The sequence below is a fragment of the Streptomyces sp. NPDC057743 genome (genome assembly GCF_042798755.1).
In the GTDB taxonomy this organism is placed as follows: domain Bacteria; phylum Actinomycetota; class Actinomycetes; order Streptomycetales; family Streptomycetaceae; genus Streptomyces.
Genome location: NZ_JBHVJX010000029.1, coordinates 1 through 54,870, shown reverse-complemented (window position 1 = coordinate 54,870; position 54,870 = coordinate 1). Strand labels below are relative to the sequence as shown.

53 protein-coding genes and 1 pseudogene are annotated in these 54,870 nt (G+C 71.2%); 24 read left to right on the top strand and 30 right to left on the bottom strand.

Annotated features, from left to right (window positions below):
- Nucleotides 1-19: 19 nt before the first annotated feature.
- On the top strand, nt 20-664 hold the full coding sequence (locus tag ACFVFQ_RS28470; protein ID WP_383421171.1) for an ATP-binding protein: 645 nt from the start codon (nt 20-22) through the stop codon (nt 662-664).
- A gap of 176 nt (nt 665-840) precedes the next feature.
- Here the strand turns inward: ACFVFQ_RS28470 and ACFVFQ_RS28465 are convergent, their stop codons facing one another.
- A complete protein-coding gene (locus ACFVFQ_RS28465) occupies nt 841-1,638 on the bottom strand; it encodes a SigE family RNA polymerase sigma factor (RefSeq protein ID WP_383421168.1) in 798 nt (265 codons plus the stop codon).
- Between the two features lie 236 nt (nt 1,639-1,874).
- Between ACFVFQ_RS28465 and afsQ1 the strand changes: the two genes are divergently transcribed.
- The 5 genes from afsQ1 (at nt 1,875) to ACFVFQ_RS28440 (ending at nt 5,847) form a co-directional block, all read left to right on the top strand.
- Nucleotides 1,875-2,552: a two-component system response regulator AfsQ1 gene (gene afsQ1, locus ACFVFQ_RS28460; protein ID WP_383421165.1), complete on the top strand. Its 678-nt coding sequence runs from the start codon at nt 1,875-1,877 to the stop codon at nt 2,550-2,552.
- Entirely contained in the window at nt 2,549-4,252 is a 1,704-nt protein-coding gene (locus tag ACFVFQ_RS28455) for a sensor histidine kinase (protein WP_383421162.1), read from the top strand. The genes afsQ1 and ACFVFQ_RS28455 overlap by 4 nt, the downstream gene beginning before the upstream one ends.
- Nucleotides 4,249-4,881, top strand: coding sequence for a hypothetical protein (locus tag ACFVFQ_RS28450; protein WP_383421159.1), 633 nt, complete (start codon nt 4,249-4,251; stop codon nt 4,879-4,881). The genes ACFVFQ_RS28455 and ACFVFQ_RS28450 overlap by 4 nt, the downstream gene beginning before the upstream one ends.
- Nucleotides 4,882-5,038: 157 nt before the next feature.
- Nucleotides 5,039-5,590 carry a VanZ family protein gene (locus ACFVFQ_RS28445; protein ID WP_383421156.1) on the top strand — a complete coding sequence of 184 codons (552 nt, stop codon included), beginning with the start codon at nt 5,039-5,041 and terminating at the stop codon, nt 5,588-5,590.
- 47 nt (nt 5,591-5,637) lie between these two features.
- Nucleotides 5,638-5,847 (top strand): PspC domain-containing protein, encoded by a 210-nt coding sequence (locus ACFVFQ_RS28440; RefSeq protein WP_383421153.1) that lies wholly within the window; start codon nt 5,638-5,640, stop codon nt 5,845-5,847.
- A 103-nt stretch (nt 5,848-5,950) separates the two neighbouring features.
- Here the strand turns inward: ACFVFQ_RS28440 and ACFVFQ_RS28435 are convergent, their stop codons facing one another.
- Nucleotides 5,951-6,241, bottom strand: coding sequence for a hypothetical protein (locus tag ACFVFQ_RS28435; protein ID WP_383421150.1), 291 nt, complete (start codon nt 6,239-6,241; stop codon nt 5,951-5,953).
- A 140-nt stretch (nt 6,242-6,381) separates the two neighbouring features.
- Nucleotides 6,382-7,542, bottom strand: a complete 1,161-nt coding sequence (locus ACFVFQ_RS28430; RefSeq protein WP_383421147.1) for an adenosine deaminase — start codon at nt 7,540-7,542, stop codon at nt 6,382-6,384.
- Nucleotides 7,543-7,645: 103 nt separating this feature from the next.
- On the opposite strand from ACFVFQ_RS28430, the gene ACFVFQ_RS28425 reads away from it, so the two are divergent.
- A complete protein-coding gene (locus tag ACFVFQ_RS28425; protein ID WP_383421144.1) occupies nt 7,646-8,413 on the top strand; it encodes an alpha/beta hydrolase in 768 nt (255 codons plus the stop codon).
- Between the two features lie 112 nt (nt 8,414-8,525).
- Here ACFVFQ_RS28425 and ACFVFQ_RS28420 read toward each other — a convergent pair whose 3' ends face one another.
- Entirely contained in the window at nt 8,526-9,413 is an 888-nt protein-coding gene (locus ACFVFQ_RS28420; RefSeq protein WP_383421139.1) for a LysR family transcriptional regulator, read from the bottom strand.
- Between the two features lie 192 nt (nt 9,414-9,605).
- Between ACFVFQ_RS28420 and ACFVFQ_RS28415 the strand changes: the two genes are divergently transcribed.
- On the top strand, nt 9,606-10,925 hold the full coding sequence (locus ACFVFQ_RS28415; protein ID WP_383421136.1) for an MFS transporter: 1,320 nt from the start codon (nt 9,606-9,608) through the stop codon (nt 10,923-10,925).
- A 116-nt stretch (nt 10,926-11,041) separates the two neighbouring features.
- Here the strand turns inward: ACFVFQ_RS28415 and ACFVFQ_RS28410 are convergent, their stop codons facing one another.
- Genes ACFVFQ_RS28410 through ACFVFQ_RS28400 form a run of 3 tightly spaced genes read right to left on the bottom strand, consistent with a single transcriptional unit; the run spans nt 11,042 to nt 13,657 of the window.
- Nucleotides 11,042-11,527, bottom strand: coding sequence for a hypothetical protein (locus tag ACFVFQ_RS28410; RefSeq protein WP_383421133.1), 486 nt, complete (start codon nt 11,525-11,527; stop codon nt 11,042-11,044).
- 16 nt (nt 11,528-11,543) lie between these two features.
- Nucleotides 11,544-12,362, bottom strand: a complete 819-nt coding sequence (locus tag ACFVFQ_RS28405; RefSeq protein ID WP_383421130.1) for a class I SAM-dependent methyltransferase — start codon at nt 12,360-12,362, stop codon at nt 11,544-11,546.
- Nucleotides 12,359-13,657, bottom strand: a complete 1,299-nt coding sequence (locus tag ACFVFQ_RS28400) for an XRE family transcriptional regulator (protein ID WP_383421127.1) — start codon at nt 13,655-13,657, stop codon at nt 12,359-12,361. The genes ACFVFQ_RS28405 and ACFVFQ_RS28400 overlap by 4 nt, the downstream gene beginning before the upstream one ends.
- 156 nt (nt 13,658-13,813) lie before the next feature.
- Here ACFVFQ_RS28400 and ACFVFQ_RS28395 point away from each other — a divergent pair, with 156 nt between their 5' ends.
- The 3 genes from ACFVFQ_RS28395 to ACFVFQ_RS28385 all read left to right on the top strand — a co-directional run bounded on the left by ACFVFQ_RS28395 (nt 13,814) and on the right by ACFVFQ_RS28385 (nt 15,342).
- A complete protein-coding gene (locus ACFVFQ_RS28395; protein WP_383421124.1) occupies nt 13,814-14,119 on the top strand; it encodes a hypothetical protein in 306 nt (101 codons plus the stop codon).
- A complete protein-coding gene (locus tag ACFVFQ_RS28390) occupies nt 14,116-14,487 on the top strand; it encodes a DUF6415 family natural product biosynthesis protein (RefSeq protein WP_383421121.1) in 372 nt (123 codons plus the stop codon). Before ACFVFQ_RS28395 ends, ACFVFQ_RS28390 begins: the two co-directional genes overlap by 4 nt.
- A gap of 441 nt (nt 14,488-14,928) precedes the next feature.
- Nucleotides 14,929-15,342 (top strand): hypothetical protein, encoded by a 414-nt coding sequence (locus ACFVFQ_RS28385; protein WP_383421286.1) that lies wholly within the window; start codon nt 14,929-14,931, stop codon nt 15,340-15,342.
- 69 nt (nt 15,343-15,411) lie between these two features.
- On the opposite strand, the gene ACFVFQ_RS28380 is transcribed toward ACFVFQ_RS28385, so the two are convergent.
- From ACFVFQ_RS28380 to ACFVFQ_RS28325, 12 genes are all read right to left on the bottom strand, one after another.
- The gene (locus ACFVFQ_RS28380; protein WP_383421118.1) at nt 15,412-16,005 is read right to left on the bottom strand and encodes a Uma2 family endonuclease; all 594 of its coding nucleotides are present in this window, start codon (nt 16,003-16,005) and stop codon (nt 15,412-15,414) included.
- Nucleotides 16,006-16,103: 98 nt separating this feature from the next.
- The gene (locus ACFVFQ_RS28375; protein ID WP_383421115.1) at nt 16,104-17,381 is read right to left on the bottom strand and encodes a thymidine phosphorylase; all 1,278 of its coding nucleotides are present in this window, start codon (nt 17,379-17,381) and stop codon (nt 16,104-16,106) included.
- A gap of 120 nt (nt 17,382-17,501) precedes the next feature.
- Entirely contained in the window at nt 17,502-17,903 is a 402-nt protein-coding gene (locus ACFVFQ_RS28370; RefSeq protein WP_383421112.1) for a cytidine deaminase, read from the bottom strand.
- Nucleotides 17,904-17,934: 31 nt separating this feature from the next.
- Complete coding sequence (locus tag ACFVFQ_RS28365; protein ID WP_383421109.1) at nt 17,935-19,218, bottom strand: ABC transporter permease; 1,284 nt, start codon at nt 19,216-19,218, stop codon at nt 17,935-17,937.
- A complete protein-coding gene (locus ACFVFQ_RS28360; protein WP_383421106.1) occupies nt 19,215-20,390 on the bottom strand; it encodes an ABC transporter permease in 1,176 nt (391 codons plus the stop codon). The genes ACFVFQ_RS28365 and ACFVFQ_RS28360 overlap by 4 nt, the downstream gene beginning before the upstream one ends.
- Nucleotides 20,387-21,895, bottom strand: a complete 1,509-nt coding sequence (locus tag ACFVFQ_RS28355) for an ABC transporter ATP-binding protein (RefSeq protein ID WP_383421103.1) — start codon at nt 21,893-21,895, stop codon at nt 20,387-20,389. The genes ACFVFQ_RS28360 and ACFVFQ_RS28355 overlap by 4 nt, the downstream gene beginning before the upstream one ends.
- Before the next feature lie 202 nt (nt 21,896-22,097).
- Nucleotides 22,098-23,129 carry a BMP family protein gene (locus ACFVFQ_RS28350; RefSeq protein WP_383421100.1) on the bottom strand — a complete coding sequence of 344 codons (1,032 nt, stop codon included), beginning with the start codon at nt 23,127-23,129 and terminating at the stop codon, nt 22,098-22,100.
- A 185-nt stretch (nt 23,130-23,314) separates the two neighbouring features.
- Nucleotides 23,315-24,535 (bottom strand): amidohydrolase, encoded by a 1,221-nt coding sequence (locus ACFVFQ_RS28345; protein WP_383421284.1) that lies wholly within the window; start codon nt 24,533-24,535, stop codon nt 23,315-23,317.
- A gap of 158 nt (nt 24,536-24,693) precedes the next feature.
- The gene (locus tag ACFVFQ_RS28340; RefSeq protein WP_383421281.1) at nt 24,694-25,827 is read right to left on the bottom strand and encodes a hypothetical protein; all 1,134 of its coding nucleotides are present in this window, start codon (nt 25,825-25,827) and stop codon (nt 24,694-24,696) included.
- A 150-nt stretch (nt 25,828-25,977) separates the two neighbouring features.
- Nucleotides 25,978-26,931 carry an N-acetylneuraminate synthase family protein gene (locus ACFVFQ_RS28335; protein ID WP_383421097.1) on the bottom strand — a complete coding sequence of 318 codons (954 nt, stop codon included), beginning with the start codon at nt 26,929-26,931 and terminating at the stop codon, nt 25,978-25,980.
- An 86-nt stretch (nt 26,932-27,017) separates the two neighbouring features.
- Nucleotides 27,018-28,220 (bottom strand): cytidylyltransferase domain-containing protein, encoded by a 1,203-nt coding sequence (locus ACFVFQ_RS28330; RefSeq protein WP_383421094.1) that lies wholly within the window; start codon nt 28,218-28,220, stop codon nt 27,018-27,020.
- Nucleotides 28,221-28,264: 44 nt separating this feature from the next.
- A complete protein-coding gene (locus ACFVFQ_RS28325) occupies nt 28,265-29,611 on the bottom strand; it encodes a DUF6716 putative glycosyltransferase (RefSeq protein WP_383421091.1) in 1,347 nt (448 codons plus the stop codon).
- Between the two features lie 199 nt (nt 29,612-29,810).
- Between ACFVFQ_RS28325 and ACFVFQ_RS28320 the strand changes: the two genes are divergently transcribed.
- From ACFVFQ_RS28320 to ACFVFQ_RS28310, 3 genes are read left to right on the top strand one after another with little or no spacing between them, the layout of a single operon-like run.
- Entirely contained in the window at nt 29,811-30,788 is a 978-nt protein-coding gene (locus ACFVFQ_RS28320) for a glycosyltransferase family 2 protein (RefSeq protein ID WP_383421088.1), read from the top strand.
- A complete protein-coding gene (locus tag ACFVFQ_RS28315) occupies nt 30,788-32,167 on the top strand; it encodes a polysialyltransferase family glycosyltransferase (RefSeq protein WP_383421085.1) in 1,380 nt (459 codons plus the stop codon). Before ACFVFQ_RS28320 ends, ACFVFQ_RS28315 begins: the two co-directional genes overlap by 1 nt.
- Nucleotides 32,167-33,342: an acyltransferase family protein gene (locus ACFVFQ_RS28310; RefSeq protein ID WP_383421082.1), complete on the top strand. Its 1,176-nt coding sequence runs from the start codon at nt 32,167-32,169 to the stop codon at nt 33,340-33,342. Before ACFVFQ_RS28315 ends, ACFVFQ_RS28310 begins: the two co-directional genes overlap by 1 nt.
- 68 nt (nt 33,343-33,410) lie before the next feature.
- Here ACFVFQ_RS28310 and ACFVFQ_RS28305 read toward each other — a convergent pair whose 3' ends face one another.
- Nucleotides 33,411-34,088 (bottom strand): TetR/AcrR family transcriptional regulator C-terminal domain-containing protein, encoded by a 678-nt coding sequence (locus ACFVFQ_RS28305; protein WP_383421079.1) that lies wholly within the window; start codon nt 34,086-34,088, stop codon nt 33,411-33,413.
- Nucleotides 34,089-34,126: 38 nt separating this feature from the next.
- Here ACFVFQ_RS28305 and ACFVFQ_RS28300 point away from each other — a divergent pair, with 38 nt between their 5' ends.
- Nucleotides 34,127-35,725: an FAD-dependent monooxygenase gene (locus tag ACFVFQ_RS28300; protein WP_383421076.1), complete on the top strand. Its 1,599-nt coding sequence runs from the start codon at nt 34,127-34,129 to the stop codon at nt 35,723-35,725.
- 233 nt (nt 35,726-35,958) lie between these two features.
- Here ACFVFQ_RS28300 and ACFVFQ_RS28295 read toward each other — a convergent pair.
- The 3 genes and pseudogenes from ACFVFQ_RS28295 to ACFVFQ_RS28285 form a co-directional block, all read right to left on the bottom strand.
- Nucleotides 35,959-37,065 (bottom strand): annotated as a pseudogene (locus ACFVFQ_RS28295) (radical SAM protein); the annotation flags it as partial.
- Between the two features lie 55 nt (nt 37,066-37,120).
- On the bottom strand, nt 37,121-37,657 hold the full coding sequence (locus ACFVFQ_RS28290) for a class IV adenylate cyclase (RefSeq protein WP_383421073.1): 537 nt from the start codon (nt 37,655-37,657) through the stop codon (nt 37,121-37,123).
- 403 nt (nt 37,658-38,060) lie between these two features.
- Nucleotides 38,061-38,489, bottom strand: coding sequence for a hypothetical protein (locus ACFVFQ_RS28285; RefSeq protein WP_383421070.1), 429 nt, complete (start codon nt 38,487-38,489; stop codon nt 38,061-38,063).
- A gap of 493 nt (nt 38,490-38,982) precedes the next feature.
- Here ACFVFQ_RS28285 and ACFVFQ_RS28280 point away from each other — a divergent pair, with 493 nt between their 5' ends.
- Both ACFVFQ_RS28280 and ACFVFQ_RS28275 read left to right on the top strand, forming a co-directional pair.
- Nucleotides 38,983-39,729 carry an XRE family transcriptional regulator gene (locus ACFVFQ_RS28280; protein WP_383421067.1) on the top strand — a complete coding sequence of 249 codons (747 nt, stop codon included), beginning with the start codon at nt 38,983-38,985 and terminating at the stop codon, nt 39,727-39,729.
- Nucleotides 39,730-40,200: an NUDIX domain-containing protein gene (locus ACFVFQ_RS28275; RefSeq protein ID WP_383421064.1), complete on the top strand. Its 471-nt coding sequence runs from the start codon at nt 39,730-39,732 to the stop codon at nt 40,198-40,200.
- Nucleotides 40,201-40,322: 122 nt separating this feature from the next.
- Here the strand turns inward: ACFVFQ_RS28275 and ACFVFQ_RS28270 are convergent, their stop codons facing one another.
- Entirely contained in the window at nt 40,323-41,720 is a 1,398-nt protein-coding gene (locus ACFVFQ_RS28270) for a gluconate:H+ symporter (RefSeq protein WP_383421060.1), read from the bottom strand.
- Between the two features lie 243 nt (nt 41,721-41,963).
- Nucleotides 41,964-42,479 (bottom strand): gluconokinase, encoded by a 516-nt coding sequence (locus tag ACFVFQ_RS28265; protein ID WP_383421057.1) that lies wholly within the window; start codon nt 42,477-42,479, stop codon nt 41,964-41,966.
- A gap of 200 nt (nt 42,480-42,679) precedes the next feature.
- Between ACFVFQ_RS28265 and ACFVFQ_RS28260 the strand changes: the two genes are divergently transcribed.
- The gene (locus ACFVFQ_RS28260) at nt 42,680-43,390 is read left to right on the top strand and encodes a FadR/GntR family transcriptional regulator (RefSeq protein ID WP_383421054.1); all 711 of its coding nucleotides are present in this window, start codon (nt 42,680-42,682) and stop codon (nt 43,388-43,390) included.
- 42 nt (nt 43,391-43,432) lie between these two features.
- Here the strand turns inward: ACFVFQ_RS28260 and ACFVFQ_RS28255 are convergent, their stop codons facing one another.
- Together ACFVFQ_RS28255 and ACFVFQ_RS28250 are read right to left on the bottom strand one after the other, a co-directional pair.
- Nucleotides 43,433-43,645, bottom strand: a complete 213-nt coding sequence (locus tag ACFVFQ_RS28255; RefSeq protein ID WP_383421051.1) for a hypothetical protein — start codon at nt 43,643-43,645, stop codon at nt 43,433-43,435.
- 55 nt (nt 43,646-43,700) lie between these two features.
- The gene (locus ACFVFQ_RS28250) at nt 43,701-45,281 is read right to left on the bottom strand and encodes a methylmalonyl-CoA mutase (protein ID WP_383421048.1); all 1,581 of its coding nucleotides are present in this window, start codon (nt 45,279-45,281) and stop codon (nt 43,701-43,703) included.
- A gap of 178 nt (nt 45,282-45,459) precedes the next feature.
- On the opposite strand from ACFVFQ_RS28250, the gene ACFVFQ_RS28245 reads away from it, so the two are divergent.
- Nucleotides 45,460-45,747 carry a peptidoglycan-binding protein gene (locus tag ACFVFQ_RS28245; protein WP_383421045.1) on the top strand — a complete coding sequence of 96 codons (288 nt, stop codon included), beginning with the start codon at nt 45,460-45,462 and terminating at the stop codon, nt 45,745-45,747.
- 250 nt (nt 45,748-45,997) lie between these two features.
- Here ACFVFQ_RS28245 and ACFVFQ_RS28240 read toward each other — a convergent pair whose 3' ends face one another.
- From ACFVFQ_RS28240 to ACFVFQ_RS28230, 3 genes are all read right to left on the bottom strand, one after another.
- Nucleotides 45,998-47,059 (bottom strand): hypothetical protein, encoded by a 1,062-nt coding sequence (locus tag ACFVFQ_RS28240; protein ID WP_383421040.1) that lies wholly within the window; start codon nt 47,057-47,059, stop codon nt 45,998-46,000.
- Entirely contained in the window at nt 47,059-47,793 is a 735-nt protein-coding gene (locus ACFVFQ_RS28235; protein ID WP_383421037.1) for an RNA polymerase sigma factor, read from the bottom strand. The genes ACFVFQ_RS28240 and ACFVFQ_RS28235 overlap by 1 nt, the downstream gene beginning before the upstream one ends.
- 503 nt (nt 47,794-48,296) lie before the next feature.
- Nucleotides 48,297-50,006: a glycoside hydrolase family 20 protein gene (locus tag ACFVFQ_RS28230; protein ID WP_383421034.1), complete on the bottom strand. Its 1,710-nt coding sequence runs from the start codon at nt 50,004-50,006 to the stop codon at nt 48,297-48,299.
- 358 nt (nt 50,007-50,364) lie between these two features.
- Between ACFVFQ_RS28230 and ACFVFQ_RS28225 the strand changes: the two genes are divergently transcribed.
- The 5 genes from ACFVFQ_RS28225 to ACFVFQ_RS28205 all read left to right on the top strand — a co-directional run bounded on the left by ACFVFQ_RS28225 (nt 50,365) and on the right by ACFVFQ_RS28205 (nt 54,521).
- A complete protein-coding gene (locus ACFVFQ_RS28225; RefSeq protein ID WP_383421278.1) occupies nt 50,365-50,913 on the top strand; it encodes a 2-oxo-4-hydroxy-4-carboxy-5-ureidoimidazoline decarboxylase in 549 nt (182 codons plus the stop codon).
- A 180-nt stretch (nt 50,914-51,093) separates the two neighbouring features.
- Nucleotides 51,094-51,474: a succinate dehydrogenase, cytochrome b556 subunit gene (gene sdhC / locus ACFVFQ_RS28220; protein ID WP_016574684.1), complete on the top strand. Its 381-nt coding sequence runs from the start codon at nt 51,094-51,096 to the stop codon at nt 51,472-51,474.
- A gap of 8 nt (nt 51,475-51,482) precedes the next feature.
- A complete protein-coding gene (locus ACFVFQ_RS28215) occupies nt 51,483-51,962 on the top strand; it encodes a succinate dehydrogenase hydrophobic membrane anchor subunit (protein WP_274913738.1) in 480 nt (159 codons plus the stop codon).
- Nucleotides 51,963-51,993: 31 nt separating this feature from the next.
- Nucleotides 51,994-53,748, top strand: coding sequence for a succinate dehydrogenase flavoprotein subunit (gene sdhA, locus ACFVFQ_RS28210; protein ID WP_383421029.1), 1,755 nt, complete (start codon nt 51,994-51,996; stop codon nt 53,746-53,748).
- Nucleotides 53,748-54,521, top strand: coding sequence for a succinate dehydrogenase iron-sulfur subunit (locus tag ACFVFQ_RS28205; protein WP_383421027.1), 774 nt, complete (start codon nt 53,748-53,750; stop codon nt 54,519-54,521). The genes sdhA and ACFVFQ_RS28205 overlap by 1 nt, the downstream gene beginning before the upstream one ends.
- The last annotated feature ends 349 nt before the right edge of the window (nt 54,522-54,870 follow it).

Below are 54,870 nucleotides of genomic sequence, written 5' to 3'. Positions count from 1 at the left end.
TGCCCGACAATGAGTGCCCGTGACCTCCCACTTGCCCTCCCTCCCGCGTCCCGCCCGTGTCGTGCTGCTGACCGGACCGTCCGGCTCCGGGAAGACGTCCCTGGCCGCGCTGACCGGTCTGCCCGTGCTCAACCTCGACGACTTCTACAAGGACGGCACGGACCCGTCGTTGCCGCAGTTGCCGGACGGGGACGGCGCGGACTGGGACTCGCCGCTGTCCTGGGACGCGGGCGCCGCCGTCGCGGCCATCGCGGAGCTGTGCCGCACCGGCCGGACCGTGGTGCCGGAGTACGACATCGCGGCCAGCGCCCGGACCGGCTCCGCGGCGCTGACGCTCGACGGGGCGGCGCTGTTCATCGCGGAGGGCGTGTTCGCCGCCGACATCATCGAACGGTGCCGCCAGGAGGGGCTGTTGGCCGATGCGCTGTGCCTGCGCGGGCGGCCCACCACCACCTTCCGCCGGCGGCTGGCCCGGGACCTGCGCGAGGGCCGCAAGCCGCCGCTGTACCTGGTGCGGCGGGGGCTGCGGCTGCTGCGCAACGAGCGGACGATCGTGGCCCGGCACACCGGGCTCGGCGCCCATCCGTGCGCCAAGCCGGAGGCGTTGGACCGGATAGCGGCGGCGCGGACCCCGTGCCCGGTGGGGGCGGCGGGCCGGCCCTGAGGGAGCCGTCCGCGGGCGCCCGTCGACCGGCGCCGCGGGCGCGCACACAAAAGAGCGGGTTCGGACAAACCCCCCGGCCGTCCGAACCCGCTCGTTATCCCCCGTGTTCCCCCGTTTTCCCCTTGTTCCCCCTCGGGCTCTCCCCCCGGATCCCCCTCGGGCTTTCCCCCCGTCCTTCAGGCGACCAGTGCGCCGAAGGACTCCTCCTCGTCACGGCCGAAGCTGAGGACCTCGTCCTCGCGCAGCCGGCGCAGGGAGCGCCAGATGCTGGACTTCACCGTGCCGACACTGATGTTGAGGATGTCCGCGATCTCCGGGTCCGTGCGGCCCTCGTAGTAGCGCAGCACCAGCATGGTGCGCTGCGTCTCGGGCAGCCGGGCCAGCGCCTGCCACAGGACGGCGCGCAGCTCGGTGCCGCGCATCGCGTCCGCGTCGGTGGCGGTCTCGGGCAGTTCCTCGGTCGGGTACTCGTTGAGCCTGCGCCGGCGCCAGGCGCTGATGTGCAGGTTCGTCATGGTGCGGCGCAGATAGCCGCCGAGCGCGGCCTTGTCGCTGATCCGGTCCCACGCCCGGTAGGTCGAGAACAGGGCGCTCTGGAGCAGGTCCTCGGCCTCGTAGCGGTCGCCGGTCAGGTGGTACGCGGTGGCGTACAGGGAGGCGCGGCGCTCCTGGACGTAGGCGGTGAAGGCCGCTTCGGCCTCGGCCTCCTGCGTCGCGGTGCGCCGGTCCCCCGTCCCCCCGTACGCCGCTCCCCCGTTGGTTCCCCCGTCGGTGCTCTCCTGGCCCCCGTTTCCCCCGTTGGGCCCCTGAGCGGGGACCACCGTGGCGTCAATGGCCACCATGTAGGGCGGTCGTTGACGTCCGGTGCCGCGGGCACACCCCCGCACCCCCACAGCCCCGGACTTCTCCCCGGTCCGGATGTCGTGAAGGCGTGTGACGACTGCGCCGGAAGTAGTGCCGTGCAGAGTGTTCATCGCGCTGCCCCCCGTCGATCGAGCCGGTTCGTTCGGTGCTTCGCCGGTCGGGATCCCACCTCGGCGGTGTTGATCTCTCCCGGCTGACCAAAAGACTGCCAAGCCAGTTTCATCGCGTTGTCCGCCGTCTGTCACAGGCGTGTCACAGGGGTGAGTGCGGCCCGGCGCGGTGCCCTCGGGCCCGTCCGGGCGGCGCCGGTCGATCTCCCGGCGTCCCATGGGCCAGAATGGCCAGCGTGCCTTTCCTGTTGCTGATCGAGGACGACGACGCCATCCGCACGGCCCTCGAACTCTCGCTGTCCCGCCAGGGTCACCGCGTGATGACCGCGGCGACGGGCGAGGACGGCCTGAAACTGCTGCGCGAGCAGCGTCCGGACCTGATCGTGCTGGACGTGATGCTGCCGGGCATCGACGGCTTCGAGGTGTGCCGCCGGATCCGCCGCACGGACCAGTTGCCGATCATTCTGCTCACCGCGCGCAGCGACGACATCGACGTGGTGGTGGGCCTGGAGTCCGGCGCGGACGACTATGTCGTCAAGCCCGTGCAGGGCCGGGTGTTGGACGCCCGGATCCGCGCGGTGCTGCGGCGCGGGGAGCGGGAGTCCAGCGATTCGGCGACGTTCGGCTCGCTGGTGATCGACCGGTCAGCGATGACCGTCACCAAGAACGGTCAGGACCTCCAACTGACCCCGACCGAGCTGCGGTTGCTGCTGGAGCTGAGCCGCCGGCCCGGCCAGGCGCTGTCCCGGCAGCAGTTGCTGCGGCTGGTGTGGGAGCACGACTACCTCGGCGACTCGCGGCTGGTGGACGCCTGTGTGCAGCGGCTGCGCGCCAAGGTGGAGGACATCCCGTCCTCGCCGACGCTGATCCGTACGGTCCGCGGGGTCGGCTACCGGCTGGACGCGCCCCAGTGACGGCAGGGGGGACGGACGGCCAGGGCTCCGGGGAGGGGAAGCGGCGGACGGCGGCGGACGGCGGACGGCCGGTGCGGCTGCTGCGCCGGGTCGCGGGGGCGTTGCGGCTGACGAGCCTGCGGCTGCGGCTGGTCGTGGTGTTCGCGCTGGTGGCGCTGACCGCGGCGGTCTCGGCGTCCGGGATCGCGTACTGGCTGAACCGCAACACGGTCTTGGACCGCACACAGAACGCCGCCCTGAAGGACTTCCGCAAGTCGCTCCAGGACACCACCCGTTCGCTGCCGCTGCGCCCGCGCTGCTCCGAACTCCAGGACGCGGCCCGGCAGATGGCGGCCGGCCCGCAGAACTACACGGTGCTGCTGATCGGGCTGGACCGCGACGGCAAGGAGTGCGCGGCCACCACCAACAAGGACCTGCTGACCCTGGCGACGGTGCCGCACTCGCTGCGCAACGCGGTCGACCAGGTGCGCCCGGTCGACGAGAACAACCACTACGCGCACCATCTGTACTGGCAGCGCAACGAGGTCGGGGACGTGCCGTACCTCGTCGCCGGCGCGAAGGTGATCGGCGGCGGGCCGACCGGCTACATGATGAAGTCGCTGGCCACCGAGCGGCAGGACCTGACGTCGCTGGGCTGGTCGTTGGGGATCGCCACCGCGCTGGCGCTGGTCGGCTCGGCGCTGCTGGCGCAGGCCGCCGCGACGACGGTGCTGCGCCCGGTGCAGCGCCTCGGCTACGCGGCGCGGCAGTTGGGCGAGGGGCGGCTGGAGACCCGGCTGCGGGTGACCGGCACCGACGAACTGGCGGATCTGTCACGGACGTTCAACCGCACCGCGGAGCGGCTCCAGCAGCGGGTCGAGGAGCTGAGCGGGCGGGAGGCGGCGTCCCGCCGGTTCGTCGCCGACATGTCGCACGAGCTGCGCACCCCGCTGACCGCGATCACCGCGGTCACCGAGGTGCTGGAGGAGGAGGCCGACTCCCTCGACCCGATGATCGCGCCGGCCGTGCAGTTGGTGGTCAGCGAGACCCGGCGGCTGAACGACCTCGTGGAGAACCTCATGGAGGTCACCCGCTTCGACGCCGGGACGGCCCGGCTGGTGCTGGACGACGTCGACGTCGCCGACCAGGTGACCGCCTGCATCGACGCCCGGGCCTGGCTGGACGCGGTGGAACTGGACGCCGACCGCGGCATCGTGGCCCGTCTGGACCCGCGACGGCTGGACGTTATCCTGGCGAACCTGATCGGCAACGCCCTCAAGCACGGCGGCTCGCCGGTGCGGGTGTCGGTCCGTACGGAGCCGGGTCAGCCGGGCCAGCCGGGCCGACCCGCGGCGGGCGCGCCGGCCGGGGAAGCGGCCGAGGGCGCGGCGGCCGAGCCCGAGGGTGGCCAGTTGGTGATCCGGGTGCGGGATCACGGTCCGGGCATTCCGGAGGAGGTGCTGCCGCACGTCTTCGACCGCTTCTACAAGGCGAGCGCGTCCCGGCCGCGGTCGGAGGGCAGCGGCCTGGGCCTGTCGATCGCGCAGGAGAACGCGCACATCCACGGCGGCCGGATCAGCGCGGCCAACCACCCCGAGGGCGGCGCGGTCTTCACCCTGCGCCTGCCCATGGACGCCTCCCGGCTGGCCGACGACGCGGAGCGCACCGCCCGCGGTGAACGGCCGGCGGACGCCGGCGAGGGCACGGAGGACCGGCGGTGAATCGGCACTTCCGGTCCGGCGCGGTGCGGCGGGCCGCGGTGGTGGCCGCGCTGGCGCTGGCCGTCGCGGGCTGCGGCATCCGTGGCACGTCCGTCCCGGTGGACGCGGGCGGCGCGCCGTCCCGGGTGAGCTGCCAGGCCCCGGAGCAGATCGCGTCCCCGGGGGCGCCCGGGGAGCAGCGGGCGGCGGTGTATCTGGTGTGCGGTTCGACGCTGGTCCCGGTGGAGCGGTCGGTGACCCGGCCGAAGGCCACCCCGGGGGCCGCGGTCCGGCTGCCGGTGGCCCGCGCGCTGCTGGTCGAGCTCCAGAAGCCGCCGGCGGCCGACGAGGCCCGGGCGGGGTTCAGCACCGCGGTGCCCCGGTCGCTGCGGGTGGCCGGGCCGCGCGCGGGGGACGCGCCGGAGGCGCTGCGGCTGTCCGTCGAGCCGGACGACCTGCCGTCGTTCGCGCTGGCGCAACTGGTGTGCACCTACGGCCGGAGCGTGACACTGGGCCGGACCGGGGGCGCGCTGCTGGGCGGCCCGGGCGGGGCGGCGGCGCACCGCTTCGACTGCTCGCCGGACGTACTGGCCAATCCGGACATCGCACAGCACGCGGGCTGGGGCGACCCACAGGCCGCGGAGAGCTAGGGCGCTTCTGACGGGTCAGGGCGGACAGGCCGTGGGCCGCCGTCCCTTCCTGCGCGGAGATCCGTCAGCGGCGCCCCGGGAAGGGCCCGAGCGCTTCGGGCCAAGCCGGGCGCAACGGGGCGGAACCGCGGCCCCCGCTACCGGCGTCCTGGCCTGTGTGCAGCGTCATGGCCCCGGCACCACCGTCGCCCCCCGTTTGCGCGCCACCGGGTTTCTCCTGCTGGTGGCGCATCTGCTGATCGTCGGGTGGCTGATGTTGCGTCCCCGTACGGTGCCGTGGGTGCCGGCCGCCAATCTGACGCCGCTGGCGTCGATCAACGCCGAGCTGGCGCGGGGCGGTTGGCCTGCGGTGTGGCACCTGGGCGGGCCGGTGCTGCTGCTGGCACCGCTGGGGGTGTTGCTGCCGCTGGTCGGGGGCCGCCTGAACGTTTCCCCGCTGGCCTCGATGGCCCGTACGGTCTTCGGCGGCGCGATGATCTCGCTGACGATAGAGCTGTTGCAGAGCGGGGTGCCGGGCCAGGTGCCGGACGTCGACGCGGTGCTGCTGAACACGCTCGGGGTGGCGCTGGCGCACCTGCTGGTCGTTCCCGGGGCCCGGTGCCGACTCCGTCGCCGGGACGAGCGTCTCGGGGGTGCGACCCCGAGAATCTCCAGGGTCGGTCTGGCCCCGCAGGCTGACGTCTTCTCCGCCGGCCGGACCTACTTTTGAGGCATCGGGGCAACCGCCCCGCATCGTTCGAGAAGGAGTAGCCCGCAATGGCCGCCGCACTGGTCCGTCCCGCCAACAACCGCATGATCGCCGGTGTCTGCGCCGGCCTCGCCCGCCGCTTCGGGACCTCCCCGGCGACGATGCGGGTGATATTCGTGCTCTCCTGCCTGCTGCCCGGCCCGCAGTTCCTGGTGTACCTGGCGCTGTGGGTCCTCCTCCCCGCGGAGGGCAAGGGGCGCGACGCCGCGGCCTGGTAGCCCGCCGCCCCGGATGCGACGACGCCCCGGCCCCGCGCGGGATACCGCGCGCGGACCGGGGGCAGCACTGGGGGTGTCCCCTAGGGGAAGGGGAGGGGGCCGGTCAGCGGCCGAGGTGAATACCCTTGGTGATCTTGCTGGTGGGCAGGCCGCCGAGCAGCTTGTTGCCCTTGGACGTCACCTTGGTCTTGGGCTTGACGCCGTTGCCGTCGTCCTCGTTCTGGGTCGCCCCGGAGAGGGTCTTGGTGGCGTCCTTCACCGGCAGGCTGCGCAGCACGCCGTTGGCGTTGAGCGAGTCGCCCCCGGGAGCGGCCGAGGCGACGCCCGCGGCGGAGGCGGCGATGGCGGCGCCGAGCGCAACGGCACCAAGAGTCTTGATGGTTCCCTGCTTCATTGCATTACGTCCTCGTGATGGGGGTTAGACCGACTAGGAAACCTAGTGATTCCGCCACCACCGCCGCAAACACTCACGGCGCGCCGAAAACGGCCGGTGGACAATCCACCGGCCGTTGCGCTAGGCGCCGCTAATGGCGTTCACTCTGCGTCAGATTCCCTGCTGGGGGCGGGAGTTGTGGCCGTCTGACGAAACAGCCACTCGGAGCGCAATTCCGCGTATCCGGGCTTGATGACGTCATTGATCATGGCCAGACGTTCATCGAAAGGAAGGAAAGCGGACTTCATACCATTGACCGTGAACCACTGCATGTCGTCGAGCGTGTAGCGGAATGTGCGGACCAGGTGCTCGAATTCCCGGGACATGCTCGTACCGCTCATGAGGCGGTTGTCGGTGTTGACGGTGCAGCGGAACTGGAGCCGGCGCAGCAGGCCGATGGGGTGCTCCGCATAGGAAGCGGCGGCGCCGGTCTGGAGGTTGGAGGTGGGGCACAGCTCCAGCGGGACGCGCTTGTCGCGGACGTAGGAGGCGAGCCGGCCGAGGGTGACCGAGCCGTCGTCGGCGACCTCGATGTCGTCGATGATGCGCACGCCGTGGCCGAGCCGGTCGGCGCCGCACCACTGGAGCGCCTGCCAGATGGACGGCAGGCCGAATGCCTCGCCGGCGTGGATGGTGAAGTGGTTGTTCTCCCGCTTGAGGTACTCGAAGGCGTCGAGGTGGCGGGTGGGCGGGTAGCCGGCCTCGGCGCCCGCGATGTCGAAGCCGACCACGCCCAAGTCGCGGTAGCGGTTGGCGAGTTCGGCGATCTCCAGGGCACGGGCGGCGTGCCGCATCGCGGTCAGCAGCGCGCCGACGCGGATGCGGTGGCCGCCCACGCGCGCCCGCCGCTCGCCCTCCCGGAAGCCCTCGTTGACGGCCTCGACGACCTCTTCGAGGCTGAGCCCGGACTCCAGGTGCTGCTCGGGCGCGTACCGGATCTCGGCGTAGACGACGCCGTCGGCGGCCAGGTCCTCGGCGCACTCGGCGGCGACCCGGAACAGCGCCTCGCGGGTCTGCATGACGGCGCAGGTGTGCGCGAAGGTCTCCAGATACCGTTCCAGCGAACCGGAGTCGGCGGCCTCCCGGAACCAGGTCCCCAGCTTCTCGGGGTCGGTCTCGGGCAGCCCCCCGTAGCCGGTGTCCCGGGCCAGCTCGACGACGGTGGCGGGGCGCAGCCCGCCGTCGAGGTGGTCGTGGAGCAGCACCTTGGGGGCGCGACGGATCTGTTCGGGCGTGGGCAGATTGCTGAACTCGCTCGTCATTGCCGCACTGTAGCCCCTACGCGCGTAGAGCTCGCCGAACGATACGCAACAGTGACCCGTCCACAGGGTGGACAGGACGCCGCGTTCTGCCATCGTTCTCCTCGTGACTCAGCAAGCACTGCCGGTGCGCGAGGCCCGGCTAGGAAAGCCGCTGGGAGCGGGCGGCACGGACCGGACGGTGAACGCCGTCGCCCTCCTCCTGCCCGGATGCGGGCCGACCGGGCTGCGCCGGCCGTCGCCCGTACGGGCCCTGACCGCCCGCCCGTTGGCCGCCCGGCTGGCGCGGGCCGGCCGCCCCGAGGGGCTGGCCGCCCATGTGGTGCACTACCGCTGCCGCGGCTGGAACGGCCCCGAGGCCCATCCGGCGCGGGACGCGACCTGGGCGCTGGACGAGGTGGTGCGCCGCTACGGCGACGTGCCGGTCGCGCTGGTCGGCACCGGCCGGGGCGCCCGCGCCGCCCTGCACGCCGCCGGCCACCCGGCCGTCCACGCCGTGCTGGCCCTCGCCCCCTGGCTCCCCGACCCCCGCCAGCACGGCACCGACCCCGAGCCGGTGAAGCAACTGGTCGGCCGCCAGGTGCTGTTGGTGCACGGCACCAACGACGAACGGGTCGACCCCGACCTCTCCTACCGCTACGCCCAACGCGCCAAGAAGATCAACCGCGACACCTGCCGCTTCGAGGTGCACTCCGACGGCCACTCCCTCCACCAACACCGCTCCGAAGTCCACGCCCTCGCCACCGACTTCCTCCTCGGCGCCCTCTTCACCCACGCCTACGCCCGCCCGGTCAAGGACGCCCTGGCCGCTCCCCCACCCCTGGGGCTACGGATGCCGCTGGCATCGGGATTCGGGGCGTCGTTGCGGCACTGAGGGGCCTCCCTGCCTTTCCCGTCACGAGGCCAACCCGGGTTGCCTGTAGTTGACTTGGGGATGCCACAACTGCGGCGGGCGTCCGCGCCCGCCGCCCCGTCCCGCGCCCGGCTCACGACAGCAGTTGCCCCCGCCGCCCCAGCAGGAACTTCTTGAAGGCGGCGACCGGGGGCGTGTCGACCCGGCCGTCGAGCCAGGCGACGCCGATCTCGCGGACGGCGCGCGGGGCGGTGACGGTCAGTTCGGCAACGCCGGGGCGGGGGACGGCGGGTGGCGGCAGGAGGGCGACGCCCAGGCCGGCGGCGACCAGGCCGCGCAGGGTCTCGGCCTCCTCGCCCTCGAAGGCGACGCGCGGGGTGAAACCGGCCTCGGCGCACAGGGCGTCGGTGATCCGGCGCAGGCCGTAGCCCGGTTCGAGGGTGACGAAGAGTTCGCCGGCCGCCTCCGCCAGGCGGATCCGTTTGCGGCCGGCCAGCGGGTGGTCGTCCGGGACGACCAGACGGAGCTTCTGCTCGTCGAGGCGGCGGGCGACCAGGTCCGGGTAGTCCGGCACCGGGGAGGTCAGGCAGAGGTCGAGGTCGCCGGCGCGGAGGCGTTCGATCATCGCCTCGCCGTAGTTCTGGACGAGTTGGAAGCGGATGCCGGGGTGGTCGGCGCGGAAGCTGCGGATCAGGCCGGGGACGGTCTCGGAGCCGAGGGTGTGCAGGAAGCCGAAGGCGACCTTGCCGGCGGCCGGGTCGGCGTCGGCGCGGAGGGTGTCGGTGGCCCGCTCCAGGTCGAGCAGCGCGCGCTCGGCGGCGGCCCGGAAGGCGTGGCCGGCCGGGGTGAGGGAGAGCGTGCGGCCGTGCCGGGCGAACAGTGTCACCCCCAGGTCGCCCTCCAGGCGCACCAGGGCGCGGCTGAGGGTGGGCTGGGGCATGCCGAGCTCCTGGGCGGCGCGGGTGACGTGCTCGTGCCGGGCGACGGCGGCGAACTGGGCGAGCCGCGGGACGAGGGTCATGGCCCAGGAGTCGGGACCCAGCCCGGCCGGTTCGGGGGCGGCCTGTGGGGCGCTGCGGAGGCGTTCCGGAATGTCTTTTCTGTTGCGAGCTTGCGACAGAGACGTACGTGAGCTGGGATCATGTGCCACAGCATCGATTATGGCGTTTTCATGCATTGGACGCATGAGGCGTGTGGGTTCTACGTTCGCGGCATGCCTCCCGCTGATACCGGGGCGTCCGTCACCGACCGTGCGGACGCCTCTCCCCCGTCGTCCACCGACTCCTCTCCCTCCTCCGCCGCGGCCGACCCCGAGTCCGACAAGCTGCGGCCGGGCGGCCCCGGCTACCGCCGGATGAGCCTCGCCCTCTTCGCCGCGGGTGTGGCCACCTTCGCCCTGCTGTACTCCACGCAGGCGCTGCTGCCGGCGATCTCCGCCGACCTCAACGTGGCGGCGGACCGGGCCAGTTGGACCGTCTCCGCGGCCACCTTCGGACTGGCCCTCGGCGTGATCCCGCTGAGCGCGCTCTCCGAGCGGTTCGGCCGCCGCACCCTGATGACGGCCTCGCTCACCGTCGCCGCGGCGATCGCCCTGCTGGTGCCGTTCGCCCCCTCCCTCGACGCGCTGATCGCACTGCGCGCCGTCCAGGGCGTGGCACTGGCCGGACTGCCCGCCTCCGCGATGGCGTTCCTGGCGGAGGAGGTGCGCGCGAAGGCGCTGGTGGCGGCGATCGGCCTGTTCGTGGCCGGCAACAGCATCGGCGGGATGTCCGGGCGGATCGTCACCGGCTGGGTGGCCCAGGCGTGGGGCTGGCGGGCCGCGCTCGGTGCGGTGGGCGTGCTGGCCGTGGTGTGCGCGGTGGCGTTCCGGCTGCTGGTGCCCAAGGCCCGGCACTTCGCGGCGCGTTCGGTGGGACCGCGGGCGCTGGCCCGCACCCTCGGCGGTCACCTCGCCGACCCGCTCCTGCGCCGCCTGTACGCCATCGGCGCCCTGTTCATGACGGTCTTCGGCGCGGTCTACACGGTGATCGGCTACCGCCTGGTCGCCGAGCCGTTCAACCTGCCGCAGGGCATCGTCGGTTCGATCTTCGTCATCTACCTGGTCGGCACGGTCTCCTCGGCCGCGGCCGGGAAGCTGGTCGGCCGGGTCGGCCGGCGCGGCGCGCTCTACCTGGCCGTGGGCACCACCGCCGCGGGCCTGCTGCTCACCCTGATCGCGTCGGTGGCCGCGGTGTTGGCGGGCCTGGTCCTGATCACCGCGGGCTTCTTCGCGGGCCACGCGGTCGCCTCGTCCTCGGTGAGCCGCACCGCCAAGACCGCCCGGGCGCAGGCGTCCGCGCTGTACCAGTGCGCGTACTACCTCGGCAGCAGCCTGGGCGGCGCGCTCGGCGCCGCGGCCTTCCACGCCGCGGGCTGGTCCGGCACCGTCCTGCTCGGCCTGGCCGCGATGGTCGCCGCCGCCGGCATCACCCTCTACGCCACCCGCAAGGCGATGGCCGCCCGCCGCCTCCCGCCCCTGAGCAAGGCCGCGTAACACCCCGGCCCCCGAACCGAAGGGCCCGCCCCACCACCTGTCCTGGTGGGGCGGGTTCTTCGTCTTCTTCACGCCCTTCGTCACCCGGCCCGCGGCCGGACACACGGCGTTCGCGATCAAGCACCGCGCGCGGCGCCGACCGGCCACACCACGTCAACGGGCAGTCCCGCACTCCGAGCCTGTTCGACCGTGTCCGCGGTCCCGCCTCCCTTGCCCGAGGGCGGGGTGCCGTCCCACACGGCCACGAGCCGATCGGCGCGCTCGAGCAGTTCGCCATTGGCGGCCTCGTACGCCTGCCGGTTGGCGATGTCGTAAGGCATGGCCACGACGTCGGCGTCGGCAGCAAGGCGATCAAAAGTCGGCGCATGGTCAGGCTTGACCTTGCCCCGGCGGTAGTCCCGTGAAGGGAGGATGACGACGAGGCGCCCACCGGCTTCGACGACAGCCTCGGCGAACAGCGTGTCAGCACCACGGGCAAGACAGGTGATGCCGACCAACTCTTCCTCGGTGTACGCGCGCAGAAGCTCCTGCATGGCTCCTCGCACGAGCGGCACCGTGCTCGGGGTCAGGTCCATGTGGCCGGTTACGGCGATGGTGGTCATGGCAGGGGTTCCTTCATCACCGAATGCAGACGAGCATTCCGCCAAGGCAGTTGATCTCGAAGGTTCCTGACCTTTCCATGTGTTCGACCACGATCTCCCGAGCTCGTTCAACCGTTTCCTCGAAAGGTACGGAGTGTTGATGCGCCCATGCCCGATACGACTTCAGGTGGGCGACGACCGGCTCAGGGCTGCGTACGGTGATAGTGCCTGGCAACGTGGTCGTCTCGACGCTCCCGAAGCAGGAGCCGAGCAGACCCACCGCCTTTTCCAGGGAAAACCTGGCGCTGAGGGAAATCCGCGCCGGCCCCTTCTCCACGCCGAGAACGTCCCCCGCCGCGCGCTCCCACAAGCGGTTCAGCTCCGACTTGTCCCGTTCACTGTTCGTGGAGACGATCACCTTCCCGCCCGGCTTGACGACTCGGGAAAGTTCGCCGATGGCGGCCGGGATGTCTTCGACGTGGTAGAGCATGTGCAGAGCCAGCACGGCGTCAACACTCGACGAGAGCAAGGGAAGTCGAACGGCATCGGCCACTGCTACCGGTCCGGGAACATCGGACAGAATGCCGGAAGAGATATCAAGGCCAAGAAGTCGAAGGTCGGTCCGGTCCTGCCGCAGGCGCGCGAGGAACTTGCCATTACCGCAGCCAATATCGACGACCATGCCGTGCGTGTGCTGTAGCTGCTCAACGACAATTCCCGGCAGATCATAGTGCGGTTGCTGCCATTGATAGAGGGACTGCCGCGCGGCGAGATCCTTGTCGGTTCGGTACGCACTGCCGGTCAGGATCGCACGATCGGTTACGGCGGCGCCGTGCTCGGCGGGAAGGTCGGTCACGTCAGCGGCTCCGGTCGGTCAGCGGCAGGCAACACTGCAGGAGGCGCAGTGCTCATGATGCGCTCGCGTAGTTGAGCGATCCGCGGCGATCCACGGTACTGCGCGGCGCCCAGTTCACGGGCGAGAACGTCAAGCCGGTTGAGGATGCTGGCAGAAAGCTGCTCCGGTCCTGAGTCGAGTACGGCGACCAGGACGGCCTCGGCGCCGTCCAGGTCGCCGGCGAGCATGCGCCCGCGAACAAGGTCTAGGTGCGCGGCGAGCAGATCAAAGGTCGATCGGTCATCAGCCGCTGCTTCACGGTAGAGGTCGACTGCGGATTCGGCGCATTCAATCGCCCTTCGCACATTCCGAGCACCTCCGATGGCGAGATGGGTTGTACCGGCGTAGGTCAGCTGTTTGGCCGCGGGGAAGCCAAAGATCCCAGGCATTTCTTCCCGCGCACGCATGGCATCCCTGGCACGCTCCGCAGCCGCCAGTGCCACACTCGCCTCATGCGCATTTCCGGCGACGGCAAGTGCGCGAGCCTCAAGGCTGGCGAGACGCACCCCCACACTGCCGCATGATGCGTGATCCCGTCCTTGCTGGGCGAGTTCCGCGGCCCGTTGAGGTTTTCCGTCCCAAAAGGCGATGAGCGATTCAACCGACCTCACCCATGCCCGCATCTCGTTATGGCCGACGGCTTCGGCGCACGACCAAGCAGTGCGAGCGTGCGTAGCCGCCGACTCGTAGTCACCCATGTCCAGGCAGACGTGTGCTGACAACCCACATAGCTTGCTCGCCGTCACTAAGAGGTCGCTTGTCTGCCTTGGGTGTTGCCGCCCTCTCAACAAGTCAAAGGTCTCGTTACGCAGGTCACGGATCTCGCCGTATAGCTCTTCCCAAGGGCGACTGACGAAATTTCGGGCGAGGCGGACAGCGTCCGCGTCGAGTTGTTCGACCGTCGTCGCCGTGGCGTTCCGCGATGCCAAGAACCGCGCAAACTTCGCTGAATCGACGGCATCGGCAGCAAGTGCAGGCGGCGATGGCGAACTGGGCGTTTCCCGCCCGGTGACCACCGCCGAGCCCTGCGCCGGCACTGCCGGCAGGCGCTCCCCTCTCTGACGGCGGCGGCTGGCTGCGTGCGCACGATCCAGTTCCGCCCGGTCCACACCGAAAACCTGGGCCAAGATCCCCCGTGTCCGGGAGTTCGGCAAGCGCTGTTCACGCTCGTACCTGCCGATCTCCTTGCCCGTCAGCCTCGGTACTGCACTGCCCTCAACGGCGTTGAACTCGGCTGCGATCTGAGCCTGCGTCACGGATCCGCGTCCCCTGCGCAACCGGACGAGCAACTCGCCGATACCCGACTCGCCCATACCGCTCCCTGTAGAAGTGCACTGGTCCCCATAGTGGCCTCCCTATTGGCCCCCTCGCAGGCTCCCGACCCGAACGGGCTACGGCAGTTAGCTGGAGCCATGCCGTCACAAACCTGCACCGTCGTCCCCATCAGCGCGCGCTCGACGCCTGACGGGCTGATCACCGCCGTCGAAGACGACTACCTCATCGCACCGTTGCGCCTTCCACCGGCGCCCGAAGACGAGCGCGGACGCGGGCTGCTCCTTCTCGGCCTGCTCACCGATTCCTGCGGCAACAGTGCCGCCCACCGCGGGGCGAAAGACGTCTGGTGCTGCCTCAGGCCCGTGTCACCGGGCGGCGGTTCTCGTCAACCCGCGTCACGACGAAGTGCATCGCATCCCAACGAGATCGGAGCCGGGGAATGAAGACTCCGCCGGAAGCCGTGCCCAGCCTGCCGAAGCGGGAACGGATCGCTACGGAGACGATCGCTGCAACCATCCGCCGGGCATTGCACTTCGGGGCCGGTCGTCCCACGCCGAGGGAACTGGCCGAGGTGGAGCAACTTCTCCGTAGTCACATCGCGGTGCTTCTCACGGAGGTTCGAGCGGCCGCTCCTCCTCAGAACCCGTTGGTTGCCGAGGAATGCCAGATGGCCAGCCGCTGCAAGGGAATTGAGCAGCGTATGGCGGAAGGGCACGCTCACGGCTCGCTGGCCGCCCATGTTCAGGTGCACCTGCTGGCCCGGGACTGTCAGTGGTTACTCGCCCACTACACCGCGAGGGCGGGCTGGTGAAGAACAGGCGTGCGTCGGTGGCGCGGCCCGCGGCCACGATGCCGACCCTGCTCCGGCAAACAGCCCACGCGCCACACCGCGACGCCTGACGCACCCGACGAGCACACCACAAACCCCCGCCCCGGCCGGCGATTTCCTTGGCCGGAGGTCCGGCCGGGACGGGTTTCGGGCCTCATCAGGAGGCCCCTGCCAGTGCACGCCGACGCGGGGACGGACCCCGCGTCGCTCACGCACCAGGAGGTGCAGCATGCGATATCGGTTCGGTCCGGTCAAGGCCGGTGGTGGCGACGAGGACGACGGTCAGGGCGGCAATCCGTCCGGCGGTTGCGGCGACGGCGACGGCTGCGGGCGCCAGTAGCGCTCCTCGTCGGTGACAAGACGGCCCTCGATCGCTCGATCCGGGGCCGTCCCCATCTGTCCCATCTGGAGGACTCCTTGAGCGTGCACTTCCACGGATACACCTGGGTCGGGTCGGGGTCGGAGTACGGCACCGACACACTGCGGCGCCCGGGTAATCCGCAGTTCGCCTCCGTGCCAGTGGTCCCTTTGGAACCGGCCAACTGGCTACTCAAGAACGCCTCGTTGGTGAAGGGAACGTTCCACGATGCCGGCGAGGCGGCCGCATGGTTCGGCAAGCAGCTCGCCGACTACGCCGACCGTTTCGACGGATTCCACGCGAAGGACCCCGGAACCATCCAGGCGCAGGTGAACAGCGCGCGGGAAACGGTGGACCAGGGCCGTGATGTCGTCGGAGGGTGGTGGATCAATGGGGGCACCACCTTCTATGCCGTGCATCTGATCGCCTGCCCGAACTTCTTCCGACCGGAGCATCCGTGCCCGAAGCGGATGCGTTGACCGTCGACGTCCATAGAGCTCAACGGCCCGTCCCGCTGGCCGACTTGGTGGGACGGGCCGCGAGATGCGTCAGTCGACGACCGCAAAGACTCCCGTGTCCACGGTGAGGTCGAAAGGCGCCGGGAGGGTCAGCTCATCGCCGAACTTCACGGCCTGGAGGACTCGGTACTCCTCGTCCGCCAGTTCGCCGTAGAGCGTGATGACCGGCTCGTCGGGTGCCCAGAGGTCGATCAGTAGGTACAGCGGGACTCCCGCGGAGGCGTACCCGGTGCGTTTCTCCACCCGGCCGTGGCGCGCGGAGGTCTTCGAGGTGATCTCAACGGCCAATTCGACCGCGGCGGCGGGGATGAGGCGGCCCGCGCCGCGGAGTGCGGCCTCGGGGGCCACCACAAGGTTGGGGACATAGAGCCCGTGGCGGGCAGGGAGGGCGACGGCGAGCTTCTGGTATGCGCCTCGGTCTTCCGGGAGCACCGCATAGAGCGCCCTGCTGAGCTCGGCGGCGATCACGTTCTGGTGGACGTCGCGCGGCGGGGCGACGGTGACGATGCCGTCCACGACCTCCACCATGCAGCCGGGCGGGGCGTCCGTGTCCGTCCAGAGGCGGACCAGGGCGTCCCACTCCCGCCCGGCCAACGGATAGTGGTCTGAGGTGAGTTGCTTCACGGCGGGCTCCTCTCAGCGGGACCCGACCGATTGCACCATGCCGAACGGGACCGGCGCCGGTCCACCGATCCCGTTCACCCGAATGGGAAAACCGCACGTCAGCCGATCCGCCCCAGCACCACCGGCCGCGCCTCGAACGTCGCGTGCGACGGGCCGATCTCCACCCCGCCGTCCAGGGCCCGGAGGGCGTAGTCGAACTTTTCCGGGGTGTCGGTGTGGAGGGTGAGGAGGGGCTGGCCGGCGGTGACGTGGTCGCCGGGCTTGGCGTGGAGTTCGATGCCGGCGCCGGCCTGGACCGGGTCTTCCTTGCGGGCGCGGCCGGCGCCCAGGCGCCAGGCGGCGAGGCCGACGGCGTAGGCGTCGAGAGTCGTCAGGACGCCGGTCCGCTCGGCGGTGACGACGTGCTGTTCGCGGGCCACGGGGAGCACCGCGTCGGGGTCGCCGCCCTGGGCGGTGATCATGCGGCGCCAGTGGTCCATGGCGGAGCCGTCGGCGAGGGCCTTGGCCGGGTCGGCGTCCTTCAGGCCGGCCGCGTCGAGCATTTCGCGGGCGAGGGCCACGGTGAGGTCGATGACGTCCTGGGGGCCGCCGCCGGCCAACACCTCGACGGATTCGCGGACTTCGAGGGCGTTGCCGGCGGTCAGGCCGAGGGGGGTGGACATGTCGGTGAGGAGCGCGACCGTCTTGACGCCGTGGTCGGTGCCCAACCCGACCATGGTGGAGGCGAGTTCGCGGGCGTCGTCGAGGTGCTTCATGAAGGCGCCGGAGCCGACCTTGACGTCCAGGACGAGGGAGCCGGTGCCCTCGGCGATCTTCTTGGACATGATCGAGGAGGCGATGAGGGGGATGGACTCCACGGTGCCGGTGACGTCGCGGAGCGCGTAGAGCTTCTTGTCGGCGGGGGCGAGGCCGTCGCCGGCGGCGCAGATGACCGAGCCGACGGTGCGCAGGACGTCGAGCATCTCGGCGTTGGAGAGCTGGGCGCGCCAGCCGGGGATGGATTCGAGCTTGTCGAGGGTGCCGCCGGTGTGGCCGAGGCCGCGGCCGGAGAGCTGCGGGACGGCGGCGCCGCAGGCGGCGACCAGCGGGGCGAGCGGGAGGGTGATCTTGTCGCCGACGCCGCCGGTGGAGTGCTTGTCGGCGGTGGGGCGGGTCAGGGAGGAGAAGTCCATCCGCTCGCCGGAGGCGATCATGGCGGCGGTCCAACGGGCGATCTCCGTGCGGTTCATGCCGTTGAGGAAGATCGCCATCGCCAGGGACGACATCTGTTCGTGGGCGACCTCGCCGCGGGTGTAGGCGTCGATGACCCAGTCGATCTGTTCCGGGGTCAGCTCACCGCGGTCGCGCTTGGTACGGATGACGGAGATGACGTCCATGGGCGGGTTCCTTTCGAACGGGCGGGTCGAGAACGGGTGGGTCCCGTTCTCACCGCCTCCCGTTCTACACGCATAGATGCGGCGACGGCCAGAACGGGCGGCGGGCGGCGCCGCCCGCCGTCAACGGGCCAGGTGACCGGGGCCAAAAGCGTCCGGGAGCAGGTCGGAGAGCGGGCGGATGCCGGCGGCGGTGTCCACCAGCAGCTCGGGGCCGCCGTGTTCGTGCAGGAGCTGTCGGCAGCGGCCGCACGGGACGAGCAGGTGGCCCGCGCCGTCGACGCAGGTGAAGGCGGTCAGTCGGCCGCCACCGCCGGCGAACAGGGCGGAGATCAGGCCGCATTCGGCGCAGAGGGCGAGGCCGTAGGAGGCGTTCTCGACGTTGCAGCCGGTGATCGTGCGGCCGTCGTCCACCAGGGCGGCGGCGCCGACCGGATAGCCGGAATAGGGGGCGTAGGCCCGGGACATCGCGTCCCGGGCCCGTTCCCGCAGTGCGGTCCAGTCGACCGGCACGTCGTGCGTCATGCGGTGCGTACTTTCTCGTGGTGGTGCGGGGTCAGTGGCCCTGGCCGCGGCGGTAGGGCTTGCCGATCGCCTTCGGGGACCGCAGGCGTTGCGAGAAGAGCGCCAGGACCAGCAGCGTAGCGAGGTAGGGGCTGGCCTCGACCAGTTCCAGCGGGACGCTGTCGGAAAGCGCGTACCAGATCAGCAGGACGGCGGCGGCCGCCCCGGCGACGGCGGCCTGGGCCCGCTTGGCGGCGCGCAGCCGCACCAGCGCCAGGCCGGCGAGCAGCGCGGCCAGGCCCAGCAGCAGGGCGTGCACGGTCGGGCCGCCGCTGCGCAGCTGCATGGCGTCCATGAAGCCGAACAGGCCGGCGCCCAGGGCGACTCCGCCGGGCCGCCAGTTGCCGAAGATCATGGTGGCCAGGCCGATGTAGCCGCGGCCGCCGGTCTGGCCGTCCTGGTAGAAGTGCACGCTGATCGCCAGGAAGGCGCCGCCGAGGCCGGCCAGCGCGCCGGAGACCACCACCGCCGCGTACTTGTACGCGGCGACGTTGACGCCCAGGCTCTCGGCGGAGAGCGGGGCCTCGCCGCAGGACCGCAGCCGCAGGCCGAAGGCGGTGCGCCAGAGGAGGAAGAAGGTGCCGACGAAGAGGGCGATGGTGAGCAGGGTGAGCCAGGAGACGTTGGTGACGGCGGCGCCGAGGACGCCGGCGAGGTCGGAGACCAGGAACCAGTGGTGGCCCTCGATGCCGTTGAGCCAGTCGGCCAGGCCCGGGACGGTGAAGGTGGGCATGTCGGCCATCGGCGGGGACTGCTTGTCGTTGCCGCCGGCGTGCATCGCGGCGCTGCCCTCCTGACCGAACCAGAGGGTGGCCAGGTACTGGGTGGCGCCCAGCGCAAGGATGTTGAGGGCGACGCCGGAGACGATGTGGTCGACGCCGAAGGTGACGGTGGCGACGGCGTGCACCAGGCCGCCGAGCGCGCCGCCGACGATGCCGGCCGCGGCCGCGACCCAGGGGCCGTGCTGCCAGCCCGCCCAGCCGGCCGCGAACGAGCCGAGCATCATCATGCCTTCGAGCCCGATGTTGATCACGCCGGACCGCTCGGCCCACAGGCCGCCCAGACCGGCCAGCCCGATCGGCACCGCGGCGCTCAGCGCCGCCCCGAACTGGCCGGCGGAGGTGAGGTCCCCGGCGCCGCTGACGGCCCGCAGGGCGGAGAGCGCGACCAGCGCGCCGGCGACGATCAGCAGGATCCAGGGGTAGGTCAGCTTCCGCTTCCCGCCGCCGGCGCCCAGGGCCACGGACCGCGCCGCGGACTTGAGTTCGGTACTCACGCCGTCACCTCCGGCTTGTCACTGGCGTCGGTGCCGGTGCGGGCCAGTACGGCCAACTCCTCGCCGACCTTGCGCTGTTGGAGGCGGAGCCCGTAGCGGCGCACGACCTCGTAGGCGATGACGACGCAGAGCACGATCACGCCCTGGATGACGCCGACGATCTCCTGGGCGTAGCCCTCGAATTCGAGCCGGGAGCCGGTGCGGTCGAGGAACGCCCACAGCAGGGCGCCGAACGCCATGCCGACGGGGTGGTTGCGGCCGAGCAGCGCGATGGCGATGCCGGTGAAGCCGATGCCGGCCGGGAAGTCGGTGCCGTACTGGAACGATTCGCCGAGCAGGGTGGGCATGCCGACCAGGCCGGCGGCGGCGCCGGACAGCAGCATGGAGATGACCACCATCCGCTTGACGCTGACGCCGCTGGCCTCGGCGGCCGGCTCGGAGGCGCCCACCGCCCGCAGGTCGAAGCCGAAGCGGGTGCGGTTGATCAGGAACCAGTACAGGGCGCCGGCGACCACCGCAACCACCACAAAGCCCTCGACCGGCTTGGGGTGCGTGGAGAAGGAGAAGAAGTGGCTGGACTCCGGCAGGAACTTGGTGTGCAGGAGGTTGCCGTCCTTGATGGCGAGCCGGCCGTCCTGGAGGAAGTAGCCGATCACCGAGGCCGCGATGGAGTTCAGCATGATCGTGGTGATCACCTCGCTGACCCCGCGGGTGGTCTTGAGCAGGCCCGCGATGCCGGACCAGACCGCGCCCACCAGCATCGCGATGACGATGAGCAGGATGATCTGGAGGGCGCCGGGCAGGGCGACGGCGCCACCGACGGCGGCCGCGGCGAAGGCCGCCAGCCGGTACTGCCCGTCGACGCCGATGTTGAAGAGGTTCATCCGGAAGCCGATGGCCACCGCGAGCGCCGAAAGGTAGTACGGCACCGCCTTGTTGATGATCCAGACCTGGCTGTCGCTGTAGTGGCCGTAGTCGGCCATGATCCCGTAGGCCCGGAACGGGCTCTCGCCGGAGGCCAGGAAGACCAGCGAACTGATCACCATCGCGGCGACGATGGCGAGCACCGGCGCGGCGATGGCCAGCAGGACCTTGTCCCGGGTGGCGCTTCGCGCGAGGGCGTCAACGGCGGCCTTCTGCCCGCCCGTTGGCGCGGGGGTGGTCGTGCTCACTTCTGCGCACCCCCTTGTGCGGCGTCGTCCGACGCGCTGAGGTGGCCGCTGGCGGCACCGGTCATGGCGGAGCCCAACTCCTCCGGGGTGATCACGGCGGGGTCCGCGTCCGCGACCAGCCGGCCCCGGTACATCACCCGCAGAGTGTCGGACAGGCCGATCAGCTCGTCCAGGTCGGCAGAGATCAGCAGGACCGCCAGGCCCTCCCGGCGCGCGGCGCGGATCTGCTCCCAGATCTGCGCCTGCGCGCCGACGTCGACCCCGCGGGTGGGGTGGGCGGCGATCAGGAGCTTGGGGTGGTGGCTCATCTCCCGGCCGACGATCAGCTTCTGCTGGTTGCCGCCGGAGAGCGAGGCCGCGGTGACCTCGATGCCGGGGGTGCGCACGTCGTACTCGGCGACGATCCGCTCGGTGTCCGCGCGGGCGCCGGCCAGGTCCAGCAACGTGCCCTTGCTGTTGGGGCGCTCGGTGACGTGGCCGAGGATGCGGTTCTCCCACAGGGGGGCGTCCAGCAGCAGGCCGTGCCGGTGGCGGTCCTCGGGGATGTAGCCGATGCCGCCCTCGCGGCGGGCCCGGGTGGTGGCGCGGGAGAGGTCGGCGCCGTCCAGGGTGATCGTCCCGCGGTCGGGCGTGCGGGTGCCCATGACGGCCTCGACCAACTCGGCCTGCCCGTTGCCCTCGACGCCGGCGATGCCCAGCACCTCGCCCTTGTGGATGGTGAACGAGATGCCGTCCAGCACCGTGCGGACGCCGCCGCCTTCGTCGGTGGCGGACAGCTGCACGTCCTCGACCCGCAGCATCTCCTCGTCGGTGACGGTGGATTCGCGGGTTTCCGGCGACGGCAGTTCGCTGCCGACCATCAACTCGGCGAGCTGCTTGGGGGTGGTGGCGGCCGGCTCGACGGACGCCACCGTGGTGCCGCGCCGGATGACGGTGATGTCGTCGGCGACCGAGAGCACCTCGCCCAGCTTGTGGGAGATGAAGAGGACGGTCAGGCCCTCGGACTTGAGCTCGCGGAGGTTGTCGAAGAGCGCCTCGACCTCCTGCGGGACCAGGACCGCGGTCGGCTCGTCGAGGATCAGCGTGCGGGCGCCGCGGTAGAGCACCTTGAGGATCTCCACCCGCTGCCGGTCGGCGACGCCGAGGTCCTCGACGAGCACGTCGGGGCGGATGTTCAGCCCGTAGGCGTCGGAGATCTCCCGTATCCGGGCGCGGGCGCCGGCGCCGATGCCGTGCAGCTTCTCCGCGCCGAGGACGGTGTTCTCCAGCACGGTGAGGTTGTCGGCGAGCATGAAGTGCTGGTGCACCATGCCGATGCCGCGGGCGATGGCGTCGCCCGGGGAGTGCAGGGTGACCTGTTCGCCGTCGAGCGCGATGGTGCCCTCGTCCGGCTTCTGCATGCCGTAGAGGATCTTCATCAGGGTCGACTTGCCGGCGCCGTTCTCGCCGCACAGGGCGTGGACGGTGCCGCGGCGGACGGCGAGGTGGATGTCGTGGTTGGCCACGACGCCGGGGAACCTCTTGGTGATCCCGCGGAGTTCTACAGCAGGGGCGTCCTGGCCGGGCGGGCTGCTGCTGGTGGGCGCTGCGTTGATGGCGCACTCCCCTCAAGGGCGAAGGAGCGGAAGGGGTGGAAGAAAGCGAAGAGGCGGGCGGCGGTGGGGCGTTGGGCCTCCGGGTGACGGCGCCGTGCCCGGACCGTCGGAGCTACGGCGTCTCCTTGACCTTCACCTGACCCTCGATGATCTTCTTCCGGGCCGCGTCGATCTGCGGCTGGATGTCCTTGATGAAGCCGCCCGAGGTGGCCAGCGAGACGCCGCCGTGCTTCAGGTCGTAGGTGTGGATGCCGGTCAGCGGCCGGTGCTGCTCGCAGCTGCGGATGAGGTCGAAGACCGCCACGTCCACGTTCTTCACCACGGAGGTCAGGATGTGGTTCTTGTAGCGGGCCAGGCCCGGCTGCCGGTACTGGTCGGAGTCGACGCCGATCGCCCAGGCGCCCTTGACCTTGCTGATCGCCTCGATGGAGCCGGCGCCGGACTGGCCGGCGGCCGAGTAGATCACGTCGATGCCGCTGTCGAGCATGCCCTGGGCCTTGGCCTTGGCGGCGGCCGGATCGTTGAAGCCCTTGTCGTTGTTGGGGTAGAGGTACTGCGAGAGGATCTTGGCCTTGGGGTCGGTGTCGCGCACGCCCTGCTCGAAGCCGGCCTGGAACTTCTGGATCAACGCGTTGTTCACCCCGCCGATGAAGCCGACCTTGTGGGTCTTGCTCTTCAACGCGGCCGCCACGCCCGCCAGATACGAGCCCTCGTGCTCGGCGAAGACCATCGCGTCGACGTTCTTGCCGGTCGGCACGGCGTCCACCACGCCGAAGGTGATGTCGGGGAAGTCCTTGGCGACGTTCTGCACGGACTGGCTGTAGGCGAAGCCGACGCCTATCACCGGGTTGTAGCCGGCCTCGGCGAAGGAGGTGAGCCGCTGCTCGCGGTCGGCCTCGGTCTCGCCGTTCTTGGCGGTGAGCATCTTGACGTTGACGCCCAGCTTCCGGCGGGCGTTCTCGGTGCCGCGGGCGGCCGCCTCGTTGAACGAGTGGTCGTCCCGGCCGCCGATGTCGAAGGCCAGCCCGACGCCGGCGTGCGAGGCGCGGTGGGCCTCCGCGAAGCTCTGCCCGCAGGCGGTGGCCGTGAGCGCGAGACACCCGGTGGCGGTGGCCGCGGCGACAATCCTGTTGACCCGACGCACGGGGCCTTCCCTTCGTGGTAGCGCCCCCAGTGGCGCTGGCTTGACGGGAGATTAACGCGCGTAGACCTGGCGCAAAACCCTCCGCTGCGCGGCCGTTATCGATTCGTCTCTCAGCACACGCCCCGGAAACACGGCGGGCGGTCGGCCCGAGGCCGACCGCCCGTGCTGGCGGGGAGTGGCGCGATCTATTCGGTCCCCGCGGGGCCGAGCAGGGCGGCGGCGGTGAAGAGTTCCACCCCGACGGTGATCGCGTGCTCGTCCACGTCGAAGTCGCCGCGGTGCAGATCGAGGCCGCTCAGCTCGCCGGGCGGGCGGACGCCGAGCCGGGCCATCGCGCCGGGGACGTGTTCGAGGTACCAGGAGAAGTCCTCGCCGCCCAGGGACTGCTCGGTGTCCTCGACGGCCGCGGCGCCACGGCGGGCGGCCATCGCGGCGTGCAACAGCCGGGTGCTGTCCTCCTCGTTGACGACCGGCGGGACGCCGCGGACGTAGTCGATCTGGGACTTGGCGCCGTGCAGGGTGGCGACCTCGTCGATGGCGGCGTGCACCAGGTCGGGCGCCTGCCGCCAGGCGTTCAGGTCCAGGCAGCGGACGGTGCCGGCGAGGGTGGCGCGCTGCGGGATGACGTTGCAGGCGTGGCCGGTCTCCAGCCGGCCCCAGGTGACGGCGAGGCCGACCCGGGCGTCGACCCGGCGGGCGATCAGCGCCGGCACGTCGACGGCGACCCGGGCCGCGGCGGTGACCATGTCGGTGGTCAGGTGCGGGCGGGCGGTGTGGCCGCCGGGCCCTTCGAGGGTGACCTCCAGGCGGTCGCAGGCGGAGGTGATCGGGCCGGTGCGCAGCCCGAGCCGGCCGGCGTCCACCCGCGGGTCGCAGTGCACCGCGAGGATCTGCCCGACGCCGTCCAACACCCCGGCCGCGACGGCCTCGGCGGCGCCGCCGGGCAGCACCTCCTCGGCGGGCTGGAACAGCAGCCGCACCGGACGCGTCAGCCGACCCTCGCGGGCCAGTTCGGCGAGGACCAGGCCGGCGCCGAGCACGACGGTGGTGTGCACGTCGTGCCCGCAGGCGTGCGCCCGGCCGGGGATCGTGGAGGCGTAGTCCACGGTCTTGGTGTCCGGGATGGGCAGGGCGTCGATGTCCGCGCGCAGCGCGAGCCGCCCGCCGGGGGCGTCGTGGTCGCTACCGATGTCACACACGAGGCCGGTGCCGCCGGCGAGTACCTGGGGGGCGAGCCCGGCGCGCTCCAGGCGCTCCTTGAGCGCCGCGGTGGTCCGGTACTCCTGGTTGCCGAGCTCGGGGTGCATGTGCAAGTCGCGGCGGAACGCGATGAGTTCGGCGCGAAGGGCCTCGGGGAGCGTGCCGGGCAGGGCGGTTGTGTGCGGCTCGTCGGCGGCGCGGGACATCAGTTGGTTCACCCGTTGAAGGTTACGGGTCCGAACGGGGCAACTGGCCCTCGATCAACAAAAGTTCAGCCCCTCAGGGGAAGAAATTTTAGGCAGCCGGGTGCATGGACGGAATTTGCGAGGGGTATGAACGAGGGCTTTATCGCTCGCTGTCAGGCTCAGCTGTCAGGTTCGACCGGGGTGTTCGGATCCTTGGTTCGGGCTCCGGGTTCGGGTTCGGGGCGCGCTCCCGGGAGGCGTTGGACATCGCGGGCCGTGCCGGTGACGCCGTCGAGGAAACCCTGGGCGCGCGGGGAGGCGTGGGCGGTGAGCCAGGTGGGGTCGATGTCGCAGACCGCGACCCGCACTCCGGTGCCCTTCAGGGCCAGCGGCAGGGTGTGGACGACGGTGGAGGGGAAGCTGAGCACCAGCCGGCCCACCGGGCCGCGGCGGGCGATCAACTCCAGCGGCAGGTCGGGGCGGACCACCTCCAACCCGGTCTCGGTGGCCAACCGGTGGAGTTTTCCGGCCTTCTCGCGGCGGTGGGCGAAGTAGCGGGTGGCGCCGTGCGCACGGGCCAGGCGGGCGACCGCGGTCAGGTAGCGGTCGGCGTCGACGACGCCGGTCTCCACCAGGGACGTGCCGACGATGTCGGCGGTGCGGGTCAGCCGGGGCGGCCCGAAGCGACTGCGGGTCCAGGCGAAGTCGTTGGCGGTGACGACCATGCCGTCGGGCACCTCGACCGGCATGGAGCTGAACAGGGCGACGGTGCGCCGGCGTCGGGCGTCTTGGGGCCCGGGGGTGAGGCGGCGGCGGGCGGCGCCGGCGAACGGTGCGAACAGCAGGTCGCGGGGGCCGCGCCCGGCGCCGTGCCGGTGCCAGCGCACCAGCCGTTCGCCGCGGGCGAGTTGGCCGATGAACTCCATGGTGGCGGTGCCGTCGTCGACCACCACCAGATCGCGGGCCCGGCTCAGGCCCAACAGCAGTTGCACGTAACGGGAGAACGGGTCGCCGAGGACGACCCGTTGGGCCCGGCGGAGCAGCGGGGTGAGGCCGCCGATGGTGCGCAGCGGGGCGGTGGTGCCGCCGCGGGCCTCCTCCCAGCGGACCGTGTGCCCCTCGTCGCGGGCGAGTTCGGCCATCCTGCGCAACTGGCCGCGGGTCATCGGGTCGTGCGGGGCGAGCACGACGACGGTGAGCGGGGCGCCCCCGCCGGCGCGGGCCCAGCCGTGCGCCCATTCCAGGACGTTGAGCAGCTGCACCGGGCTCTCGACGAAGGCGAGGGTGCCGGTGTCCGCGGGGGCGGGGCTCATCTGGTCACCGTCGGATTCGGTCCGGTTGCGCTGCCGGGGGACGCCGAGGAGGCGACGGGCGGGAGTCCCCGTCACCTCCTCGGGCGGGACCTCGGCGCCGGCGGCGCGGGCCCCTTCGGGTGAGCTCACTGGCGAACTCCGCTCTGAGCGTCAGACGGTGGCCGGCTCGCGGTCGGTGGTGGAGCCGGTGTCCTGTGCGGCCTCCGTCTCGGCGACCACCCCGGCGACCCGGCGCAGCTTCTTCATCGGGCCGAGCTCGCTCTCGTAGACCTTCTTGACGCCGTCGCCGAGCGACTCCTCGATGGTGCGGATGTCGCGGACCAGGCGGGTCAGGCCCTGCGGCTCGACGGAGGCGGCCTGGTCGGAGCCCCACATCGCGCGGTCGAGGGTGATGTGCCGCTCGACGAAGGCGGCGCCGAGGGCGACCGCGGCGAGGGTGGTCTGCAGGCCGGTCTCGTGACCGCTGTAGCCGATCGGGACGTTGGGGTACTCGGCCTGGAGGGTGTGGATCATGCGGAGGTTGAGCTCCTCGGCCCTGGCCGGGTAGGTGCTGGTGGCGTGGCAGAGCACGATGTTGTCGCTGCCGAGCACCTCGACGGCGTGCCGGATCTGCTTCGGGGTGGACATGCCGGTCGACAGGATGACGGCGCGGCCGGTGGCGCGCATCGCGCGCAGCAGCTCGTCGTCGGTGAGCGAGGCGGAGGCGACCTTGTAGCAGGGCACGTCGAACTTCTCCAGGAACGCGACGGATTCGACGTCCCAGGGGGAGGCGAACCACGCGATGCCGCGCTTCTGGCAGTACGCGTCGATGGCGCGGTAGCCGTCCTCGTCGAACTCCACGCGGTGGCGGTACTCGATGTAGGTCATCCGGCCCCAGGGAGTGTCGCGTTCGACGTCCCACTGGTCGCGCGGGGTGCAGACCTCCGGGGTCCGCTTCTGGAACTTGACCGCGTCGCAGCCGGCGTCCGCGGCGGCGTCGATCAGCCGGTACGCGTTCTCCAGGTCGCCGTTGTGGTTGATGCCGATCTCGCCGGTGACGTAGACGGGGCGGCCGGGGCCGACCTCGCGGTCGCCGAGGGAGCGGAGGCGGGAGGTGCTGCTCATGGGAGGTTCCTTCGTTCGTTCTGCGTTCGGGAAGTTCGGGAAGGACGTACGGGGTGGGGGAACGGGGGCTTGGAGGGGCGGCGGGGCTAGAGGGACGGGCCCAGGAGCCAGCCGGCGATCTCGCGGATGGCGCCGCTGCCGCCGGGGGTGGTGGTGACCGCGCGGGCCGCGCCGCGCACCACGTCGTGGGCCGAGGCGACCGCGACCGGCCAGCCGACGAGGTCGAAGCAGGGCAGGTCGTTGACGTCGTTGCCGACGTAGAGCACCCGCTCCGGGGTGACGTGGGACGCCTCGCACCACTGCTTCAGGGCGACGTCCTTGCGGTCGATGCCGTGCAGGACGGGCACCTTGAGCTTGCGGGCGCGGGCGGCGACCACCGGGTTCTGCTCGGTGGAGAGGATCAGCAGCTTCAGCCCGGAGCGGCGCAGCGCGGCGATCCCCAGGCCGTCGCCGCGGTGCACGGCGACGGTCTCCCGGCCGTCGGCGTCGATCAGCACCCGGTCGTCGGTCTGGGTGCCGTCGAAGTCCAGGACGACGGCGTCGATGTCGTCGCCGGTCGGGAGCGCGTCGGGGCGGGCGGCGTCCAGCAGCGGGGCCAGGGCGCGGGCCCGGGCCAGGTCGTGCGGGTCGTCGATCTCCAACACCCGGGCCGGGTCGGTGCGGACGAGCTCGGTGCGGCCGAAGAAACGGTGGCCGCTGGCGCGGAAGCCGGCCGCGTCCATGGCGTAGGCGGCGCCGGTCTCCAACAGGTCCTGGGGGCGGTCCTGGCGGCGCGGCCGGAAGGACTTGTCGTGGTTGACGCCGCGGCCGCCGTCGGGGGCGCTGACGCCGGGGTCGGCGGCCTCGGCGTCGCGCCAGACGAAGCCGTGGAACGGGGCGACGGTCAGCGCGCTGTCCGCGCCGCCCTCGACGACCGCGGCGGCCACCGCGTCGATGTCCTCGCCGGTGAGGAACGGGCTGGTGCACTGGACGAGCAGCACCGCCTTGACCGGGCGGCCCTGTTCGGCCTCGTAGCTGTCCATGGCGTGCCGGACCGCGGCCTCGCTGGTGGCGGTGTCGCCGGCGATCTCGCCGGGCCGGCGTATCACCAGCGCGCCGGCGGCCCGGGCCGCGGCGGCGATCCCGGCGTCGTCGGTGGAGACCACCACGTCGGTGACCAGGCGCGCGGACCGGCAGGCGCGGACCGCGCGGGCCACCAGGGGCACGCCCCCGACGGCGGCGAGGTTCTTGGCGGGCACGCCCTTGGAGCCGCCGCGCGCGGGGATGACGGCCACAACGGTGGGGGGCATGGAGCTCTCCTCGGTCGGGTCGGGGGCGGGGACTGGGGCTGAGCTCACAGCTGCCCCCAGCGGCGGATGGCCGGAGCGACGCGTTGCACGCCGTGCCGATAGGCGCCGCGGGCCGCCTCGCGGACCGTGTCGCGGGCCAACTGCCGTAGCCCGCCGGCCTCTTGGGGTGCGTCAACGAAGCCGGCGAGCGGCGCGCCGTGCGGGTCCAGGCCGTAGCGGGCGAGGATGCCGGGCAGATAGCCGGGGGCGGTGCGGGGCGTGTAGTACGGGGCGGGCGGCGGGAGTTGGTCGGCGGCGGCCAGTTCGGCGACCCGGTCGCGGGCGGCGTCGAAGGCCCGCTCGTACTCCCCCGGACTTCGTCCGGGAGGTGCCCCCCTCCCTCGGGCGACGCCCTGTCGGGCCAGCCACTGCGGGTCGGGCTCCGGGCGGTGCCCGGCGTCGAGCTCGTCCCAGGAGGCCAGGCAGCCGGAGCCGAGGAAGTGGTGGTTGCCGAGCGCCTCGCGGATGCCGAGGTCGGTGAGGACGGCGGTGGGGATGCCGCGGTGCAGCGACTCCAGGGCGGCGGTGGAGCTGACCGTGACCATCAGGTCGGTGCGGTCCAGGACCTCGCCCATGTTCCCGTACACCAGGCGGCAGTTGGCGGGCAGCCCGCCGGGGTGCCTGGCGGCCAGCTTCTGGTACGGCAGTTCCTCGATGTGGGTGGTGTGCTCACCGGGTCTGCTGCGCAGCTTGATCAGCACCTCGCGGTCGGGATGTCGCCGGGCGTGCTCAACGGCCCGCCGCAGCAGGTACGTTCGCGCCTCGCGGGACTCCGGGACGGAGGGCTGGGCGGCGAACACCACGGTGCGCGGCGCGTCCGGCGCCCGGTGCGGCGCGCCGCCGAGGAAGGGCAGCGCGCACTCCACGACGCTGTCGTCCGAGGCGCCGACGCCCCGGTAGACCGCGCGGAAACGGTCCGCGTCGTGGCGGGAGTTGGCCAGCACCACGTCCGCGCCGTGCCGCAGCAGCAGCCCGTCGGCGAGCTTCTCGTAGACCACGCCGACGTAGCCGGTGACGAGGACGGGGCGGCGCCGGTCGGTGCGCCAGGCGTGCGCGAGGCCGTGCACCATCGCCTGGACGGCGCCGCCGACGCAGGCCAGCACCAGCACGTCGCACCGCGAACGGTCCGCCTCGCGGACGAAGTCGACGCCCCTGATCTCCCGCAACGAGTCTGCGTGGGCGCCGACTTCGCCGAGTTGGCGGACGGTAGGGGTGGCGCGGCCGCGGAGCAGGTAGCCGTCGAGTCGGGCGTCCGGGTGGAGCCGACGCGCGGTCAGGGCTCCCCACTTCCACCGGGTGTCCGAATCGGCGAGCACCGCGACCCGCGGTGCACAATGGGTAGGTGAGGGCACGTCGAAAACGCTAGAAAGGCGCGACGGTCGGCGGACCAACGCGGGAGCAACAACGGGTTAACAGCCGGCCGCCGAACGCCGAACCCACCCGAATAGCGCCCGGTCGACGGCCCGGTTAACCATCCCGCCATGCGTCGTTCACCGCCAAGTACGCGCCGCGTAAAGACGAATGCCGGGCGCCGCCCCTAACGTCTCGGGGGTGGTCAAGCTCTCCGTCGTCGTGCCGTTCTACAACGTGCAGACATACGCGCCCGATACTCTGAAAAGCCTGGCGGCGAACTCCCGCGAGGATTTCGAATTCCTGCTCGTCGAGGACTGTTCACGCGACGAGACGCCGGACATCCTCCGGCGCGCCGAGGCGGAACTGCCGGGCGCCCGGGTGCTGTGGCACGAGAAGAACGGCGGCCTGGCCACCGCGCGCAACACCGGACTGGACGCGGCCCGCGGCGAGTACGTCACCTTCCTCGACGGCGACGACTGGCTGGCCCCCGGTTACCTTTCCGAACTCCTCGCCGTCATCGAGGAGTTGGGCTGCGACTTCGTGCGCACCGACCACGTCCAGTGCACCAACCGGGCGCGCACCGTGCACCGGGTCCCGCACGGCCGGCGGGGGGTGGTGCTCGATCCGCGGAGCATGATCCTGCCCGCCGACCGCTCCACCTCGGTCGACTACGCCTACGCCTGGGCCGGGATCTACCACCGCCGACTGCTGGACGACGGCCTGTTGCACTTCACCGACGGGCTGCGCACCGCGGAGGACCGACCGTGGATCTGGCGGCTGCACCGCGAGTCGAAATCCATGGCAGTGACGGGGTTGTTGGGCGTTTTCTACCGGCGTGGGGTGGCGTCCTCGTTGACGCAGATCGGGGACGTGCGGCAATTGGACTTCATTCGCGCATTCGACCAGGTGATCGAGGACACCGCCGGCGATCCCGAAGCGCATCTGCTGTTGCCGAAGGCGGTGCGCACCTATTGCGCGATCATTTCCCATCACCTCGGCACGATCGAACGGTTCGAGCCACCGATCGCCCGTAAATTGCGGGCGTTGAGCGCCGCCGCCATGAAACGCATGCCGCAGGACGTACTGAAGGAAGCCCTGGATTCCATGGATGTGCAGCGCGCCTCCCGACTGCGGCGACTGCGCCGCCGCCCTCTGCCGGCGGAGGTCGCCGCCTGATGCCCGCCCGGCACCGCACCCAGATCTTCCTGGCGTCCACCCTCTACGGCGCGGCGACGCTGGCCGCCGCCCTGGACGCCGACCTGTTCGCCCCGGCCGACCGCCGGCTGCTGCTGATCGCCAACAACGCGATGACCCCGGAGACCAGTCCGGCGCTGGACGCGATGCCGGGCTTCGCGCGGCTGCGCGACCGCTTCGACGGCGTGCTGTCGTGGAACGAGACGATCCGCCCGTTCCATCCCGGCGGCTGGTCTCCGCGCCCCAACGACGTCCCGCTGTGGGAGCGCCATCTGCGGCTGCTGTGGGAACTGGGCGACGACGAGGTCGCGTTGGTGCTGGAGTCCATCCAGGTCAACCCGGCGCAGGCGCTCGCCCAGCTCTTCCCAGGCGCCCCGATCGACGTCTACGCCGACGGCCTGATGAGCTACGGCCCCACCCGCGACAAGCTGGACCCGCTGATCGGCACCCGGATCGGCCGGGTGCTGCACCTGGACCTCGTGCCGGGGCTGGCGCCGCTGCTGCTCACCGAGTTCCAGGTGGCGCCGCAGATCGTGCCGACCAACGCGGTCACCAAGGTGCTGGCCGAACTCGCCGACGAGAGCGAGGCGTTGGGTGAGCTCGCGGGCGTCCCCGAGGGCGCGGCGCTGCTGCTCGGCCAGTACCTCTCGGCGCTGTCCATCCTCACCCCGCAGGAGGAAGAGGAACTGCACATCCGGATGGTGCAAGGGGCGGTCGAGCGGGGCCACCGCACCCTCGTCTTCAAACCGCACCCGTCCGCGCCGGCCCGCTGGTCGCGGATGCTGGAGCGGGAGGCCGAGCGGCTCGACGTCGCGCTGACCGTGCTGGACCGACCGGTGCTCGCCGAGGCCCTCTACCAACGGGCCCGCCCGGCGCTGGTGGTCGGCTGCTTCTCCACCGCGCTGTTGACCGCCGCCACCCTCTTCGACCTGCCGGTCGCCCGGACCGGCACCGGACTGCTACTGGATCGCCTGACGCCGTATCAGAACAGCAACCGGATTCCGGTGACGCTGGTGGACGCGCTCGTCCCGGACCTCGCCGACCGCGGCACACCGCCGCGCACCCTCGCCACCCCGGCGGACGTCGGCCCGCTGGTCACCGCGGTCGGCTACGCGATGCAGCACCAGATCTACCCGCAGCTCCGCCCGGCCGCCGAGCGCTACTTGGCCGCCCGCCTCGACGCGTACACCCGCCGCTACTTCAAGCGGCGCCGACTGACCGCGCTGGCGCTGCCCGGTGCCCTCCCGTCCCAACTGGGGTTCCTGCCGCGCAATGCCGCGCTCCGCCGGGTGGCGCGCCGGGCCCGGTCCATGCGGCGCCGACTGAAGCAGCTCCCTCTCAAGAAGCGAGCCGCCGCCTGATGACCACCACCTCACCGGCGGCCGGCGCGCCGAGCCTGGCACCGGACCGCGCCGCGCCGGCCGTCCAGGACGCCGCGCCGGCCGCCGCCGGGGACACCGCGATACGGGGCCGGGGCGGCGCCGCCCGGCTGCGCGCCCTGGACGGGCTGCGGCTGGTCGCCGCCCTGATGGTCGCGGCCTACCACTACGGCGGCCGCGGCGGCGACGTCTCCCGGGCCTGGGGCGACTCCCCCGCCCACCAATTCCCGGCCCTGTCCGGCGCGTTCGCGTACGGCTGCCTGGGCGTCCAGATCTTCTTCGTGATCAGCGGCTTCGTCATCTGTCTGAGCGGCTGGGGGCGCACCCTGCGCTCCTTCGTCGCCTCCCGCGTCAGCCGCCTCTACCCGGCGTACTGGGTGGCGATCCTCCTGGTCACCGCGGTTTTCGCGCTCCCCTGGGTCGCCTTCAAGGCGCTCTCCCCCAGCGAGGTGCTGACCAACCTCACCATGCTCCAGTACCCGTTGGGCGTGCACCGGGTGCTCGGCGTCTGCTGGACCCTCTGGGCCGAGATGCGGTTCTACGCGCTGTTCGCGCTGTGCGTGGTGCTGCCCGGCGCCACCCGCGGCCGGGTGGTCCTCTTCTGCGCCGGCTGGACGCTGGCCGCCGCGCTGGCCCAGTCGTCCCACGAGCCGTTCCTGAACACCGTGTTGATGCCGCAGTACGCCCCGTTCTTCATCGGCGGCGTGGGCCTGTACCTGCTCCACCGCTTCGGCCGCAAGGACCCGGTCGCCTGGACGATCGTGCTGGTGAGCTGGCTGATAGGGCAGCACTACGCGGTCGCCGGGCTCTGGCACGCGCCGTCCGTGCACGCCTTCTCCTACCGCTCGGCGACGGTCATCATCGCCGTCGTCACCGCCGGCTTCGCGCTGGTCGCCGCCGTCGCGCTGGGCGCCTTCCGCCGGGCCGACTGGCGCTGGCTGACCGTGGCCGGCGCGCTGACCTATCCCTTCTACCTCGTCCACGAGCACCTGGGCTGGGTGGTGATAGGCGCCCTGCACCGCGGCGCCGGCCTGCCCTCCTACGCCACCCTGCTCGGCACCGTCGCGCTCATGCTGCTGCTGGCCTGGGCGCTGCACCGCTGGGTCGAACGCCCGCTGGCCCCCCGCCTCCGCCGCGCCATCGACCCACGCCGCTGACGGGCGCGACCGCACCGGGGCGCCCACCGGCGCGACCACCGAGGCAACTCCTGGGGCGACGCCCTCCCTCAACTCTCCCTCCCCTTCACGAAGTTGGCCTCGACCCCGGCGATGATGATCCGCAGCCCGGCATCGAACGACGCCTTGGTATCGCCGAACATCTGCCGCCCGGCGTGCGCGGCCAGCGGGTACGTCGCACCCAGCCGGCGCTCGCGCTCGTCGAGGTCGTAGGCCGGGTCGCGGACCTCCGGGCGCGCGGGGTCCGGATGCACCGACTGCTCCTCGATGACCAGCGCGACGGTGTAGTTGTACGCGGTCCACCAGGCGCTGACCGCTTCCGGCAGGGTGAAGCCGACCGCGGTGAAGTGACCGAGGAAGAGCTCCAGCGGGGCCGCGAGGGTGTCGTCCGTCATCCGCGTGCCGCCGACCAGCTTGCCGCCGTCGCGGTAGGTGAGCAGCTCCCGGCGGAGCGCGCCGCAGGAGCGCAGCAGCATCTCCTGCCAGGACGACCACCGGCCGTCCGGCCCGGGTCCGCCCAGCGCCGTCGACCGGAACAGCCGCCGGAAGACCTCCGTCGCCATCTCGTCCAGCAGCTCCTGCTTGTTCTTGAAGTGCCAATAGAGCGCCGGCGCCTGGACGTTGAGCTCCTTGGCGATCCGCCGGAGGGTCAGACCGTCCAGGCCACCCTCGTTCAGCAGCCGCAGGGCGGTCCGCACCACCGCATCCCGGTCAATACGCGAAGCCATATTGACAACTTAACATCGTTAAGCGCACCCTCGGAAGCATGGCACTTAACAACGTTAAGGAAACCGTAGCCACCACCCCTGCCCAGGACGCCCCCGAGGCCACCGTCCCCCTCGTCGACGTCCTGATCGCCGGCGCGGGCCCGACCGGCCTCGCGCTCGGCATCGACCTCGCCCGCCGGGGTGTGACCACCCTGATCGTCGAGCGGCAGCCCACCCTCTCCCGCGGCGCCCGCGGCACCGGCATCCAGCCGCGCACCCAAGAGGTCTACGACGACCTCGGGTTGCTCCCCGCCGCGCGCGCCGCCGGCGGCCTCTACCCGCCCGTGGCACTGTGGCAGGACGGCAGGATCGTGCGCACCCACGAGATGATCGAGCGGGTCACCCCCACCCCGTCCACGCCCTACTCCAACGCCCTGATGCTCCCCCAGTGGCGCAACGTCGAACTGCTCCACGCCCGCCTTGGCGAGCTGGGCGGCGCGGTCCAACTGGCCACCGAGCTGGTCGACTTCACCCAGGACCCCGACGGCGTCACCGCCCACCTGACCGGCCCCGCGACCGACCCCGAGGCCGGCCCCCGCACCGTCCGCGCCCGCTACCTCGTCGCCTGCGACGGCGGCGCCAGCACCGTCCGCAAGCAACTCGGCACCCATATGTCGGGCCCCCAACTCGCCCCCGGCCACGCCATCCTGGCCGACGTCCGCCTCGACGGCCTGGACCGCGACCACTGGCACCGCTGGACGCTGTCCAGCGGCGGCTTCCTCGCCCTGCTCCCGCTGGCCGGTACCGACGCCTTCCAGATGCTCGCCGCCGCGGCCAGCGACGACCCGGACACCTCCCCCGAGGCGATCCGCACCCTGATCGCCGAGCACACCCACCTCACCGCGGACCAGGTCCGCGAGGTGCAGTGGACCTCCGTCTACCGCCCCAAGGCGGGCATGGCCGACCACTACCGCCGGGGCCGGGTCTTCCTCGCCGGCGACGCCGCGCACATCCACTCCCCGGCCGGCGGCCAGGGCCTCAACACCAGCGTCCAGGACGCCTACAACCTCGGCTGGAAGCTGGGCCAGGTGCTCCGGCACGGCGCCCCCGACGCCCTCCTGGACAGCTACGAGACCGAGCGCCGCCCGATCGCCGCCCGCATCCTCGCCACCAGCACCCGCCTGCACCGCTCCGGCAGCCTCCGCCGCGGCCGCGACCTGCACCAACTCGACATCGGCTACCCGGACAGCCCGCTCACCCACGAACTCCGCACCGAGCTCCCCGAAGGCGCCCGCACCGCCGGCGACCGCGCCCCGGACGCCCCCTGCACCACCCCCGACGGCACCCCCCGCCGCCTCTTCGACATCCTCCGCGGCCCCCACTTCACCGTGCTCGCCCTCGACGCCCCGGACCTGGACCCCGCCGCCCTCACCCAGGCCGCCGGCTCAACTCCCCTCCACATCCTCCGCATAGGCGGCCCCACCCCCGACCTCCTCGACCCCGACGGCCACCTCCACACCACCTACGGCCCCACCCCCACCGTCCACCTCATCCGCCCCGACGGCTACATAGCGCTCTCCACCCCACCAGAATCCGCAACAGAAACCCTCACCAAGGCCCTCGAAACCCACTTCAGCGGCACCAGCACCCTCGCCTGACCCACCGCCCCGGCGGCCGACCACCGCCGTAGGCCCAACCCTCCGCGGTTGAGGGCCGCTTGAGGCATGAGAGGCCGGCCCGACAAACACCGAGCGAGCCCTCTCACCTCGCTCCCATGCGGCTCAGCGCCACCCTCTCGTGCGGCACCGCCGGCTGCCACAGCCACACCTGGGAGCCCAACCGGCTCGGCCGGCAAGGGCTCCCAGGCGGTCGGCGGATACCTGCCCGTCATCGGGGCACGGGGGGCCGACCGGTGAAGGGCCGCGAGCCGGGCCGCCTCCTCCTCGCGGAAGTCCCGGACCTCGGCACAACGCTGGCTCATCACGAATTCGCCCAGCGTCAGGCAGAGGTCCATGCGTTGGAGGCAGACGCCGACCATGAAGGGGCCGTTCTGGGCGCGGTACATGCGTACGCCGTAGTACCCCTCCTGGCAGTCCCGGTCGTTGTTGAACCGGCATCCGGCGCAGGTCTCCGGTAGTCGGACGGGGCGGATGCTCTTGGCGTAGAGGGTGCGGCCGTCGGGGAGTCGGTAGCGGGTGCGCTGGTCGGAGGCGCCGGCGGTGACGATGCGGCGGACGGGCACCGCTCCGAGGTGGTCGACGACTTCCTGCATGGCGGCGAGTGAGGCCCCGTCGTCCTCCAGGTTGACCAGCATCCGCACGGTGACGGCCCGCCCGTGCTCTTCGATGACGCGGAGCACCCGGGCCACGTGGTCATGGTTCGGGATCACGATGTTCGCCGAGACCTTCACCCCGTGGCGGGTGGCGGCCTCGATCGTGGCGGCCAGGGCGTCGAGTTTCCGCGCCGCCAGTTTCGGCGAGGCCAGGCGTGGTGCCTGGACGGCGGCGAGTTCCTCGGGAGTCGTGCCGAACACGGACAGGTTGATGCGGTCGAGCCCGGCCGCGGCGCACTCGGGCAGCACGGCGGCCCCGTTCTCACCGTTGCTGGTGAGCCCGACCGTCAGGCCAAGTCGGCGGGCGATGCGGATGAGTTCGGGCAGTTCGGGGTGGAGGGTGGGTTCCCCGCCGGTGAAGTGGACTTCGGTGGTCGGGAGACTGCCGCGCACCGCCGCCAGGGCCAGGGCGAAGTCGGCGTCCGCCTTGATGCGCTCGGGGAGGAAGTTGGCGCCGTTGGTGGTGAGGTAGATCGAGACCCGGCCGGAGCGACCGGGGGTCCCGGTGAACTGCCCTGCCTCGCGGCCGAGGTTTTCGGTGGTGACGGGGGTGCCTTCGTTGTGGCAGAAGGTGCACGCGAGCCCGCACGCGTCGATGATCTTGACGCGGAGGGTCCGGTCCGGAACTACCGTGACCGGTAAGTCGTTTGGGTCGGTCTTGGTCATGTTCGCCTCCTGTCCGGCGGGGCCCGGCGGCCCCGCCGGCGGATGGTGGAGAGGGTTAGCTGAAGCGGAGTTCGCTGATCGAGTCGAGGTCGATTCCGTAGCGGGCGAACACCTTGGTCGTGTTCTCGCTGGTCAACTCGTCCCGCGTGAGGGACAGGCGATCAGCGGTGGCCCACACCTGTTCTTCGGTGTCGCCCTCGATCTCCAGGTAGGGCGGGATGCGCGGCCAGGTGTCGATCTCCAGCCGCACGCCGTCCAGCAGCCAGGACGAGCGCCGGTTCTCCTGATAGCCGCGGTGGGTGAGCCCCATGAGGCCGAGCAGGGCGTGCGTGTCCTCGAACGAGCCGACGGTCGTCTCGGTCTCCCGGGTGCCGTCGATCTCGTCCGAGTTGATCGTCTTCACGCACAGGGTCACCGCGCCGCCGGAGTCCCGCAGGCGCACCCAACGGCCCGGCACCGGGGGGACGGTGTCGTAGACGTAGCGGCGCATGAGGCGCTCGCCCTGGAAACTTCCGCCGGCCGCCCTGATCCGCTCGGCCATGACATCAGGGGCGATCCCCAACGCCTTCGCCTCGTACTCGACAGCGTGCATGGCTCTCCTTTTCTGTGCAGATGCTGCATGTCCGAACACCGACATGCCGATATCACTGTCATGTGGTGCGGTCGCGGGTGTCCCCCTGCGCTGCCTGCCTGCGAATCCGACCACGCTCGTCCCGCACCGCGTACGCCCATGCCATGCGGCTCACCGATCAACCACGGCGGGTCCGCGTCAGTCACGCCCCGCGATCATCTTGCGGCGGAGAACCGCCATAGCAGCAACAGCACTTGCGATCGCAGAATCCGGTGGTCTAGAGGCGGGATGGGTCCGCCCTACCCTTGGCCAAGGGGAGAGCGGACCGGTTCCCTCACCGCGCGGGCGCACCCTGCGCGGCATCCTTCGAGGGAACGCCCAGGACGCTCCCCGCAGGACGGACCGGTGTCGTGAGCCGAGCCCGTCAGCTCGACCGGGGCACGCACTGCCCTTGCTCAGGACTTGCCCGGTCGGGGAAGTCGTGCGCGGACGGGACGTCATTCCCTCCGTCACTCGCATCACCCGCCGCAGGACCACCGCTCACCTCACCCACTTCACATTCGCTTTCAAACAGGAACAGGCGAGCGCCCCGACTCTCGGAAACTCTATGGACGTTGGCCAGGTGGGCTTTCAACTCGACGGCAAGCAAATGGATCTCTCCGGGCGTCCACGCCCGCCCAGAGAGAATCCCGCCGGCTTCCTCCATGAACTCAGCGGCAGAGTCCATCTGCTCTGCCTCCACCCTGTCCGCCAGACGCGAGACATACCCGGTCCCGTCACCACCGAGGAGGTAGCACGGCTTTCCGTCCGGACTGGTCCACGGCAACAGCCGCGCGGTGTTCATGGTGTTCATCGCGCTGGCACCTCCGTCCCGTGAAACAGGCGCGGCCCCGCGTCAGTACCCTGCGCCGCCAGCCACAGCACTCGTCGTCGCCCTCGTTGCGAGCGGCACGGCTGTCGTTCCGTAGACCTGGGGAAATGGGGACAAAACAGCGAAACGACCTCTTCGCGCTCTCGCACCGGGCTCATGCACCGCCGTAGTGGGACAGTCGAAGCACTCCCAACTGAGCTCCGGGGAAGCAGAAGCGGAACAGCCGCACGGTGGCGCCCCTTCGCGGGGAATAGCAGCTGCAAGAGCAGCAGACAGGGCTTCACGATAGTTTGGGTCACGTCGTCAACCTCGCAGGGGTTGGTGGCCACGCCCCGGGGCCGGTTGCACGGTCGCCGGGGTCCTTGCTGCTCGTGAGCATCGCTGACGACCAGGGACATCGAAACCACGGACGTTGGACACTTAGGGACGTCCCGATGTGGGCATAACGTCCCTACCGACGTCCGGAGGGAACAGAATGCGGAACGAGCGGTTACGGGCCGCCATGACGGCAGGCGGCTGGACACATGCCAGCTTGGCAGCAAAGGTTGATGTCGATCCCAAGTCCGTTGAACGGTGGGCCAACTTGGGGCGCACGCCGCACAGGGGAACCGCCGTGCGCGCGGCAGAGGCCATGGGGGAAGACGTGTTTGCTCTCTGGCCAGAGCTGACGCAAGCTCGCGCGGCGAGAGCAGTCAGCCCCGAGTTGGTCGCTCTTTACAGTCAACGAGCAGATCTCCCCGTATCCGCCTTCGTGGACCTGTTCGCCCAAGCAAGTCAGCGCATAGACATCCTCGTTTACGCGGCCGTATTCCTGCACGAGGCATACCCACGCCTCAACGACCTACTGTCCGAGCGGGCTGCCGAGGGATGCACGATCCGGATCGCGGTAGGCGACGCGGACAGCCCCAATGTTCAACAACGGGGCCAGGAAGAGAAGTTCGGCCACGGAATCGAGTCGCGCTGCCAACTGGCCGTCATGCACTACCGGCCACTGCTCAGCACACCAGGTATCGAACTGCGGACACATGACACAACCCTCTACAACAGCATCTATCGCGCCGATGACCAGATGCTGGTGAATGCCCACATGTGGGGCGTCAATGCCTACCGTGCGCCCGTGTGGCACCTTCGTCGCCACGGCAACGGCGGAATGTTCGACAGCTACACCGAGAGCTTCCACGCCGTGTGGGCCGCGGCAACCCCTGTGCGGAAGGCTAAGTAAATGCCCCGAACCGAGTTCTACGACGATCCCAACGCCCCCGAACCGAACAGCATGGTCGTCGCCGCGTCAGCCGTCGTCACCGACAGCTCGGGACGCATACTGCTCCAACGCCGGACTGACAACGCCCTCTGGGCGCTTCCCGGTGGCGGGATGGAGCTGGCGGATTCCCTCCCGGGCGCGGCCGTTCGCGAAGTCAAGGAGGAGACCGGGCTGGACGTGGAAATCACCGGGCTCGTCGGCACGTACACGGACCCGCGGCACGTCATTGCGTACAGCGACGGGGAGGTGCGGCGGCAGTTCAACGTGTGCTTCACGGCGCGTGTCACCGGCGGTTCGCTCGCACTCTCCGACGAGTCGACCGAGCTGCGCTTCGTAGCTCCCGGCGAGATCGACGCCCTCCCCATGCACCACACCCAGCGGCTACGCATCCAGCACTTCCTGGAACGCCGCCCGGCTCCGTACCTGGGGTAGCGCACACCCCGGCACCCCACCCCAACACGAACAAGCCCCCACCGACCGCCCGTTGAGGCAGTCGGCAGGGGCTTGTTGGTGTCCCTGCGCCGGGGTTGCGTCCGCGGCGGTTGTCGCGTCCCCTAGACAACCAGCGAGAGCAACAGCACTCCCACGATCCCCACCACCGAGATCAACGTCTCCATCAGGGACCAGGTCTTCAGGGTCTGGCCGACGTCCATGCCGAAGTACTCCTTGACCATCCAGAAGCCGGCATCGTTGACGTGGCTGAAGAAGAGCGAGCCGGCGCCGACGGCGAGGACGAGGAGGGCGGCGTGGGTGGTGCTCATCTCGGCGGCGAGCGGGGCGACCAGGCCCGCGGCCGAGATGGTGGCGACCGTGGCGGAGCCGGTGGCCAGGCGGATGATGACCGCGATCAGCCAGGCCAGCAGCAGCGTGGAGATGTTCCAGTGCTTGGAGATCTCCAGGATCATCTGGCCGACCCCGGAGTCCACCAGGGTCTGCTTGAAGCCGCCGCCGGCGCCGACGATCAGCAGTACGCCGGCGATCGGGCCGAGCGAGGACTCGACGGTGGTGGCGATCCGGCCGCGGGTGAAGCCGGCCGCCCGGCCGAGCGTGAACATCGCGACGACCACGGCGGTCAGCAGCGCGATCAGCGGCGAGCCGACGACGTCGAAGACCCGCTGGAGGGAGTCCTTCGGGTCGTCGACGACGACGTCCACCAGGGCCTTGGCCAGCATCATCACGACCGGCAGGAGCACGGTGGCGACGGTGACCCCGAAGCCGGGACGCTTCTCCAGGTCGTCGGAGGTACGCTGCGGGATCATTTTTTCCGGCGGGGCGATGTCCACCCACCGGGCCGCGTAACGGGAGAAGAGCGGGCCGGCGATGATCGCCGCGGGGATGGCGATGACGACGCCCAGCGCCAGCGTGACGCCGAGGTTGGCCTTGACCGCGTCGATCGCGGCGAGCGGGCCGGGGTGCGGGGGAATCAGCCCGTGCATCACCGAGAGGCCGGCCAGCGCCGGGATGCCGATCCGCATCAGGGAGAAGTTGCCGCGCTTGGCGACCAGCAGCACCACCGGGATCAACAGCACGATGCCGACCTCGAAGAAGATCGGCAGCCCGACGATCCCGGCGATCAGCACCATCGCCCACGGCATCGCCCGTCGCCCGGCCTTCGCCAGGATCGTGTCGACGATCTGGTCCGCGCCGCCGGAGTCGGCGAGCAGCTTGCCGAGGACGGCGCCCAGCGCGATCAGCACGCCGGTACCGGCGACCGTCTGCCCCAGTCCGGTGGAGAAGCTGGCGATGGCCTTGTCGAGCGGCGCACCGGCGACCGCGCCGAGCACCAGCGAACCGATGATCAGCGACAGGAAGGCGTGCAGCTTGAACTTGGTGATCAGCAGGACGATGACGGCGATACCCGCCAGGACGGCGATGCCGAGCTGGGCGTGACCGGCCGAGGTGATGGGCGCGGTCGCGTCCGCTGCGAGCATCTCAACGCTGAGATGTGGCACGGCGATTCCCTTGGTTGGAAGGAGGGGAGGGACGGTTCCCTGGTTGGCAGTTCCCTTGGTCGGCGGTTCCCCTGGCTGGGGGGAGAGGGGAAGGGCGGGAAGGGGGAGAGGGGGCGGCCGGGCCCCGGAGGGGGGTGGGGGCCCGGCCGCGGGGAGTTGGTCTCAGATCCTCGGTCGGGACCCAACGGGGCCCGCTCGGGGGCGCGTTGAGCCCCTCGGCCGAGGGGTGCGAAGGCCGCTGGGCTACGCGGTCGGCGCGGGGTGACGCAGGGCGGCGACCGCGCGGGCGGCGATCTCCTCCGGGGTGCCGGAGACGTCGACGGCCACGCCGGCCTCGTCCGCTCCGAGCGGTTCGAGCGTGGCGAACTGCGAGTCCAGCAGGGCGGTGGGCATGAAGTGCCCCTTGCGTTCGGTCATCCGCGCCTCGATCAGCGCGCGGTCGCCGGCGAGGTGGAGGAAGACCACGCCGGGGGCGGCGGCCCGCAGCCGGTCGCGGTAGGACCGCTTGAGCGCCGAGCAGCTGACCACTCCGCCGTGGCCGGCCCGCCCGTGCGCCCAGGCGCCGATGGCGTCGAGCCAGGGGCCGCGGTCGGCGTCGTCCAGCGGGGTGCCGGCCGACATCTTGGCGATGTTGGCCGGCGGGTGGAAGTCGTCGCCCTCGGCGTACGGGACGTCCAGGGCGTCGGCCACCAACGGACCGATCGTCGTCTTGCCGGTCCCGGCCACACCCATCACGACGATGACGTCGGCGCTGCCCATCCCGAATACCTCGATACCTCGTATGCAGGACTTCACACGCCAGACCGCCGTTACCGGCGTTACCGGCGTTATCGGTATGACGCAGTCCTCTTCGACCTCGTGCGTTCCCCACTGAAACCCATTAGGTACGACGTATTCAAGCCCTTGTGACGCAAACGTCATACTTAATTGCCCGAGAAGCGAGATCGTAGGCTTGGCCCATGGAAGAGACCGGGAACGGGGAGAAGGGGCTGCACGCCCGCGTGCTGGAGTCCCTGGGGCCCGCGATCACCGCGGGCGACTACCCTCCGGGCACCGTTTTGCGCACCGACGAGCTGGCCGAACGGTTCGACGTCTCGCGCACGGTGATCCGCGAGGCCGTCAGGGTCCTGGAGTCGATGCGCCTGGTCGTCTCGCGGCGCCGGGTGGGCGTGACCGTCCGCCCGACCGAGGAGTGGAACGTCTACGACCCGCGGGTGATCGGCTGGCGACTGGCCGGCCGGGACCGCCCCCGGCAGCTCCGCTCGCTGACCGTGCTGCGCTCGGCCGTCGAGCCGGTGGCGGCCGGCCTCGCCGCCACGCACGCCACCCCCGCCCAGTGCGCCGAACTCACCGAGCACGCCATGGGGATGGTGGCCACCTCACGCGGCCAGCAGCTCGACGCCTACCTCGTCCACGACATGGCCTTCCACCGGGTGGTGCTGACCGCCTCCGGCAACGAGATGTTCGCCCGGCTCGCCGAGGTGGTCGCCGCCGTCCTGACCGGTCGCACCCACCACCATGTGATGTTCACCGACCCGGACCCGGCCGCGGTCACCCTGCATGTGCAGGTCGCCGAGGCGATCCGCACCGGGGACGCGGCGCGCGCGGAGGCCCTCACCCGGGAGATCACCACCGGTGCGATGGCCGAACTGGACGTGCTGGCACCGTAGTTGCCGAAGCAGGCGCCCCCTTGGCGGGAGGCCGCGGGGCCGTCAGAACAGCGGCTGCTGCCCCGCCATCGGCGGCTCCTCCGGGTCGAAGAGCTTTTCCGCGGGCGCCATCATCGGCGCGGTCCGCCGCGACCCCGGGCAGGAGATCAGCTCGATCCCGGTCCGCCGCCCCGGAGGGTCGTGGCGGGCGTAGCGGCCGCCGACCACGGCGATCTCTCGGGTGCAGATGGGACAGTGGCGTCGGGGTGCGGACATGCCACCAGTCTGGCGGACGCGTTCCGCGCCCCGCACCCGGCACCCGTTACGGAGCTCAGAACGCGTCCGTCGGCACATACGTCCCCCAGACCTCCCGCAGCGCATCGCACACCTCGCCCAGCGTCGCCCGGGCCCGCAGCGCCTCCCGCATCGGGTAGAGCACGTTGTCCGTGCCCTCGGCGGACTTCCGCAGCGCGCCGAGCGCGGCGGCCACCGCGGTGCGGTTGCGGCGCTCGCGCAGCCGCGCCAGCCGTTCGGCCTGCTGCGCCTCGATGGCGGGGTCCACCCGCAGCGGCTCGTAGGGCTCCTCCTCGTCGGTCCGGAAGCGGTTGACGCCGACCACCACCCGCTCCCCGGCCTCCGTCTCACGGGCGATCCGGTAGGCGTTGCGCTCGATCTCGTCCTTCTGGAAGCCGCGTTCGATGGCGGCGACCGCCCCGCCGAACTCCTCGACCCGTGCCATCAGCGCCAGCGCCTCCTCCTGGACCGCGTCGGTCAGCGCCTCGACGGCGTACGAGCCGGCGAACGGGTCGACGGTGGCGGTGATGTCGGTCTCGTGCGCGAGCACCTGTTGGGTCCGCAGCGCCAGCCGGGCCGCCTTCTCGCTCGGCAGCGCGATCGCCTCGTCGAAGGAGTTGGTGTGCAGCGACTGGGTGCCGCCGAGCACCGCGGCCAGCCCCTGGACGGTGACCCGCGCGAGGTTCACCTCCGGCTGCTGGGCGGTCAGTTGCACCCCCGCGGTCTGGGTGTGGAACCGCAGCATCTGCGACTTGGGGTTGCGCGCCCCGAACTCCTGGCGCATCACCCGCGCCCAGATCCGCCGCGCGGCCCGGAACTTGGCGACCTCCTCCAGCAGCGTGGTCCGGGCGACGAAGAAGAACGACAACCGGGGCGCGAAGTCGTCGACGTCCATCCCGGCGGCGAGCGCGGTCCGCACGTACGCGACAGCGTTGGCCAGCGTGAAGGCGATCTCCTGTGCGGGCGAGGCACCGGCCTCCGCCATGTGGTACCCGGAGATCGAGATGGTGTTCCAACGGGGGATCTCGGCCCGGCAGTAGCGGAAGATGTCCGCGGTCAGCCGCAGCGACGGCTGCGGCGGATAGATGTACGTCCCCCGCGCGATGTACTCCTTCAACACGTCGTTCTGCACCGTCCCGTTGAGCTGATGCCCCCTCACCCCCTGTTCCTCGCCCACGAGTTGGTACATCAACAGCAGCACCGCGGCCGGCGCGTTGATGGTCATCGACGTCGAGACCGTGCCCAGCGGGATGCCGCCGAACAGCACCTCCATGTCCTCGACGGAGTCGATCGCCACCCCGACCTTGCCGACCTCGCCCGCCGCGATCGGGGTGTCGGAGTCGTGGCCCATCTGCGTCGGCAGGTCGAAGGCGACCGACAGCCCGGTCGTGCCGTGCTCGATCAGCTGCCGGTAGCGCGCGTTGGACTCCCGGGCCGTCCCGAACCCGGCGTACTGCCGCATCGTCCAGGGCCGCCCCGTATACATCGACGGGTAGACCCCGCGGGTGTACGGGTACTCCCCCGGCTCGCCCAGCGCGGCGTCCGGGTCCCAGCCCGCCAGCGCCGCCGGCCCGTACACCGGCTCGATGGGCAGCCCGCTCTCGCTGTACCGCGCCATGTCCCCTACGCCTCCAAACGGCTGAACAGTACGGGTTTGCACCGTATGGACAGCATGCCCGGAGGTTCGCCCCTGCGCACCGCTGGGAAGAGGGTGCGTCATGCGGCGAAGCGGGAGAAAAGGACCGGCGGCACTGCTGGCACTGGCGGCACTCACCTTGGCAACGGCCTGTCACCCGGTGCGGGCCACACCCCTCCTGGCACCCGGCGCGCACGGCCCCGCCGTCCGCGACCTCCAGGCCCGCCTGGTCCAACTACACCTGCTCGACCACACCCCCACGGGCCGCTACGCCACCGAAACGGCCACCGCGCTCCGCACGTTCCAAAAACAGGCCGGCCTCCCCCAGACCGGCACCTACACCACCACGGACCGCACCGCCCTCAACTCCCGCACCCGCAAGCCCGAACACGACGAGCTCCACTACCAGGGAACGCTCAGAAATCGGACAGCCAAGCCCCTCGGCTGACAGGGAATCCCCTCTCGCCAACCACAAAGAACGCTCTGACCGAAGCGAAAATTGAGCAACCCCCACCCACCGCAACCACATCCGCGAAAGCGGCGCCGGCTTAGGCGCAAGAGAGCGGCGCGGGCAGGGCCGGGGGAACGTGCCCCGCCCGCGCCGGGTGCGCCATGCCGTGGGTACGGGGGGAACCCCGGCGCTGGCGCTGCCGATGACCAGTCGGCTATTTCTTACTGCGTCACCGCGTCAAAAAACGTCACACCTGACCGGTGGGAAGGGTTCCGGTAGGCGTCGGGGCGGCGGAAGAGGGGGCCGAGGAAGGGGTCGGCGCGGGGGTGGTGGTGCCGGGTGCGGGGCTCACGGAGGGGGAGGCGGCGGGGGGCGAGTCGCCCTCCTCGTCGCCGTCGCCGCCGTGGTGACCACCGCCGCCGTTGCCGCCGTTCTCGCCCTGGCCGCCGCCCTTGCCGCCGCTCGCGCCATCGTTGTCACCCGAGCCGCCGCCGGGAGCGCCGAGTTGGGAGAGGTACTGCCGGCAGAAGGCGTGCACCCGGCCCGGGCCGCCGGCCTTGGCTTCGAGGCGCCGCAGCGTGTCGCGGTCCAGGTCGCCCCGCTTGCCGGACTCGTAGTTCTTGCAGACGGAGAGCAGCACCTTCTTCTTCCCGCTGCCGTCGTCCGGCAGCGGTGCGGCGTCGCCGCCGGGGGTGCTGGCGCCGGGCGACGGGGCGCCCGGCGTCCGGCCGGTGCCGTGGCTGTCGCCGGGGCTGGGGGTGGAATCGGGTGCGGGGGTCCGTCCGCCGGGTGAGGCGGCCGGGCTCGGGTTGGTGTCGCCGGTGCTGGTGGCCGGCTCCTGGGTCTCGAACGTGCTGGGCGTCTCGGCCGCCGAAACGCTGGCGCCGGGCTCGGGTTCGCTGCCGTGGAACGGGGTGGGCAGCACGCCGGTGCCGGCGGCGACCGCGATGCCGCTGATCGCGCAGACCGCGAGGGCCACGGCGAAGCCGCGTCTGAACGGGCGGGCGAGGCCGATGCGTTCGGTGAGGCGGTTGCCGCGGGTGGCGCGCACGGTGGGCAGCGTCGCGCCGCCGACGGAGTCGCTCGGGTGGGCGCCGGGGCCGTGGCCCGCCCGGCGGAAGGCGGCCAGCGCGGCCTCCTCGCCGGGCAGTGCGGCGCTCTCGGGCCGCGCGGAGCCGGCCGCCGCGGCGGCCTTCAGCAGTTGTTCGAGTTCGCGTGCGCCGTCGCCGACCTGGGAACCGACCGGCTCGCCGCGCAGCAGTCGCTCCGCGGCGTCCTTGTCGAGCCAGCTGTACCGGTCGTCGGCCATCACATGTCCTTCTGCGTTCGCGCGGCCGTTTCCGTCACACCTGGTACGTACGAATCCGGCACACCGTCGCGGTGTCTTCGGTCCTGTACGGGCAGCTCGCCCACGGTTCCGCTCCCCTTGCCCGAACCGGCGGACGCCCCTTTGGGCTCCCCGTCGCCGTCGTCCCCGCCGTCCTCCCCGAGCAGTTCGGCCAGCTTCTTCAGTCCACGGTGGGCGGCGGTGCGCACCGCGCCCGGCCGCTTGCCCAGCACCTGCGCCGCGCTCTTGGCGTCCAGCCCGACCACCACCCGCAGCGTCACGGCCTCGGCCTGGTCCTGCGGCAGCCGGCCTATGAGTCGGAAGGTGCGGCCGGTGCCCAGCGCCTCCAGCGCCTCGCCGGCGGTGTCGGACGCGGCCGGGGTGTCGGCGAGTTCGCTCTCGTCGCCGCCAACGGCCGGGCGTCGGCCGCGCATCCGTATGTGGTCCAGTGCCCGGTTACGGGCGATTCGCGCGGTCCAGCCCCGGAAGCGGTCCGCGTCGCCCTCGAAGCGGGCCAGGTCCCGAGTGATCTGGAGCCACGCCTCGGACGCCACGTCCTCGGCGTCCCCCTCGCCCACCAGGGTCCGGACGTAGCCGAGAAGCCGGGGGTGTATCGCGCGGTAGACGAGCCGGAACCCGGTCTCGTCGCCGTCCTGCGCCGCCTGCACGGCAACCGTCAGCCGTCCGTCGTCCGGCTGAATGTCGTCCCCTCGCACGGGTCCATCCTGTCGCACGCTGAATGTCCGCCGCCCGGTCCTTGCCGCTATGCGTTTGCTATGAGTCTTCGCGCCCGGTCCGCCGGGGCTTCTCGCGCGCCCGGTCGGTCCGGCCGCGGCCGCCCCCCGTCGGGCCGTTCCTGCTGACCGTAACGGGTCAGACCCGGTGCACGGCACCCGGGCCGCTTTTTGGGGTGGACGACACACCGCCGCGGCGCGCGCCCGCTTTCCCCGAACTCCCGGGTAACAAGCGGCTCTTCGGCCCCCGGACCGGCGGTGGCCTGCGCACCCGCCGGCGCGTTCGGGCACGTTACGGGCCCCGCCCGCCCCGCGTCCAGACCACTGGCCGTGCCCCGACCCGTACCGCGTGTGACGCTTTTCGGCCCGGTGGCGCTGTATCGATTAGGGGCCCGTCGCGGGCCCCGCACGAGCGACGGCCGGGGCCTCTCCTGTGGGGGGTGGCGGCCCCGGCCGTCTTCGTCAGTCCCTCTCCGCCCGGCCGTTCAGAGCCGGTTCGCCAGCGCCTTGAAGTCCGTCCAGGGCTGCGCGGGGGTGCGCGGGTCCCAGGTCTTCTGCGCCAGCGCCGCGAGCGGCAGCTTGATTCCGGCCGCGATCTGCTGTGCGGTCTGTGCCTGCGCGTGGTCGCACCAGATCGCGAACCGCCCGCCGGGGATCCGGTCGGCCCCGGTCTGGGACTCCGGTACGGAGACCGGCGAGGTGTGCCGCAGTACGCGCGGGGTCCAGCTCTTGTAGATCCGCTCGCCGGTCGGGTAGGTGAAGCCGTTGGGCTCGCCGAGCACGTAATAGAGGAACTCGTCGTTGAGGTTGAGCACCGTGCGGCCCTCGCGGAGGTAGCCCTCCGGTTCGCGGGCGCCGATCTCCTTGCCGGTCCAGTAGGCGACCGTGCGGTTCTTGTCGGCGGCCACCTTGCCGCCCGCGAAGAAGCCGTCGTTCCACGCCTCGATCCGGTTCTTGCCGGCGGCCTCGACGGTCTTCTGCCGGTCGTTGAGCCAGCCGGTGGCCAGGTCCTTGATGGTGGCGCCGGAGCCGTACTTGTCCCGGGCCGCCTTGGCGAGCTGCGGGTAGGACGCCTCCGGGTTCGAGGCCATCAGCGCCTGGTACTCGTCGCCGCCCAGGTGCCAGTAGGGGCCGGTGAAGAGCTGCCCGAACTCCTTCAGCAGCGAGTCGACGAGCTCGCCGGCCTGGGGCTTGGAGATGTCGATGGCGCCGCGGAGCACCTTGCCGGAGGCGTTGCGCAGTTGGAGGTCGGGGTAGTGGTCGAGCACGGCGCCGAGGTGGCCGGGCGAGTCGATCTCCGGGATGAGCGCCACGTGCAGGCTCTGCCCGACCTTGATCAGGTGCCGGACCTGATCCTTGGTCAGGTGGTCGGCGGAGACGATCTGGGGGTGACTGTCGCTCTGGATGCGGAAGCCCTGGTCGTCGGAGAAGTGCAGCTGGAGCTGGTTGAGCTTGAGGTCGGCGAGCTGCCGGATGCGGGCCTCGATCCATTCCGCGGTGAACGGCTTGCGGGCGTTGTCGATCATCAGGCCGCGCTGCGGCCGGTCCGGGCGGTCCTCGATGGTGCCCTCGGGGAGGCCGCCGGCGGTGCGGACGGCCTGCTTGACGGTGCGGGTGCCGTTGAAGACGCCGGTGTCGGTGGGGGCGGTGAGGGTGAGCCGGGCGTCCCGGGCGGTGAGGGTGTAGGACTCATCGGCGGCGCTGCCGACCGGGGCGTTGTTGGCGCGCTTGCCGCGGGCCCCACCGCTGAGCTTCACCTCGATGTCACCGGGGCGGACGTCCTGTTTGCCCCACACCACGGCCAGCCCGCCGAGATCCTTGGCCATGAGTTGCGCCTCGTCGGCGACGGTGCTCTTCTCCCCGGCCGGTACCACGATCCGGGCGCCCTTGGTCGGCCGCCAGCCGTTTCCGTTGGCCGGGCGGAACTCCCGTACGGCCGGGACGATGCGCGGCGGGCCGGTCACCTTGGCCCAACTGGGGATGGGTGCGGCGGGGCTGGAGGAGCTGGGGGCGGCGCCCGGAGCCTGGGAGCTGGCCCCTTGGGAACAGCCGCCGAGCACCAGCGCGCCGGCCAACACCGGGGCGGTCAACAGCATGCGGCGGGCCCCCGGTCCGACGGGCGGCCGGGCCGGGAGCGGGGGCTGTGGGGAGGCCGAGGGCCACGGGGAACGCGGCGGCCGCATCGGGTTCGACATCGTGCAATCCTCACTTTTCGGGGCGAAGGTATTGCCTGGTGCGCAGAGCGGAGCGTCTACCGGGCGCGCGAAAGCTCTCTCATCCGGGTGAAAATCGCGCATCCGTCGGACAGTGTTCGGCGGGCGTCGTTAGCGTGGCCTCGCCGTCGCTCACTCCCTTCCGGGGCGCGTGGACCGCCGGACGATCGCCGGGTGCCACTTCATGTGACGTATTCACCACACCTGCCGTCAGCTCCGTACGTATCAGACTTTTCATCCGTTTCGCCTCACCCACCACTGAGTTTCCGTCAGCCACACCTCTCCCTCCCCTCCCTCCGAGGAGCCTCCGCTGTCCGGTGACACTCCGGCCGCCCGTCCGCTGCCCCGGCCGCCCGCGCCCGCGCCGCGGCGCGGCATACCGCGGCAGAGCCACCCCACCCGGCCCCCGGCCGCCGGCCTCGCCCGCTTCAACGCCCTCCCCCACCCCCGCGCCGTGGCAACCCTGTTGACCTGCTGCGGCTGCCTCCGCTGGGCCGAGCGGATCGCCGCCCACCGCCCCTACCCCGACGCCGAGTCGCTGCTCGCCGCCGCCGACGAGGCCGGCTACGACCTCACCGCGACCGAGCAGATCCGCGCGCTGGCCCAGGAACCGCCCGCCCCGCTCCCGCCGGCCCGCCCCGGCCCCGGCACCCTCGCCGCGCACACCGCACTGCGCGCCGCGCACGCCGCCTACGAGCGCCGCTTCCGGTACGCCTTCGTCATCTGCCTCGACGGCCACCGCGACGACGAGATGCTGGACCAGACCCTGCACGCCATCCGCACCCGACTCGCCCACGAACCGGACGAGGAACGACCGGTCGCCGCGGACGCCTTACGGCGGCTGGCACGCGCCAGGCTGGCCCAACTTGCGGCGTTTTGCCGGCAATAGCCCGGTTTCTTCTTGTGTGATAGCCCGTTGGTGCCTGTTTGATCACACCTAAGGCCCCCCGCGCGAGGAACCGACAGGGCGTCGATACGATGACGAGCGGCCGGTGGACCGTACCCGGCCGGGCCCGACCGACCAACGAAGCCGGCGCGGCCCTAGTCCCCGCTCCCGGAGGGTTCTTCCGTGCCGGCTGGAACGCTGTACCGCGGCCGGGAAGGCATGTGGTCCTGGGTGGCTCATCGAGTCACCGGAGTCCTCATCTTCTTCTTCCTGTTCGTACACGTCCTCGACACCGCTCTCGTTCGCGTCTCTCCTGACGCGTACGACAACGTCGTTGCGACCTACAAGACGCCAATCGTCAACGTGATGGAGTACGGCCTGGTGGCCGCCATCCTCTTCCACGCGCTCAACGGCCTGCGGGTCATCGCGGTGGACTTCTGGTCCAAGGGCCCGAAGTACCAGAAGCAGATGCTGTGGACCGTTGTCGGTGTCTGGGTCGTGCTGATGGCCGGTGCCTTCTACCCCGTGCTCCAGCACACGCTGCGCACGCTGTTCGGGAGCTGAGGCGAGAGATGTCTGCTGAATCCACCACCGCGGGTGCCACCGCCGCGGAGAACGTCGCGCTCTTCGACGCGGACAACCCTGCCCCGGTCATCGAGGCGCCCCGCAAGCGCACCGCGAAGTCGCCCAAGGCGACCCGCACCAACTTCGAGCTGTACGGCTGGCTGTTCATGCGGCTGTCCGGCATCGTCCTGGTCGTCCTGGTCCTCGGCCACCTGCTGATCCAGCTGGTGCTCGACGGCGGCGTCTCCAAGATCGGCTTCGCCTTCGTGGCCGGCCGTTGGGCCTCGCCGTTCTGGCAGGTCTGGGACCTGCTGATGCTGTGGCTGGCCATGCTGCACGGGGCCAACGGCCTGCGCACCGTCATCAACGACTACGCGCAGCGGGACAACACCCGCTTCTGGCTGAAGATGCTGCTCTACACCGCCACGGTGTTCACCGTCCTTCTGGGCACGCTGGTGATCTTCACCTTCGACCCGAACATCCGCTAGGCCCCGGGCTGAGGGACTGAGGTAACGACCCATGCAGATCCACAAGTACGACACCGTCATCGTCGGCGCCGGCGGCGCCGGCATGCGCGCCGCCATCGAGGCGACGAAGCGCAGCCGCACCGCCGTGCTGACCAAGCTCTACCCGACCCGCTCCCACACCGGCGCCGCCCAGGGCGGCATGGCCGCGGCCCTCGCCAACGTCGAGGAGGACAACTGGGAGTGGCACACCTTCGACACCGTCAAGGGCGGTGACTACCTGGTCGACCAGGACGCCGCCGAGATCCTGGCGAAGGAGGCCATCGACTCCGTCCTCGACCTGGAGAAGATGGGCCTGCCGTTCAACCGCACGCCCGAGGGCCGGATCGACCAGCGCCGGTTCGGCGGTCACTCCCGCAACCACGGTGAGGCCCCGGTCCGCCGGTCCTGCTACGCCGCGGACCGCACCGGCCACATGATCCTCCAGACGCTGTACCAGAACTGCGTCAAGGAGGGCGTGGAGTTCTTCAACGAGTTCTACGTCCTGGACCAGTTGATCACCGAGGTCGACGGCGTCAAGAAGTCCGCCGGTGTGGTCGCCTACGAGCTGGCCACCGGTGAGATCCACGTCTTCCAGGCGAAGTCGGTCATCTACGCGTCCGGCGGCACCGGCAAGTTCTTCAAGGTGACGTCGAACGCGCACACCCTGACCGGTGACGGCCAGGCCGCGGTCTACCGCCGCGGACTGCCGCTGGAGGACATGGAGTTCTTCCAGTTCCACCCGACCGGCATCTGGCGGATGGGCATCCTGCTGACGGAGGGCGCCCGCGGTGAGGGCGGCATCCTCCGCAACAAGGACGGCGAGCGCTTCATGGAGAAGTACGCGCCCGTCATGAAGGACCTCGCCTCGCGTGACGTCGTCTCCCGCTCGATCTACACCGAGATCCGCGAGGGTCGCGGCTGCGGTCCCGAGGGCGACCACGTCTACCTCGACCTGACCCACCTGCCGCCGGAGCAGCTGGACGCCAAGCTGCCGGACATCACCGAGTTCGCGCGGACCTACCTCGGCATCGAGCCCTACACGGACCCGATCCCGATCCAGCCGACCGCGCACTACGCGATGGGCGGCATCCCGACCAACGTCGAGGGCGAGGTGCTGGCCGACAACACCACCGTCGTCCCGGGCCTGTACGCCGCCGGCGAGGTCGCCTGCGTCTCGGTGCACGGCGCCAACCGCCTGGGCACCAACTCGCTGCTGGACATCAACGTCTTCGGCCGCCGGGCCGGCATCGCCGCGGCGGAGTACGCGGCCACCGCCGACTTCGTCGAGCTGCCCGAGGACCCGGCGTCGCTGGTCGTCGAGCAGGTCGAGCGGCTGCGGGACGCCACCGGCAACGAGCGGGTCACCGAGATCCGCAAGGAGCTCCAGGAGACCATGGACGCCAACGTCATGGTCTTCCGCACCGAGCAGACCATCAAGACCGCGGTCGAGAAGATCGGCGAGCTGCGCGAGCGCTACCGCAACGTCGCCATCCAGGACAAGGGCAAGCGCTTCAACACCGACCTGCTGGAGGCCATCGAGCTGGGCAACCTGCTCGACCTGGCCGAGGTCATGGCGGTCTCCGCCCTCGCCCGCAAGGAGTCCCGCGGCGGTCACTACCGCGAGGACTACCCCAACCGCGACGACGTCAACTTCATGCGGCACACCATGGCGTACCGCGAGGTGGGCGCCGACGGTTCCGAGTCGATCCGGCTCGACTACAAGCCGGTCGTGCAGACCCGCTACCAGCCGATGGAGCGTAAGTACTGATGAGCACCCCCACTCTCGACAAGCACTCCGCGGCGCTGGACGCGGCCGAGAACACCGCCGCGCACCTGATCACGGTCACCTTCCGGATCCGCCGGTTCAACCCGGAGGTCTCCGAGGAGGCCCGCTGGGAGGACTTCCAGCTGGAGATCGATCCCAAGGAGCGCGTCCTGGACGCCCTCCACAAGATCAAGTGGGATCTGGACGGTTCGCTGACCTTCCGTCGTTCCTGCGCCCACGGCATCTGCGGCTCCGACGCCATGCGCATCAACGGCCGCAACCGCCTGGCCTGCAAGACCCTGATCAAGGACATCAACCCGGAGAAGCCGATCACCGTCGAGGCCATCAAGGGCCTGACGGTGCTGAAGGACCTTGTCGTCGACATGGAGCCCTTCTTCCAGGCGTACCGGGACGTGATGCCCTTCCTGATCACGACCGGCAACGAGCCGACCCGCGAGCGCCTCCAGTCCGCCGAGGACCGCGAACGCTTCGACGACACCACCAAGTGCATCCTGTGCGCGGCCTGCACCACCTCGTGCCCCGTGTTCTGGAACGACGGCCAGTACTTCGGCCCGGCGGCGATCGTCAACGCCCACCGCTTCATCTTCGACTCGCGCGACGAGGGCGGCGAGCAGCGGCTGGAGGTCCTCAACGACAAGGACGGCGTGTGGCGTTGCCGCACGACCTTCAACTGCACGGACGCCTGCCCGCGTGGCATCGAGGTCACCAAGGCGATCCAGGAAGTGAAGCGTGCGCTGATTACGCGGCGCTTCTGATCACCTGAATGTCGTTGGCCGAAAGGCCGTTGAGGGCCCCGTCTCCGTGTGCAACGGAGGTGGGGCCCTCCCACGTTGTCGGCTGACGCCGGTTGGTTCCCACGTTGTCGGCTGACGCCGGTTGGTTCCCACGTTGTTGGCTTTCCCGCCGTGCGAGGTGCTGTTGTTTGCGCCTGCGGCGCGGGCTGAGTTGTCCGCGTTTCCGCTGCCTTTCCGCTGCGCTTGGCGTGCCTCCCACGTTGTTGGCTTTCCCGCCGTTGCCTGCGGCCGGCTGTGCCCCACGTTGTTGGCTTTCCCGCCGCGCGGGTTGCTGTTGTTTGCGCCTGGCGGCGCGGGCTTGTTGCCGCTG

What these genes read in the sequence shown, in the direction of transcription:
- ACFVFQ_RS28465 (WP_383421168.1), bottom strand. Translation starts at nt 1,638, where the DNA reads ATGAACACTCTGCACGGCACTACTTCCGGCGCAGTCGTCACACGCCTT.
- ACFVFQ_RS28440 (WP_383421153.1), top strand. Translation starts at nt 5,638, where the DNA reads ATGGCCGCCGCACTGGTCCGTCCCGCCAACAACCGCATGATCGCCGGT.
- ACFVFQ_RS28435 (WP_383421150.1), bottom strand. Translation starts at nt 6,241, where the DNA reads ATGAAGCAGGGAACCATCAAGACTCTTGGTGCCGTTGCGCTCGGCGCC.
- ACFVFQ_RS28430 (WP_383421147.1), bottom strand. Translation starts at nt 7,542, where the DNA reads ATGACGAGCGAGTTCAGCAATCTGCCCACGCCCGAACAGATCCGTCGC.
- ACFVFQ_RS28420 (WP_383421139.1), bottom strand. Translation starts at nt 9,413, where the DNA reads ATGACCCTCGTCCCGCGGCTCGCCCAGTTCGCCGCCGTCGCCCGGCAC.
- ACFVFQ_RS28415 (WP_383421136.1), top strand. Translation starts at nt 9,606, where the DNA reads ATGCCTCCCGCTGATACCGGGGCGTCCGTCACCGACCGTGCGGACGCC.
- ACFVFQ_RS28410 (WP_383421133.1), bottom strand. Translation starts at nt 11,527, where the DNA reads ATGACCACCATCGCCGTAACCGGCCACATGGACCTGACCCCGAGCACG.
- ACFVFQ_RS28395 (WP_383421124.1), top strand. Translation starts at nt 13,814, where the DNA reads ATGCCGTCACAAACCTGCACCGTCGTCCCCATCAGCGCGCGCTCGACG.
- ACFVFQ_RS28390 (WP_383421121.1), top strand. Translation starts at nt 14,116, where the DNA reads ATGAAGACTCCGCCGGAAGCCGTGCCCAGCCTGCCGAAGCGGGAACGG.
- ACFVFQ_RS28375 (WP_383421115.1), bottom strand. Translation starts at nt 17,381, where the DNA reads ATGGACGTCATCTCCGTCATCCGTACCAAGCGCGACCGCGGTGAGCTG.
- ACFVFQ_RS28370 (WP_383421112.1), bottom strand. Translation starts at nt 17,903, where the DNA reads ATGACGCACGACGTGCCGGTCGACTGGACCGCACTGCGGGAACGGGCC.
- ACFVFQ_RS28345 (WP_383421284.1), bottom strand. Translation starts at nt 24,535, where the DNA reads ATGTCCCGCGCCGCCGACGAGCCGCACACAACCGCCCTGCCCGGCACG.
- ACFVFQ_RS28340 (WP_383421281.1), bottom strand. Translation starts at nt 25,827, where the DNA reads ATGAGCCCCGCCCCCGCGGACACCGGCACCCTCGCCTTCGTCGAGAGC.
- ACFVFQ_RS28335 (WP_383421097.1), bottom strand. Translation starts at nt 26,931, where the DNA reads ATGAGCAGCACCTCCCGCCTCCGCTCCCTCGGCGACCGCGAGGTCGGC.
- ACFVFQ_RS28330 (WP_383421094.1), bottom strand. Translation starts at nt 28,220, where the DNA reads ATGCCCCCCACCGTTGTGGCCGTCATCCCCGCGCGCGGCGGCTCCAAG.
- ACFVFQ_RS28315 (WP_383421085.1), top strand. Translation starts at nt 30,788, where the DNA reads ATGCCCGCCCGGCACCGCACCCAGATCTTCCTGGCGTCCACCCTCTAC.
- ACFVFQ_RS28310 (WP_383421082.1), top strand. Translation starts at nt 32,167, where the DNA reads ATGACCACCACCTCACCGGCGGCCGGCGCGCCGAGCCTGGCACCGGAC.
- ACFVFQ_RS28305 (WP_383421079.1), bottom strand. Translation starts at nt 34,088, where the DNA reads ATGGCTTCGCGTATTGACCGGGATGCGGTGGTGCGGACCGCCCTGCGG.
- ACFVFQ_RS28300 (WP_383421076.1), top strand. Translation starts at nt 34,127, where the DNA reads ATGGCACTTAACAACGTTAAGGAAACCGTAGCCACCACCCCTGCCCAG.
- ACFVFQ_RS28290 (WP_383421073.1), bottom strand. Translation starts at nt 37,657, where the DNA reads ATGCACGCTGTCGAGTACGAGGCGAAGGCGTTGGGGATCGCCCCTGAT.
- ACFVFQ_RS28285 (WP_383421070.1), bottom strand. Translation starts at nt 38,489, where the DNA reads ATGAACACCATGAACACCGCGCGGCTGTTGCCGTGGACCAGTCCGGAC.
- ACFVFQ_RS28280 (WP_383421067.1), top strand. Translation starts at nt 38,983, where the DNA reads ATGCGGAACGAGCGGTTACGGGCCGCCATGACGGCAGGCGGCTGGACA.
- ACFVFQ_RS28275 (WP_383421064.1), top strand. Translation starts at nt 39,730, where the DNA reads ATGCCCCGAACCGAGTTCTACGACGATCCCAACGCCCCCGAACCGAAC.
- ACFVFQ_RS28265 (WP_383421057.1), bottom strand. Translation starts at nt 42,479, where the DNA reads ATGGGCAGCGCCGACGTCATCGTCGTGATGGGTGTGGCCGGGACCGGC.
- ACFVFQ_RS28260 (WP_383421054.1), top strand. Translation starts at nt 42,680, where the DNA reads ATGGAAGAGACCGGGAACGGGGAGAAGGGGCTGCACGCCCGCGTGCTG.
- ACFVFQ_RS28255 (WP_383421051.1), bottom strand. Translation starts at nt 43,645, where the DNA reads ATGTCCGCACCCCGACGCCACTGTCCCATCTGCACCCGAGAGATCGCC.
- ACFVFQ_RS28250 (WP_383421048.1), bottom strand. Translation starts at nt 45,281, where the DNA reads ATGGCGCGGTACAGCGAGAGCGGGCTGCCCATCGAGCCGGTGTACGGG.
- ACFVFQ_RS28240 (WP_383421040.1), bottom strand. Translation starts at nt 47,059, where the DNA reads ATGGCCGACGACCGGTACAGCTGGCTCGACAAGGACGCCGCGGAGCGA.
- ACFVFQ_RS28230 (WP_383421034.1), bottom strand. Translation starts at nt 50,006, where the DNA reads ATGTCGAACCCGATGCGGCCGCCGCGTTCCCCGTGGCCCTCGGCCTCC.
- ACFVFQ_RS28215 (WP_274913738.1), top strand. Translation starts at nt 51,483, where the DNA reads ATGTCTGCTGAATCCACCACCGCGGGTGCCACCGCCGCGGAGAACGTC.
- sdhA (WP_383421029.1), top strand. Translation starts at nt 51,994, where the DNA reads ATGCAGATCCACAAGTACGACACCGTCATCGTCGGCGCCGGCGGCGCC.
- ACFVFQ_RS28205 (WP_383421027.1), top strand. Translation starts at nt 53,748, where the DNA reads ATGAGCACCCCCACTCTCGACAAGCACTCCGCGGCGCTGGACGCGGCC.